The sequence below is a fragment of the Bradyrhizobium sp. CIAT3101 genome (assembly GCF_029714945.1).
Taxonomy (GTDB): domain Bacteria; phylum Pseudomonadota; class Alphaproteobacteria; order Rhizobiales; family Xanthobacteraceae; genus Bradyrhizobium.
Genome location: NZ_CP121634.1, coordinates 7,608,014 through 7,664,979, shown reverse-complemented (window position 1 = coordinate 7,664,979; position 56,966 = coordinate 7,608,014). Strand labels below are relative to the sequence as shown.

Sequence of the window (56,966 nt, the reverse complement as noted above, 5' to 3'; positions counted from 1 at the left end):
GGTTAGGATGCCGAGCGCCAGCGCGATGTCGCCGCGCTTGAGGATAGTGACGATTTCGTTGAGGGAGGGGAAGCCCGGCTTGGCGCTGCCTACGCCCTGTCCCGCGGTGACGTCGACCATGGTAGCTGCCTCCCCGCGCGACTGCCGTCCGCGCGCCCCAAACGTCTGCGCGGCGGCCGATGGGCCGCCGTTCCGAAAGTGAGGCACCGCACTGGCGTCCACGGGGGACCTCCCGTTTTACGCGGCTGACGACACTCGACTTCACCCGGCAATTCTTGCCGGGTGTATGGTTAGCAAAGGGTTAACGGAGGGGTGCGGCAGGAGGTCGGGCGGGGGTATTTCGGGGGCCTGGGCCGTCATTCCGGGGCGCCCGAAGGGCAGAGCCCGCAATCCATCGGGCTGCAAGTATCGAGGAGGAATGGATTCCGGGCCCGCGCCAAGTGGCGCGCCCCGGAATGACCGTCGAGGGGGCGCCCTATTTGGCTCTCTCCAGCTTCGTCACCGTATATCCCGACGCGGCTTCCTCGGCCTCAAACGACACCTTGTCGCCGACCTTCACCTGCTTGAGCATGGCGGGATCCCTGACGCGGTAGACCATGGTCATGGGCTCGTCCATGCCGAGGCTTTTGGCGGGGCCGTGCTTGAGCGTGATCTTGCCGGCGCTTTCGTCGATTTTCTTGACCTCGCCGCTGATGGAGGCGGCTTGCGCCAGCGAGCTCACGGTCAGGCCCAGCGTCAGCGCGAGTGCCGCGGTCATGCGCATGATCGGCTTCATCATTGTCTCCATTGTCCTCATTTCACGGTGACGTGGCCGACCATGCCGTAGTCGCGATGGTCGGGGATCAGGCAGGAAAATTCGAAGGTGCCGGCTTTGGTGAACTTCCAGACGATCTCGGCGGACTTGTTCGGTGCAAGCCGCACGCCGTTCGGGTCGTCGTGCTCCATGTGCGGATGCTTCTTCATCACCTCGGCATGCGCGAGATTTTCCTTCGTGGTGGCGAGCAGGAATTCGTGATCCTCCTTGCCGACATTGCGCAGCACGAAGCGGATCTGCTCGCCGCGTTTCACATTGATGTTCGACGGCTCGTAGGACATCTCGCTCAACGCGATCTCGATGGTGCGCGCCGGCTTTTTGGGGTCGCCGGGCTCGCCGGCCGAGAAGCCGTGATGGTCGTGCCCCTCATGCGCGAACGCGGGTGCGGCCGACAGCGCGGCCAGCGTCAGGGCGAGTTTGATCGTCTTCGTCATTGTGGTCTCCAGTTGGTGGTTCATCAAAGCGCTCACATCTTCATCTTGTGCGCGGGCGAGGCCGGCGGCCGCGCCGGCTCCGCCGCGGGGGAAGCGACCTCGTAGGCGACGGTGCCTTGCGGGAATTGATAGGGGCCGGGATCGCGATAATCGTCGCGGGCGAGGTCCTCGCGGATCTTCATCACCGTGAACATGCCGCCCATCTCGATCGGCCCGAACTGGCCGGCGCCGCTCATCATTGGCAGCGTGTTGTCGGGCGCCGGCATCTCCATGTTGCCCATCGCCATGCCGGTCGAGCCCATCACCATGGCGTCGGGCGCAAGCTTGCCGACCGCCCTGGCGAGATCCTTGCGCGAGACGCCGATCATGTTGCGCATGTCGTGTCCCATCGCATTCATGGTGTGGTGCGATTTGTGGCAGTGAAACGCCCAGTCACCGGGGTTGTCGGCGAGGACGTCGAACACGCGCACGGCGCCCACCGGCACGTCGGTCGTCGTCTCCGGATATTGCGCGCTCTCGGGAATCCAGCCGCCGTCGGTGCAGGTCACGGCAAAGCTGTGGCCATGCAGATGGATCGGGTGGTTGGTCATGCTGAGATTGCCGATGCGCACGCGCACCTTGTCGCCGAGCCGGACCGGCAGCGGATCGATGCCCGGAAACACCCGCGAGTTCCAGGTCCACATGTTGAAGTCGGTCATCTCGTTGACCCGCGGCAGATAGGTGCCGGGATCGACGCGATAGGTGCTCATCACGAAGACGAAGTCGCGGTCGACGGGGCGGAAGTTCGGATCGCGCGGGTGCACGACGACCATGCCCATCATGCCCATCGCCATCTGCACCATCTCGTCGGAATGCGGGTGGTACATGAAGGTCCCGCTTTTCTTCATCTCGAACTCGTAGACGAAGGTCTTTCCCGGCTCGATATGCGGCTGGGTCAGTCCGCCGACGCCGTCCATGCCGCTCGGCACGATCATGCCGTGCCAGTGCACGGTGGTGTATTCGGGCAGGCGGTTGGTGACGAAGATGCGAACCTTGTCGCCTTCGACCGCCTCGATCGTCGGCCCCGGCGACTGGCCGTTGTAGCCCCAGAGATTGACTTTCATGCCCTCGGCGAATTCGCGCACGACGGGCTCGGCGACGAGATGGAATTCCTTCCAGTCGCCGTTCATGCGGAACGGCAGCGTCCAGCCGTTGAGAGTGACGACGGGACGGTAGTCGGGGCCGCCGATGGGATGCAGAGGCGGCTGCATCACCGCCTTGTCCATGTGTGTCGCTTCCGGAATCGATGCGGCTTGCACGCGGCCGCTGACGGCGGACGCGCTCACCAGCGCGGCGGTACCCAAAAATCCTCGGCGGGAAAACATGCTGGCCTCCATGTCAGTGGCCGCCATCGGCAGGTGCCGCCGCGGCGATATTGGTTGGGTTGTCGCCGCCGGCAGCAGGCGCGCCGCCACCATTGACGGCGGTTTGCAACTCGGACTGGGCGAGGAAGAAGTTTTGCCTGGCGTCGATCGCGCCGCGCAGGGACGCCAAACGTTGTCGTGCCTCGGTCAGGAGCGCGAAAATGTCGACCTGCATGCTGGAGAAGCGCAACTGCATCTCCTCGGTGATGATTTTTCGCAAGGGCAAGATCTCGCGCTGGTAGTGGCTCGCGATATCATAGGTGGAGCGATATACCCGGTAGGCATCGCGCGCCTCCGAGCGGACGTTCACGGCACGCTCGGTCAGGCGGTTGAAGGCGAGGTTGTAGGTCTCCGCCGCCTGCCGCACGCGCACCTCGCCGCCGTCGAAGATCGGGATCTGGAACTGCACGTCAAAACCGCGCTCGCGGAACGGGGCGCCTTCCGGATCCTGAGTGCGGCGTGAGATGCCGGCGAGATCGAGCAGCGTGACGAAGCGAGTCGCCTCGGTGAGGTTCAACGACTTCGCCAGTGCCGTCAGCTCGAGCCGTGCGATCTGCAGGTCGATGCGATGGGCCACCGCATCGGCTTCGAGCGAGAGCAAGGCCTGCGGGCGGCGTGGCAGCGGCGGCAATGCGTTGGGCAGACGGAAGTCGAGACCATCGTCCCACAGCCCCATCAGTCGTGCCAGCCTTTCGCGGGCGCTGGTCGCAGATTGTCGCGCAGTGGCGAGATCGGCGGTGGTCTCGGCGTAAAACACCTGCTCGCGGGCCTGATCGAGCTTGTTGACCGAGCCGGTCTCACCGAGCTTGACCGCAAGCTGCGCAGTCGATTCCGCCGTCGCTTTCGCGTCGGTCAGCAGCGCCGCCATCTCGTTGCCGGCCACCGCGCGGACGTAAGCGCGCCGCACGTCTGCAGCGAGCCGCAATGTCGCCAGCGCCGCGCGCAATTGCGCCTGACGAAAACGCTCGCGCGCGATGTCGGAGCGGAACGGCAGCGTGGCCAGCGCCAGGATGTCGCCGACGACCTGGCGCTCGATCTCGCTGGCGCCATTCCCCGAGATTCGCGAGACCAAGAACACGGGATTGGGCGGCAGGCTCTGCTCGATCAGGTCGGTCTCGGCCAGCGCCAGCTCGTTGTAGGCGGCCTGTAGTCCCTTGTTGTTGAGCAGCGCGACCTGCACGGCAGTCTCTGCGGTTAGCGTCCGCGACAGCAACTGGCGAACGCGGGCGTCGACCGCTCCGGCCCCCTCCGCCGTTCGCACGAAGGCGACGTCTTTCTTGATGGTCTGGCTCGTCAGCTCGGAGACGGCCGTCATGCCGCTGTCGGGCGAGAACGCGGCGCAGCCGGAGAGGCTGAGCGCGCCGAGAACGAGCAGGCCTCGCGCCAAATGATGTGCCATGGCGCGCGCCTACTGGTCTTGCTTCGGCTGCGGTGTGACCGTGTCGTTGCGGTCTTGCCACGGCGCGGGCGTTGCGGGCCGCAGGCTCGTATAGGGCGCGACCGTCGAGCGGTAGCCGACGTGCGATGCCTTTGCCGCGGGATCGGCAGGATCCGCGGTGGCGACAGACGTCGTTGCCGGCATGCAGCCCGATAGCGCGAACGCGATCGCGGCTAGCAGCGGCCAATGGAATAGAAAGTATCCTCCACGCGCCGCAGATGCGGCGGCGGACTTCGCCCCGAGAAGCGTAAGCATGAATCATCCTGATCTGTCTGGAGACCACAGGTTCGCGCGCGCGGATTGCGCGCTCGGCCTGACCTCGTGGAATCAGATCAGATGATGGGAGGGCGGTAGAGCAGGGGCGGCGCCGCGCTGTGCAGGCTGGCCACGATCTCGGGCGCACAGCTGGACACCGGCTGAAGCGGCTTTGCGAAGCTCGGCAGATCGGCCGGCAGCGCGCTGACGCACATCATCGCGCAGCACGGGCCAACCTTGCCCTTGCCGTCATGATGATGCGGGGCAGGCGTGTCCTGCGCGGAACGCTGGTGATGCGCATGCATCCCCGCGTGGTCATGCGTCACGTCGCCATGCATGTGGCTGGCCGACATCTGATGATGCACAGGCACGAGGTCGGCGAGCAGGGCGTCGTCGTCGAGGCACGGCGCCGGACCGCTGCCCCAGGCGAGGCTTGCCGCGGGCGCGAGCACGCAGAACAGATAGGCCAACGCGATGAAGCGCCCCACCCTGATCCGCATCGGTCGCGTCAATTGCAACAACATTCCGACAGCATGCTCCGCGCGGCAATGTTGCACACGCAGATTGCAAACTAATGGCAAAGCGCGAATTCGCCAAGCGCCTTCTTACCGCAGTGCACCGCGCATGCCCATTATCGCGGCACGATGCTTGACCGCGAGGCGATCCGCGAACATGGTCCGCGCCGTGCACGCACCAAATCATCCCGGACAGAAATCGGCCTCATTCACCCCTGACTCGCGCCAGGCCTGGGTGCGGCTGTTGCTCGCACTGGTGATGGGCTCGATCGGCGGCGTCGGCATGTGGGCGGTCGTCGTGGTGATTCCGGTGGTGCAGGCCGAGTTCGCCGCCACGCGCGGCGCGGTGTCGCTGGCCTTCACGCTGATGATGTTCGGCTTCGGGCTCGGCGGCGTGATCGCGGGCAAGATCACCGACAAGTTCGGCATCGTGCCGGCCATGGCGATCAGCATCGCCTTTCTCGGCGTGGCTAATACGCTCGCAGGACTGTCGACCCAGCTCTGGCAATTCGTCGCCGCCTATTTCCTGATCGGGCTCGGAACGTCCGCGACCTTTGCGCCGCTGATGGCGGAGGCCTCGCACTGGTTCGAGCGCTATCGCGGCCTCGCCGTGACCATTGTCGCGAGTGGCAATTACGTTGCCGGCACGATCTGGCCGCCGCTCGTCAACACGGGCATTGAGAGGATCGGCTGGCGCTACACCCATATCGGTATCGGTCTCGTCTGCGTGGTGTTGATGTCGATCCTGGTTCTGGTCCTGCGCGCGCAGATGGGCGATGACAAGGTCCGCAATCACGCCAATGCGGCGCCGCCCCGTGTCGATCTCAGGCTCTCGACCAACACGCTGACGGTGCTGCTCTCGATCGCCAGCATTTCCTGCTGCGTCGCCATGGCGATGCCGCAGGTGCATATCGTCGCCTATTGCGGCGATCTCGGTTATGGCGTGGCGCGCGGCGCGGAAATGCTGTCGCTGATGATGGCCTGCGGCATCGTCAGCCGGATCGGCTCGGGCTATCTCGCGGACAGGATCGGCGGCATCCCGACGCTGCTGATCGGGGCATTGGCGCAGGGCTTTGCGCTGGTGTTCTACCTGTTCTTCGACAGCCTCGCCTCGCTCTATCTGATCTCCGCGATGTTCGGCCTGTTCCAGGGTGGCATCGTGCCGAGCTACGCCATCATCGTGCGTGAGGCGATGCCGGCCAGCGAAGCCGCAACCCGCGTCGGCATCGTGATCTTCGCCTCGGTGTTCGGCATGTCCTTCGGGGGTTGGGTGTCCGGCATCATCTTCGACGCCACAGGCTCCTACGCGGCCGCGTTCGCCAACGGCGTGGCGTGGAATGCCCTCAATGTCGGCATCGTGCTGATGCTGTTGATCCGGGCGCGGATGAATTTGGTCAAGACGGGTCCGGGTTTTGCGACTTAGGACGACGCCACATGTCGGCGTCCGCTGGATCTGGCTGGTCCTTGTTGTCGTGCTGCTGGATCAGGGTACGAAGCAGCTTGCCGTCGGCTTGCTGGAGCCCGATCGTCCGATGATCATCTTCTCGTCCACGGCATTGCCATCCGTCGACCTTGTGCTGTCCTACAACAAAGGCATCTCGTTCAGCTTCCTGCGGTTTGCCGACGATGTGCAGCGCTGGCCGCTGGTTGGCCTCTCGCTTCTGGCCTGCGGACTATTGGCCTGGTGGCTCCGCCGCGTGGCATCTGGCCAGCCGATCCTGGCAACCGGACTTGCCCTGGTCATCGGCGGCGCGCTCGGCAACATGCTGGACCGCGCGCGGATCGGTTCGGTGATCGACTTCGTTCACCTCTCCTACCACGCCTCGTCGTTCGCTATTTTCAACGCCGCCGACACCGCGATCACCCTGGGCGCCGTCGCGACCGTGGTGTCCTTATGGCTGGAGGCGGCTTAGACCGCCTGTCCTGCCTTCAGCAGCGAGCAGCCGGTGATCTTGTAGCTTCCGTCCGGCTGCTGCTCGAGCGTGTAGAGCGCTTCCCAGGCTTCACCATTGGCATCGATGATGTGAACGCGCTGGGCAATTGAGCTGCCCTCGATCCTGCTCTCGCCGAACTCGAAGCTCTTGTGGCGGTAGACCGGCGCGTAGCCCTTCTGCACCATGGACATGAAGATGTCGGGCGCGGGGAAGATTTCCCTGATCGCCGGCGCGGCCTGGGAATAGGCCGCAGCCGCATCGTCTCGCGCAAAAGCTTGTTCCTGAGCCCGGATTACGCCTTGCGCCGTCGCGACATCGTCGGCGCGCGCAGAGAAGGAGCTGCAAGCAAGACTGAGAACGACCAGCAAGGCGGCAATGCGCATGGCAGGCTCCGCGTTGACATCTCGGCGATGCTGATCCTAGCACGGCCTTGGCAAATACGGACGCGCTATCGCTTCGGTTTCAACGCCGTCTTCGCGCGCTTGGTGGCGCGCGCCTTGGCTTTTGCGACGGGCTGCACGCGAAGACCGTCGACGAACACGTCGAGCATCCGCAGCACCGAGGATTGCCAGCCGGGCTGGTCGTGCATGTAGCACATGCCGATCAGGGCCCTGAACAGGTCTTCCGGACTGATATCGGCGCGCATCTGGCCAGCCGCGACGGCGCGATCGAGCAGCGAGCCGACCGCCCTGGTCAGACGGTCCATCGAGAAGGCCGCGAGTTCAGACGAGCTCTGGAACGTCAGCGCCAGCGCGGCCGACATTCCCTTTTTCGTGGCGACGAATTCGACGGTAGAGCCGAGCCAGCGCCTGAGCGCATCGACCGGGTCCTTGGCGTTCTTCAACTGCTCGGCAAGCTCGCTGAGCTGTTCGACCTCGCGCCGGTACACCGCTTCGAACAGATCCTCGCGCGTGGGGAAATGCCTATACAGCGTGCCGATGCCGACGCCCGCGCGTTTGGCCACGGCCTCCAGGCTTGCCTCGGGGCCGCCGGCGTTGAACACGAGCTTGGCCGCTTCGAGCACGCGCTCGCGATTGCGCACGGCGTCGGCGCGGGGCTTGCGGGTCTGGTCGGTGTGGTCGTCCATGCCGGCAATGTAGATCACGAATTGGTTAGATTGAACCCTTGCTGAACCATGCAGGGCTGCATCGCGTTGTCTGCCCACGGGCTTTTGACGAATTCCAAATATTTTCCGACGGCCCTTGTTAAGCGGAGGGTGCCTCCGTATCTTCGCTGGGTGCCGGTGCGGACTTCGGGTCCGGGCGGCGCGATATCGACGGCGGCCACGGCGGTGGCGCGCCGAGCGATGAGCCATGTCCATATCTGATCGGAGCCTTATATGAACCACTCCATCAGCCTCACCGTGAACGGCACGCGGCGCGATTTCGTCCTCGACGATCCGCGCGTTACGCTGCTCGATCTCCTGCGTGAGCGCCTCCATTTGACCGGAACCAAGAAGGGATGCGACCGCGGCCAGTGCGGTGCCTGCACCATTCTCGTCGACGGCAAACGCATCAATTCCTGCCTCGCACTCGCCATCAGCCATGACGGCGCCGACATCCTCACCATCGAGGGCGTCGCGCGCGGCGACCAGCTTCATCCGGTTCAGGCCGCCTTCATCGCCCATGACGGATTCCAGTGCGGCTTCTGCACGCCCGGCCAGATCATGAGCGCAATCGGCCTGATGCAGGAAGCCCAGGCCGGCAACGATCCCGAACGCATCCGCGAATGCATGAGCGGCAATCTCTGCCGCTGCGGTGCTTACGCCGGTATCGTTGATGCCGTGCTCGAGGCGCAGGCCGGTGCCGACGAATCCAGCCAGAGGCGCTCAGCATGAAACAGTTCGATTACATCAGGCCCGCCACGGTCGCAGAGGCCGTCGCCGCCGCCGCCCAGCCGGGCGCGACCTATCTCGCTGCTGGCACCAATCTGCTCGACCTGATGAAGGGCAACGTCAGCCGACCCGATCGTTTGGTCGACGTCACGCATCTCGACGGTCTCGATCAAATCGAGACTCTCGCCGACGGGTCGTTGCGGATCGGCGCGCTCGTCAGCAATGCCGATCTCGCGCATGATGCGGAGTTCGCAAAATCCTATCCGGCCGTCGCGGAAGCGCTTCTCTCTGGCGCCTCCGCGCAACTGCGCAACGCCGCGACCGTGGGCGGCAATCTGCTGCAGCGGACCCGTTGCGCCTATTTCTACGACACAGCGAGCCGCTGCAACAAGCGCGAGGCCGGCAGCGGCTGCGACGCCCGCGACGGCGAGAACCGGACGCACGCCGTGCTCGGCTGGAGTGAGAGCTGCATCGCCACGCATCCGTCCGACTTCTGCGTACCGCTTGTGGCGCTCGGAGCCATCGTCGAGATCGAAGGCAGAAACGGCCGTCGCGAGATCGCACTCGACGAATTGCATCGCCTGCCCGGCGATACGCCTGAGCGCGAGTCCGTGCTCGAGCCCGGCGATCTCATCGTTGCGGTGCGCCTGCCGCCCGCAGCGCGTGGTTTCGCCGCGCATGCGCGTTATCTCAAGGTGCGCGAGCGCACGTCCTACGCATTCGCCATCGTCTCGGCTGCGGCGGCGCTGCGGATCGAGAACGGCAAGATCGCGGAAGCCCGGCTTGCGCTTGGCGGCGTCGCCGCCAAACCCTGGCGTGCCCGCGCCGCGGAAGACGTCCTCAAGGGCGTCGCGCCAACGGCGGATGCCTTCCAGGAAGCCGCCTGGCGCGCGCTCGCCGACGCAAAGCCGTCCGGCGACAACGCCTACAAGATCGAGCTGGCGCGCCGCATCGTCGTGCGCGCGCTGACCCTCGCCGCTGCCGGTACGCCTGCGCGCATCCCCGCGCTGCCGGCATCCCCCTTTGCTTCGTCTGGAGCCATTCATGCCTGAGCTCAATCTCACCAGCGCTCCCGCCCATCTCCGTCACGGCTCGAGCATCGGCCAACCCCTGACCCGCCGCGACGGCGTGCTCAAGGTCAAGGGACAGGCGACTTACGCGGCCGACAATCATCCGCCCGGCATGCTGTTTGCGGTGATGGCCGTGTCCAGCATCGCGCATGGCCGCGTGACCTCGCTCGATGTCGCGGCCGCCAAGCGTCATCCCGGCGTCGTCGACGTCATGACGGCGGACCACAAGCCGCAGCTTGCGATCGATCCGGAGATCAAGACCAATCCGTTCGTGTTCCGGATGGAGGTGCTGCAGAGCAACGAGGTTCGCTACGCCAACCAGCCCATCGCCGTCGTGATCGCCGAGACGCTCGAGGCGGCGACCGAGGGCGCGGTGCTGCTGGCGCCGCGTTATGAAGCGCTGCCCGCGCTCGTCGGGCTTGATGCTGGTGAAAGCTACGTGCCGCCGGTCGTTGGTGTCGGCAACCCAACCGAAAATCACCATGGCGATGTCGCGGCAGGGCTTGCATCAGCGGATAAGCAGATCGACTCGATTTACGAGACGCCCGCGCAATATCACAACGCGATGGAGCCGCACGCGATCGTGGCTCACTGGAACGGCGACAGTGTTCAGATCGACATGCCGACCCAGGGATTGATGTTGTCCCTGGCGCGTGTTGCCGAGCTATTCGGCATTCCCCATGACAAGATCCACATCCGCAGCCCGTTCCTCGGCGGCGGCTTCGGCTCGAAGGGGCTGATGGCGGGGCCTCCGGTCCTCGGCATCATGGCGGCAAAGCTGGTCGGCAAGCCGGTCAAGCTCGTGCTGCGCCGCGAGCAGATGTATGGCCCGGTCGGCCATCGCGCGCCGACGCGTCAGCGCCTGCGCATCGGTGCCGACGCCGAGGGACGGCTCACCGCGCTCGATCACCACGCCCGCACCGTGTCGAGCACGTTCGACGATTTCTACGAACCGGCGGCTGACGCCTCGCATACGCTCTATGCGGCGCCTGCGATCCGCACCTCGCATGACGCCGTGCGCGTCAACACCGGCACGCCATTGTTCATGCGTGCGCCGGGCGAGGCCACGGGATCGATTGCACTGGAAAGCGCGATCGACGAGATGGCCTGGGCCTGCGATATGGATCCGCTCGCCTTCCGCCTGAAGAACTATGCCGAGGTCGAGCCGATCACCGGCAAACCGTTTTCCTCGAAAGCGCTGCGTGCCTGTTACGATCAGGGCGCGGCGCGTTTCGGCTGGGCGAAGCGCTCGCTCCAGCCGCGACAGATGCGCGATGATGCCGGACTGCTGGTCGGCTGGGGGATGGGCACCGCGACATTCCCCGCGCTGATGTTCCAGGCCGAAGCGCGCGCGGCGATCCGCCGTGACGGCACGGGCGCGATGGAGATCGGGGCGCACGATATGGGGCAGGGCGCCTGGACGGCACTTGCCCAGATCGCGGCCGACGCCGTCGGGCTCGATATCGATCGCGTCACGTTCAAGGCTGGCACGTCCGACCTGCCGGACGCCGGCATCGCCGGCGGCTCGGCGCACACGGCGACCGCGGGCGCGGCGATCCACAGCGCGGGCGCGGCCGTCATCGCCAAGCTCGCCGACCTCGCCACCAATGACGAGCGCTCGCCGCTGTTCGGCGCCGGCAATGCCGGGGTGATCGCGCGCGATGGCCGGTTGATCCGGCGCGACGACGAGAGCCGCGGCGAGGGCTACACCGAGATCCTCGCGCGGGCAGGCGTCGCCGAAATCGAGGCCCGCGGCACCGGTGCGCCGAATCCGGCAGCGATGGAAGAGTATGCGATGCATGCCCATGGTGCGGTGTTCGCCGAGGTGAAGGTCGATCCCGAACTCGGCCAGATCCGCGTCACCCGCATGGTCGGCGCCTTCGCCGCGGGACGCATCGTCAACCCGCATCTGGTGAAGAGCCAGCTGTTCGGCGGCATGATCTGGGGCATGTCCTTTGCGCTGCACGAAGAGGCCATCACCGACCGCCGCAGTGGCCGGATCATGAATGCCAATCTCGGCGAGTACCACATTCCGGTGAATGCCGACGTGCCGCCGCTCGACGTGATTACGGTCGAGGAGCACGATCCGCACGTCAATGCGCTCGGCATCAAGGGCGTCGGCGAGATCGGCATCACCGGCAGCGCCGGCGCGGTCGCCAATGCCGTCTGGCACGCGACCGGCGTGCGGGTGCGCCGCTTTCCGATCAGGATCGAGGAACTGCTGGTGCAGGGCTGAAGCAAGCAAAAGGCGGGACGAGATCATCTCGTTCCGCCGCGTATCGCTAATGCAGCTTCTTGCGGAGTGCCCTAAGCGCTTCGCGCTGCGTCTCGATGTAGTCGGCAATGGCCCTGCGCAGCTCCTCCGAGTGGAGCTTGTCGGCGTCGCGCTGCACTTCGTCGAGCGCGGCCTCTGCATTGGCGAGCGTGATCTTCATCTGCGAGCCTGGTTATGAAGCGGCGCCGGAATGTCTCTCGGCTACGGCTCGCAACGTATAGAGGACGGACGCGCGGAAATTGAGATGCATCAAGCTCCGTAAGACACCGGGGCACTCCGTAGGATCCCGGATAACGCTGGTGCGCTCTAAAACGTCGGCGGCGTGCAAGCCGAGATCACTTCGCAGGCCTTGCCGCCGACGCAGCGAAAGCGATGCGGACGGCGGCTCTCGAAATAATAGGCATCGCCCGGATTGAGAATGCGGCGCTCGTCCTCGACGGTGACTTCGAGCTTTCCCGAAATCACGATGCCGCCTTCCTCGCCGTCATGAACGAGATGCACGCGCCCGGTGTCGCTGCCGGGCTCGTAGCGCTCTTTCAGGATCTGCAGGCTGCGGCCGAACAGATTGTCGCCGATCTGGCGATAGGAGATCGGCTTCTTGCCGACCTCGGTCAGCTCCTCCGAGCGATAAAAGATCTTGCGCCGCGTCTCTGGCTCCAGGGCGAAGAACTCGGCAAGCCCCATCGGGATCCCGTCGAGGATGCGCTTGAGCGCGCCCACCGACGGGTTCATCTGGTTGGATTCGATCAGCGAAATCGTCGAATTGGTGACGCCGGCGCGCTTGGCGAGCTCGCGCTGCGACAGCTTCTGGCGCGCCCGGATGAATCGCAGCCGTCCACCGATGTCGACGCTCATGCCCAAATCCCTGTTGCAGGTGTTGCGGATCGCGCAAATATGGACCGGCAGGCCCAGTGAAATCAATGGCTTGCAGATCGTCAGAAAAGGACTTGTTGCGCTTTGGAAGCCGTGCCTCTGCTATCCCGTCAGCAAAGGAGCGTGGCCCGTGACCCTTCATCAGATTCCGAACACTATCAAGACCGACTCGTTCTGGATGCCGTTCACGGCCAACCGTCAGTTCAAGAAGGCGCCGCGGCTGTTCTCCTCGGCCGAGGGCATGCACTACACCACCGTCGACGGCCGCAAGGTGATCGATGGCTCCGCCGGCCTCTGGTGCGTCAATGCCGGCCACGGCCGCAAGCAGATCGCCGCCGCCGTCGAGCGGCAGCTGATGACGCTGGACTTCGCACCGACCTTCCAGATGGGCCATCCGCTGGCCTTCGATTTCGCCGAGCGCCTTGCCGAGATCGCGCCCAAGGGCCTCGATCGCATCTTCTTCACCAACTCCGGCTCTGAATCGGTCGACACCGCGCTGAAGATCGCGCTCGCCTATCATCGCGCCAACGGCCAGTCGAGCCGCACCCGCCTGATCGGCCGCGAGCGCGGCTATCACGGCGTCGGCTTCGGCGGCACCTCGGTCGGCGGCATGGTCGCCAACCGTCGCGCCTTCGCCACGCTGCTGCCGGGCGTCGATCACATCCGCCATACCCACGATCTCTCCCGCAACGCCTTCGCCAAGGACCAGCCCGAACACGGCGCCGAGCTCGCCGACGATCTCGAGCGTCTGGTGGCCTTGCATGGTGCCGAGACCATCGCCGCCGTCATCGTCGAGCCGGTGCCGGGCTCGACCGCGGTGCTGCCGCCGCCGAAGGGCTATCTGCAGCGCCTGCGCGCGATCTGCGACAAGCACGGCATCCTCCTGATCTTCGACGAGGTCATCACCGGTTTCGGCCGTCTCGGCACGCCGTTCGCCGCCAATTTCTTCGGCGTCACGCCGGACCTGATGACGACGGCCAAGGGCATCACCAACGGCACCATTCCCTGCGGCGCCGTGTTTGCGAGCCGCAAGGTTCATGATGGCATGATGGTCGGGCCGGAGAATGCGATGGAGCTGTTCCACGGCTACACTTATTCCGCGCATCCGACCGCCTGCGCCGCGGGTATCGCGACGCTCGACATCTACAAGGATGAGGGGCTGCTCACGCGAGGTGCGACGATGGCCGAATACTGGCGCGATGCGCTGCATTCGCTCAAGGGTCTGCCGAACGTCGTCGACATCCGCAATTGCGGCCTGATGGGCGCGGTCGAGCTCGCGCCGCGTGACGGCGTCGTCGGCGCGCGCGGCTACGACGTCATGGTCGACTGCTTCAACACCGGCCTCTATCTGCGCATGAGCGGCGACAGCTTTGCGATGTCGCCTCCGCTCATCGTCGAGAAGAGCCACATCGACCAGATGGTCTCGATCCTCGGTGACGCCATCAAGAAGGTGGCCTGATAATTGCTCTCGCCGTTGCAGGGTTCTATCTTGCAGCGGCGCGCGTAATGCCGCGGGAGTTTGACCAAGCGTGAAAGTTCTGATCCTCGGCAGCGGTGTCATCGGTGTCACCTCTGCCTACTACCTCGCCCGTGCCGGCCACGAAGTGACGGTCGTCGATCGTCAGCCCGAACCGGCGCTGGAGACATCTTTTGCCAATGCCGGCGAAGTGTCGCCCGGCTACTCCTCGCCATGGGCCGGCCCCGGCGTGCCGGTGAAGGCGGTCAAATGGCTGCTGATGAAACACGGCCCGCTGGTGATCCGGCCGAAGCTCGACCCCGTGATGTGGGTCTGGCTGCTCAAGATGCTGCGCAACTGCACCAGCGCGCGCTATGCGGTCAACAAGAGCCGGATGATCCCGATCGCGGAATACAGCCGCGACTCTCTGCGCGACCTGCGCCGTGACATCGGCATTCAGTATGACGAGCGCTCGCAGGGGACGCTCCAGCTGTTCCGCTATCAGGCGCAGCTCGACGGCACCGGCGAAGACGTCGCGGTGCTCAAGCAGTACGGCGTGCCTTATGAGACGCTGAGCCGCGAGGGCTGCATCGCGGTCGAGCCGGCGCTTGCGGGCGTGAAGGAAAAATTCGTCGGCGGGCTTCGGTTGCCGCAGGACGAGACCGGCGACTGCCACCTGTTCACGCAGGCGCTTGCCAAGCATGCCCAGGCGCTGGGCGTGCGCTTCATGTTCAATACCGGCATCGATCGCATCGTCACGGATGGCGGCCGCGTCAGCGGCGTCGCGACCAGCGCCGGGACGTTACAGGCGGACGCTTACGTCCTCGCGCTCGGAAGCTATTCGTCGCGGATGGCCGCGCCGCTCGGCATCTCGCTGCCGGTCTACCCGGTGAAGGGATATTCGATCACGGTGCCGATCAAGGACGCATCCGGCGCGCCGGAATCGACCGTGATGGACGAGAGCTACAAGGTCGCGATCACGCGCCTCGGTAATCGCATCCGTGTCGGCGGCACCGCCGAGATCTCGGGCTTCTCGACCAAGCTCTACGAAGCCCGCCGTGCCACGCTCGATCACTCGCTGACCGATCTGTTCCCGCGCGGCGGCGATCTCTCCAAGGCGACGTTCTGGAGCGGCCTGCGCCCGATGACACCGGACGGCCCGCCCGTGATCGGCCCGACGCAATATTCCAACCTCCACCTCAACACCGGCCACGGCACGCTCGGCTGGACCATGTCCTGCGGTTCGGGGCGCGTGCTCGCGGACATGCTGTCGGGCAAGAAGCCGGATGTGGATGTGAGTGCGCTGACGGTGGATCGGTACGCGCACAGGTTTGGCTAAGCGTCCTCCTGCGAATCTATCCATCACCGTCACCCTGAGGTGGCCGCTCCTTCAGCGGCCCTCGAAGGGCGACGGCCCAGCTCTATCGGGGCCGTGCATCCTTCGAGGCTCGCTTTGCTCGCACCTCAGGATGACGGGGTTTGGGGTTGCGCTCGCTGCGTGAAAAGAAGCTACCCCGCCCCCGTCACGCAATTCACCCAAAGCACCACGGCCTTCGCATCCTGCGCCGGATTGGAAAACCGGTGCGGCCTGCGGCTTGCAAACCGAAAGCTGTCGCCGGTCTTCAGCGACCAGGTCTCGCTGTCTACCGTCAACATCATCTCGCCTTCGAGCACGAGGCCGGCCTCTTCGCCGTCATGGGTGTACAGCTCGTCGCCGGTCGAGCCGCCAGGCTCCAGATGCACCAGGAACAGGTTCAGCTTGTTGTCGGCATTTGCAGGGCTCAGCAATTGTTTGGACACGCCGGTGCGCCACAGTTTCAGCTCGGGACGCTGCAATCCGCGCGTAACGACCTGATCGGACGCGCCGTCGGCGCTCGGGCTGGCGCCGAACAGTGCGGCGATGCCGACGCCGAGCACGTCGGCGAGCGTGGCCAGCACACGCAGGGAAGGCGACGAAAGGCCGCGCTCGATCTGGCTGAGGAAGCCGATCGACAGGTCCGTGCGCGCCGCGACCGTTTCGAGCGAGAATTGCCTGACGCGTCGGAGATCCCTGATGCGGCGGCCGACCGCGACGTCCATTGCCGGCTCCGCCGGCTTCGCGATAGCCTTCTTGACCTTCCTGGCCGGCTTTGCGGCGGCCGGTTTGCGCATTCTTTTGCCACCGCTCACGTCAAACCGCTTCCTTCATGTGCATGAAAACCGCTTGCGTCATCCGCGAAAGTGTGACCAAATTTTCATATTGGTGAAAATAGGCCGAAACGGCTCGGTCCGCAACGTCTGCGATCACGACATGCGAGCGCCGCCACCGGCCGGACCTAAAGGGGGATGCGATGAAGCGTTTTGGTCTGGCCGCGGTCGCGGCACTCGCGATTGCAGCGGTGACGCCGGCATCGGCGCAGCAGGTGCTGAAGGTCGGCTCGACGCCGACCGGCATCCCCTTCACCTTCCTCGACACCAAGACCAACAGCATTCAGGGCATCATGGTCGATCTCGTCACCGAAATCGGCAAGGATGCCGGCTTCAACGTGCAGATCGAGCCGATGCAGTTCTCGGCACTGATCCCGTCGCTGACCTCGAGCAAGATCGACATCATCGCTGCTGCGATGTTCATCACGGCGCCGCGCAAGGAGGTCGTCGATTTCTCCGACCCGATCTATACCTATGGCGAAGGCTTGGTGGTGCCGAAGACCGACACCAAGGCTTATGCCACGCAGGACGATCTGAAGGGCGAGACGGTCGGCGCGCAAGTAGGCACTGCCTTCGTCGATGCGCTGAAGAAGACCGGACTGTTCGCCGACGTCAAGGCCTACGACACCATCCCCGATATCCTGCGCGACGTGAACACCGGCCGCCTCAAGGCCGGCTACGCCGACTATCCGATCCTCGCCTACAACATCAAACAGGGCGGCTTCCCCGAGGTGCGGCTTGTCGACGGCTACAAGCCCGTCACTGTCGGCTCCGTCGGCATCGGCGTGCGCAAGGGCGAGGCCGCGCTGCTCGGCAAGATCAACGCCTCGCTGGCGAAGCTCAAGGCCAACGGCACCATCGACAAGATCCTCGACAAATGGGGCCTGAAGGCACAGGGCTGATAGAGGCTGATCGCAGGCTTCCCGATGAAAGGCTTCTGGCACGACGCCGTCGAGTTCTTCCCGATCCTGATGAGCGGCGTCGCACTGACGATCGTCGTCACGATCGGCTCGTTGCTGCTCTCGACGGTGCTCGGCCTGATCTGGGCGATGATGCGGGTCTCCGGCATCAAGGCACTGTCGATGCTCAGCGCCAGCCTGATCAACGTGATCCGCGGCATTCCGATCATCGTGCTGCTGTTCTACCTCTACTTCGTGATGCCCGATCTCGGCGTCACGTTGTCGGCGTTGCAGGCCGCGATCCTCGGGCTCGGCATCGCCTATTCAGCCTATCAGGCCGAAAACTTCCGCGCTGGCATCGAGGCCATCGACAAGGGCCAGATCGAGGCGGCGCAGTCGATCGGCATGGGCTGGTGGCTCACCATGCGCCGCGTGGTGCTGCCGCAAGCGGTGCGCATCGTGCTGCCGCCCTACGGCAACGTCATGATCATGATGCTGAAGGACTCCTCGCAGGCGTCCACCATCACGGTCGCCGAGCTTGCGCTTCAGGGCAAGCTGATTGCGTCCTCGACCTTCAAGAACACCAACGTGTTCACGCTTGTTGCGCTGATGTATCTCACCATGAGCATTCCGCTGATCCTGCTGGTCCGGCACTTCGAGAAGCGGGCGGGCAAGCGATGATCGAGCTGAACGACGTCCACAAGAGCTTTGGCAAGGTCGAAGTGCTCAAGGGCATCACGGCTTCGGTGCAGAAGGGCGAGGTGGTCTGCATCATTGGCCCGTCGGGCTCCGGCAAGTCGACCATCCTGCGCTGCATCAACGGGCTCGAAAGCTATGATCGCGGCGAGATCAGCATTGAAGGTCTGAAAGTCGACCGCGATGCGCCCTCGATCGTGAACATCCGCACGCAAGTTTCGATGGTGTTTCAGCGCTTCAATCTGTTCCCGCATCGCACGGCGCTCGAAAACGTCATCGAAGGGCCGTTGTTCGTGAAGAAGGAGCCGCGGGCCCAGTCGTTCGAGCGCGGCCGCGCGCTGCTCGCGCGCGTCGGACTTGCCGAGAAGGCCGACGTGCACCCACCGCAGCTCTCCGGCGGTCAGCAGCAGCGCGTCGCGATTGCCCGTGCGCTCGCCATGCAGCCCAAGGCGATCCTGTTCGACGAGCCGACCTCGGCACTCGATCCGGAACTCGTCGGCGACGTGCTCGGCGTGATGCGCAAGCTCGCCGATGAGGGCATGACCATGGTCGTCGTCACCCATGAGATGGGCTTTGCCCGCGACGTTGCCGACCGCGTGCTGTTCATCGATGGCGGCGTCATCGTCGAGCAGGGGCCTGCCAAGGCGTTGCTCAACCAACCCCAGCATCCGCGCACGCAGGATTTTTTGCGCCGCGTGCTGCATCCGCTCTGACCGGACTCTTGCAATGACGCGCCTGCCTCTGCCACCCTCGCTCTATGCCGACACCGCCGTTGCGCCGGTGGCCACGCCGCCGCTCGATGCGGACAAGACCGTCTCCGTCGCGATCGTCGGGGGCGGCTATACGGGGCTTTCCACGGCGCTGCATCTGGCGGAACAAGGCGTCGAGGCGCTGGTGCTGGAGGCGCAGGAGCCGGGCTGGGGCGCGTCGGGCAACAATGGCGGCCACACCAATCCCGGCCTGAAGCACGATCCCGATCAGATCGAGGCCGATTTCGGCGCTGAGCTCGGCCGCCGCATGATCGAGTTCTCCTACGGCACGACGAACTTCACGCATGATCTGATCCGCCGTTACCAGATCCCGTGCGAGGCGCGGCAGAACGGCACGCTGCGCGCGGCCTATAACGAGGCCAGCGCCGCCGCGATCGAAAAGACCGCGCAGCAATGCATCCGCCGCGGCATGCCGGTGTCGTATCTGAACCGCGAGCAGCTGCGCGAAATGACCGGAACGGATCGCTACATCGGCGCTATGCTGGATAGCCGCGGTGGCGACCTGCATCCGCTCAGCTATGCCCGCGGCCTCGCGCGGGCCGCGATCTCGGCGGGGGCCAAAGTCTACGGCGAGACGCCGGCGCTGTCGCTCCGGCGCGACGGCAGAAGCTGGCGCATCGAGACGCCGCGCGCGGTGGTCCATGCCGACAAGGTGTTGCTTGCAACCAACGGCTTTACGGACGATCTCTGGCCGGCGCTCCGTCGCACCATCGTGCCGGTGTTTTCATCGATCGCCGCCACCGCGCCGCTCTCGGACGACGTCGCGCGCGCTATCATGCCGACGCGGCCCGTCCTCTACGAGAGCGGCCACATCACGGTCTATTACCGCATCGATCAGAACAACCGTCTGCTGATGGGCGGCCGCGGGCCGATGCGCTGGATCAACTCGCCGAACGACGTCGCCTATCTCATCCGCTACGCCGAGCGGTTGTGGCCGCAGCTCAAGGGCGTGGCCTGGACCCATGGCTGGAACAGCCGGCTCGCGATCACCAAGGATCATTATCCGCATGTGCATGAGCCCGCGGAGGACATCCTGATCTCGCTCGGCTGCAACGGTCGCGGCGTGGCGCTCTCAACCGCGATGGGTGCGCAGCTCGCGCGCCGTCTGATCGGTGGTACCAAGGCCGAGATCGACATGCCCGTTACCGGCATCAAGCCGATCGCGATGCATGCGTTCTGGCCGGTCGGCGTGACGACCGCGGTGATCACCGGCCGCGTGCGCGACCGGCTCGGCATATGAAGAGGGCGCCGCTCGATGAGAGAGCGACGCCTTGCATGATCTACAGATTGAATGTCAGCAGCGACCCTGCTTCCACAGGCCGGGCGGGCACCCGTGACCGCGCCAGCCGACCTTGCGGCCATGCGACCATCCGGGCGGCGTGCCGTGATGATGATGGCCCATTCCGTGACCATGGCCACCGTGTCCGTGCCCATGTCCGCCCCGGGCCAGTGCGGGACTGGTAAGTGTGAGGCCGGCTGCGACGATCAGCGATGCCGCCAGCGCAAATTTCTTCATAAAGGTCCTCCATCGGGATGAGCGCACTTGCCCGTTCAACAAACTGACCGCGCGCGGCTAAGTTCCCGGAGAATGTGGAGTAGTCGTGACGCTCGCTGAGATGCACGGGCATACGTTAACTCAACGCATGCTAGCGCCGTCGCGCGTCTGTCGTTGCGTCGCCGTCGCCAACTCGCATCGTTGGCTGATGGCGGCTCAGTCCTCCGCCACCGCGTCGGCCCAGGGCTGGAAGATGTCGACCGCGCCGGAATTGACATCGTCGGCGCGCATCACCACGCTTGGGCAGGCGAATTTCTGCGGCAGAGTCTGCACCTGCGTTTCCTCGTAGTTGAAGCGCGCAGCCAGCGTCTTGCGTACGTCCGCCGGCAGCCGGGCGTCGCCGATCACGATCGCGCCTTCGCTGGCGTCGATGCGTGGCTGGTGAATGGCGGCATCGAGATCCATGCCAAAGTCCATCGCAAAGGAGACGAGTTGCATCACCGACGGCAGGATGCGGCGGCCGCCGGAGGCGCCGACTGCGAGGCGCTTGCCGTCCTTGGTTTCGGCAATGACGGGCGTGTAGTTACAGAGGCAGCGCTTGCCGGGTGCGAGCGAGTTCGTCGTGCCGGGGGTCGGATCGAACCACATGATGCCGTTGTTCATGGCGATGCCGGTGTGCGGCGTCACGTATTTCGAGCCAAAGGACGAGAGTAGCGTCTGCGTCACTGCCGCGATATTGCCGTGGCGGTCGACCACGGAGAAATGCGTTGTGCAGGCGGGCGCGAGATATTCGGCGCCGAGCGAGCGCTTGCCGGCGGCATCGCCCATGTCCTTGAGCCGTTCGCGGAACGCCGCCTGAAGAGCAAGCGCATATTCGGTATAGGCGGCTGAATCCGGCGCGCTCGCCGGCTTCAGGCCTTGCTGCAACAATCGCAACGCATGGGCCATCGTCGGGCCGGCCGTGAGCTCTGGCGTCGCATACACCTTGCCGTCGCGATAGGGGATTGCCAACGGCTCGCGCAGGTGCGCGCGGAACGCGGCGAGATCCTCCACCGACAGCGAACCGCCGTCCGCCCTGATGTCGGATGCGATGCTCTTGGCGAGATCGCCCTGGTAGAAATCGCGGGGTCCGGCGTCGGCGAGATGCGACAGCGTCGCCTTGAGCGTGTCCTGCGGAAGCCGGATCTGGGACTTGATGCCCCATGGTGGGCTCGGGGGCAGGCCGTCCTTCAGGAATGCTGCTGCACTCGCCGGATAGCGCCGGAGATCGGCGGCCGACGCGGTGATCGTCAGCGCGGTCCACCAATCGACCAGCAGGCCTTCGCTGGCAAGCGCGGCAGCCGGCGCGACAAGATCCTTCCACGGCATCTTGGCGTAGCGGCGATGAGCCTCCTCCATGCCGGCGACGACGCCGGGCACGGCGATCGAACCGGGGCCGTGGATGTTGCGGTCGTCCTTCACCCGCGGCCAGGGAAACAGATCGGAGGCAGCGCCTTCCCCGCTGAGTGGATAGTCGGCGGTACGCAGGCTCTGCGGCGCACACATGCCGTAGTCGATCACCTCAGTGCGATTTTCCTTGGCGCGGTAGAGCACCATCGCGCCGCCGCCACCGATGCCGCTGTTCCAGGGCTCCAGAACGTTCAGCGCAAAGGTGGTCGCCACGATCGCGTCGACGCAATCGCCGCCCGCTGCCAGCACCTGCGCGCCCACCTCGGCCGCCCGCCGCGACTGCGAGGCGACGATGCCGCCCTTGGAGGAGACGGCGGGCTTGCGGACGGTTTGGTTGAGGCTGAACTGATGAGGCATGATGTCGGTGAACTCTGTCTTCGGTTGTCTTCTGGATTCAGTGTCTTGGCTTCGTTGCGCCGACGTCGAAGCTCCGCAATTGGCGGAGCGCGCGAAGAATGGCACATTGCCGGCAACGAGAACATCGAAAGGGAGACGCGGCATGGCAGGTGTGAAACAGGCGCGGGATGGGGCCGTCGGGATCTTGACGCTCGACGAGCCGGCAAGCCTGAACGCAATGACGCCGGACCTGCTCGGCGCGCTTGCCGCCGCCGTCGTCGAGATGAGTGGGGATGAGGAGGTCCGTACGCTGGTCCTCACCGGCACTGGGCGTGGTTTTTGCTCAGGACAGAATTTGAAGGCGGCCGGAGCGCTGGGCGATGACCTCGCAGCCGGCGTGATGCGCTTCTACTGGCCCGCCTTCAAGGCGCTGCGCGAATGCCGCGTGCCTGTCGTCGTTGCCGTCAACGGTGTCGCAGCCGGCGGCGGCTTCAGTCTGGCGATGGCCGGCGACATGATTGTTGCGGCGCGCTCAGCTAGTTTTATTCAAGTCTTCAGCCGTATCGCGCTGGTGCCTGATCTCGGCTCGACCTGGCTGCTGCCTAGGCTGATCGGCCGCCAGCGCGCGCTCGAGCTGATGCTCTTGAACGAGCCGCTCACGGCCGAGCGTGCCCAGGAGATCGGCCTGGTGCGGCAGGTCGTCGACGACGCGAAGCTGATGGAGGAGGCGTTGACGCTGGCGCGCCGTCTCGCCGATGGCCCGACCCGCGCGCTGGTCGCGACCCGCGCCCTGGTCGAGGAGAGCGAGCACACCAGCTACGAGGCGCAATTCCGCCGCGAGATCGAGCTTCAAGCCACGATCCGCACAAGCGCCGACGCCGTCGAAGGCCGCAAGGCCTTCGTCGAGAAGCGCAAGGCGAAGTTCACGGGGAGGTGACTCTGTCTCCGCGCCGTCATGGCCGGGCTTGTCCCGCCTGCGCGGCCGAAGCCGCTTCGGCGAGGCGTAAGCCCGGGCATCCACGTCTCGCCGGCCTCAAAACGTAGATGGCCGGGACAAGCCCGGCCATGACGTCGAAGAGATCGAGATCAGCGGCGAAGCCGCAGGACTCAGAGCCCGCGGTGTAACCGGCTGGCCTGATACTTGGCGTGCCATTTCGGTCCAGGTCCGCGCATGTAGTGCAACTCGGGGCGATAGGGGGTGCCGGCGATACGCATCAGCTTCTGCCATTTGGTGGCGACGAAGGCGAAGGGCTGGCGGAACAGGGTCAAGGAAGCGAACAGCATGACATCACCTCAATGCGGCTTGCCGAGCATGGCGGTGAAGGGGAGATCGAAAAGATCCTCGCCGTCGGAGCCGCTGACATGGATCACCCAGTCGCGCCAGTCTTCAGCACCGGGCGTCTGAATCATTGAATGCATGATCTGGGCGGCGCGGTCGCGCGCTTCGGTCAGGCTGGAGACCGCGGCACCATTGCGATCGATCAGCGTGCCGTCGGTGTTCGAGCAGTGAAAATAGACCTGGACCATATGCGCCTCCTGTGGGGAGCGGACGGGACGGCAAATGGATACCACCCGACGTCTTCGCGAAATATTCGGGGCGAGCCCGGTAAGGGAATCTACGGAGATTGGTCGGCACGAAGAGCCCTGCGGGTTTGATCACAGGCGGGTGATGTTCAACTGGACGGCGCCTGGTGGGCATGGAACAACCTTCGACCGAAATCCGGGAGGCGGCTGTGAATCATCTCACATTTCAGGTTGGACGCCGAAGCTTGTGCGTGGGTGTCTTCGCCTTCGCGGCGGTCCTGCTCGGCTTTGCCTCGCTGGCTGCGTCCGATTCCGTGAGGAAAAGCGGCTACGCGGTGGGACCGGAGACCTGCGGCAGCGGCGATCTCGCCTTTCCCAGGGTCCAGATCGACATGAAGGCCGGCTTTTGCGCCGGCCTCGTCGCCAGCGAAGAGGATCATCTGAAATTTCCGCGGTCGATCATCCAGCTGCCAGGTCGTGACCTGTTCGTGGTCGCCGACATGGGCGGCTGGGGCCATACCGATGGCCGGCTGCTGCTGCTCGATCCCCACGCCGCCGGCGGCCAGCGGTTCAAGGAGCTCCTGACCGGGGTCGAATATCCGTTCGGCCTGGTGATCGGTCCGGACAAGAAGCTCTACGCCTCGACCGCGGAGACCATCTTCCGCTTCGATCCGCTCGCGGGCAACCCGCGCGGTACGGTCGAGACCGTCATCCGTCACATGCCGGGCCGCCGCATCACGCTGCCGGATGGGACGAAGCTCGACGAGTCCGCGCATCCGCTCAAGCAGTTCGTGTTCGATCGCAACGGGCGGCTCTTCGTCAATGTCGGCGCCCACAGCGACGATTGCATCACGCCGGCGCCGATCACGAGGCCTTGCGCGGCAGCAGAAGGTGCTTCCGCCATGGCCGCGATCTGGCTGTTCACGCCGCCTTCAGGCGGTGTCTTCCCGGCGTTGAAGCCGAATGATCCCGATCCCGCTCACACGATCTACGCGCGGGGCCTGCGCAACTCGATGGCGCTGGCGCTGCACCCGAACTTTCCCGATGCCGGTTACGCGTTCCTGCAAGGCGAGAACGGCCGCGATCTGCCCGATATCTTCAAGCCGAACGAGGAGATCAACGCGATCGAGCAGGGCAGGCATTATGGCTGGCCCTATTGTTTTGATCTCTCGACGCCGAGTCCCGAGTTCAGGCTCGTGCTGCAATCCGGCGTCTATAAATCCCTTTGCACGGCGAACGCGCTTTACAAGCAGCCGTTCTCGCTCATGCCCCCACACGGCGCGCCGCTCGCGATGCTGTATTATCACGGCGCCAAATTTCCGGAGCTGGAAGGCAAGCTGCTGGTTGGCCTGCACGGCTATCGCCCGACCGGCAGCCGCGTGCTGATCTACGACGTCGACGACCATGGTTTTCCAAAACCCGCGCCGGCGCCGGTGCGCTACCATGTCAGCTGTGCCGCCGATCCGACCCATAACTTTCAGACCGACGCGGGAGATGTGGCTGCGGCGCCGTTCGAGGAGTTGATCGCCGGCTGGCATCGCGTCAATGGTGCGCGCCCGCAAGGCGCGCCGGTCGGCATGACGGTCGCGGAGGATGGTGCGATCTGGCTGGTCGAGGACAAGAATCAGACGATCATCCGCATAGACCGCGCTGCGGGCGAACCACCGCCGCCGCTGCCCTGCGACACGCGCAGCCAGGCTCTGATCGACCAGCTCGCCGCGTTCGTCGCCAAGGATGCGCAAAACAAGATCCGGCTCACCACGCTGCGCAAGAACCTCGTCGAAAAGCATTGCGTCGGCTGCCACTCCGATTTCGGTCTGAAGGCGGGGCAGTCGGATGCCGACAAGGATGCGACCGTGCTCCGTTTCATGCTGTCGCAGGATGGCTGGATCTATCCGGGCGATCCGCAGTCCGGCAAGCTGCGGACGCGGCTGCGCGGCATTGGCGCGGAGAAGCTGATGCCGCCGGGCGGCGAGAACCTGCCGAAGACTGAGCCCGGTTATGCGGCTCTGCTCACGACCGCGGATCTGCTCGTCGCGAAAATGGTTCCGGGAACGCGGATGCTCGTCAAGTTGGGCTTGCCGCAGCGCAAATTCTTTAGCAAGACGAACAAGGAATGCGGCGAAATACCGGCCGCCAAGGTCGTTGTCGTGACACAAAGGAACGCTGTAGACAAACCGGGCTTCAGCCGATTCTTCCGGCCGGCCGATCCTTACTTGAATGGCGAATGCAGCGACGACGATGGCTATTACATCCGGCAGGAATTTCTGGTGCCTGTGCAGTAGCATCCTGCTCGCCGTCGCCACGCCGCTCGTCGCAGCCGAGACGAAGCTGTTCGAAAGCGTGCAGGTGACGCCGGCCAGCGAATACACGTTCGGCATCGAAGGGCCTGCCGCCGATCTCGATGGCAACCTCTTCGTCGTCAATTTCGGCAAGCCCGGCACCATCGGCCGATTGCCCGCAGGTGGTACGGCTTCGGAGGCCTTCACGACGCTTCCCGAGGGCAGCGTCGGCAACGCCATCCGCTTCGATCGCAACGGCACGATGTTCATCGCCGACTACAAGAAGCACAACATCTTCGCGATCTCCAAGGGTAGCTCCGAGCCCGTCGTCTGGTTTCACTCCGACGAGATGAACCAGCCCAACGACATCACCATCGCCCGCGACGGCACGATCTATGCGAGCGATCCGAACTGGAAGGGCCGGGAAGGCCACGTCTGGCGCATTGCGAAAGCCGCCGATGGCACGGTGCAGGGACAGGTCATGTCGGCTCCGCGCGCGATGGGCACCACCAACGGCATCGATCTCAGCCCCGACGGCAGCACGCTCTATGTCGGCGAGTCCAACAATGGCCAGATCTGGTCATACGCGATCCGCGGCAATGAGCTCACCGACGCAAAGCCCGTCAAGGCATTCCAGCCCGACACCATCGATGGCCTGCGCACCGATGTCGCCGGCCGCCTCTACGTCGCGCGCATTCTCAAGGGGACGATCGCGCTGATGAAGCCCAATGGCGCGGTCGAGCGCGAGATCGCGCTGAAGGGCAAAGAGCCGACCAATCTCGCCTTCGGCGGTAGCGACGGCAAGACAATCTTCGTCACCCAACGCCAGGGCGGCTTTATCGAATCCTTCCGCGCCGACCACGAGGGTCGCGAGCACTGCCTTCAGCGCGGACGCTGCTGAGCGCCTCACGGGCGGTCTGCTTCCGGCGCAGAGAGGTCGGCATTCTTCTTGCTTGCATCCGACCGCCGCAGGCATCAAGACATCTGTGGCATTATCGAAGACGCGACCACGGAGTGTTGAGTGAAAGCCGTCCATACCGAACTGCACCGCAGCCACGATCCGCAATTCTTCCTGGTCCGCGGCGTCGTCAAGCGCACCACCGAGCAGCCCGAGCGCGCTGACCGCCTGCTCAAGGGCCTGAAGGACGGCAAGCATCAACTGGTCGAGCCGACGACATTCGGCCAGGGTCCGCGCGCGCGCATTCACAGCCCGGAATATCTGTCGTTCCTGAGTGAGGCCTGGGATGCCTGGACGGCGCTCGGCGATTCCGGCCCGGAGATGATCGGCAACATCCATCCCGTGCGCCATGCCGCGACCTATCCGACCCATATCGTCGGCAAGCTGGGCTGGCACACCGCCGATACCGCCGCGCCGATCGGCCCGGGCACCTGGGCCGCGGCCTGCGCCGCGACGGACGTCGCGGTCACCGCCGCGCAAATGGTGATGGACGGCGAGGATGCGACCTACGCGCTGTGCCGTCCGCCCGGCCATCACGCCTATCGCGACATGGCCGGCGGCTTCTGCTTCCTCAACAACAGCGCGATTGCCGCGGCACATCTGCGGCTCAAGCATGAGCGCGTCGTCATCCTCGACGTGGACGTGCATCACGGCAACGGCACGCAAGGCATCTTCTACGACCGGCCGGACGTCTACACGATCTCGATCCACGCCGATCCGACCGCGTACTATCCCTTCGTGTGGGGCTATGCGCATGAGCGCGGCGAGGGTCCCGGTCTCGGCACCAATCTCAACATTCCGTTGGCGATCGGCACAGGCGACGACGGCTACATCCAGGCGATGGATCTCGCGCGCAAGGCGATCGAATCCTTTGCGCCCGGCGCCCTCGTCATCGCGCTCGGCCTCGATGCCTCCGAGCACGATCCGCTGAAGGGCCTCGCCGTCACCACGCCCGGCTTCCGCCGCATCGGCCAGGCCATCGCGAAGCTGGGCCTGCCGACCGTGTTCGTGCAGGAAGGCGGCTATCTCTCGGATATCCTCGGAGCCAACCTGACCTCGGTGCTGGCGGGATTCGAAGAGGCGCGGTGAAGCGCGTTCTCCACCTCTCCCTGTAGGAACGGGGAGAGGGAGAAGACGCACCTAGTCCTTGAACAGGATCTGCTCCAGCAAATCCATCCGCATGATCCGGATGGTGCTGCCCTCGATGGCGATGATGCGGCGGTTCTGGAAGCGCTTGAGCATCATCGTAACCCATTGCCGCGTCGAGCCGACCATGGCCGCGATCTGGTCATGGGTGATCTTGCGGTTGATGACGATGGTGTCGGCGTCGGCAATGCCGTGCAGCTCCGACAAAGTGAGCAGGAACTGCGCCAGCCGCTCGATCACCGATCGCGTGCCGAGGATTTGCGCCATTGAGGAATAGCATTTGCCCTTGGCGATGAGGCCGTCGATCAGCGCCAGCGCGAATTGCGGCATGCCGGTCAGGAGCTTCTCGAGCGCCGGGCCGGAGAGCGTTGTGATCTCGCAGGCGTCGATGGCGATGCCGGACCACATGTGGACGCCGCCGCCGGAGATCTCCGGACCGCCGATGAAATGTCCCGGCGTCCAATAGGCGAGTGTGATCTCACGACCCGACGGTGCCGTATAGTAGACCCGCACCTGGCCGCGGCGGATGATGAAGATGCCGTCATGGCCGTCACCCTGGCTGAACACCATCTCGCCCTGTGGCACCGTGATCGTGCGGCCGGCTGCGTGCACGCGCGCCTGTTCCGACGCCGACAGGCGATCAAGGAAATGCGCGCCGGCATTCAAGCCGTCGATCGTCTCGCTCATGAACAGCGCCGAGCTCGTGCTCTTCGTGCGCGTGATGCGGGACCGCCGCGGCTTCTCGCGGCCAGGCCAGTCGAACCGCGCACCTGCATGTTGCCGTTCGGCGAAAGCGGCAGGCGCGGTTGCGGCAGCTTCCTTGAGAATGGTCATCGCAATCCTGAGCTCGACGAAGTCTTGCGACTAGGTAAGAGCGGCAATGGTACGATGTCCATCTCTTTGCGATCGTTCCAGATCACTTAGCAAAGCTTGATATGTGCGCCGAGCGGAGGCGAAACGATTTCTCTGCCGATCGCATCGTCCTGAGAAAATTCTTTGCGTCGTCGCGCGACGGAATCATGACGCGGGCGCGCCCCTCGGTGGCGATGCAAGTAATTGCTTCAAGGGTTGTGTTGCGCCTTCGATAGTGCCGACCAGCGTTGCTGCCGGTACGCGACCGGCCTGCCGAGGACAGTTCGATGATCGATTTCAGCTCTTTGAGACTCAGTGTGGCCGTCATGGTCATGACCGTCGCGATGTTCGGACCGTCGCAGGCGGAGACGATCCGGGTTGCGGTCGGGACGCAGGATACGACCATCAATTGCGCGACCGGCGGGCTGCTCATCCGCGAGCTCAAGCTGCTGGAAAAATTCCTGCCCCATGACGGCAAGTACAAGGATGTGACCTACGACATCCAGTGGAAGAACTTTACCAGCGGCGCGCCGCTCACCAACGAGATGGTCGCCGGCAAGCTCGATTTCGGCGCGATGGCGGATTTTCCGGGCTCGCTGAATGGCGTCGCGTTCCAGAAGGCAGGGCGTCGCAGCCTCTTCATCAGCGTGCTGTCCGGCAGCACCAAGGGCAGCGGCAACGGCATCGTGGTGCCGTCGAGTTCGCCGGTGCAGTCGCTCGACGAGCTCAAGGGCAAAACCATCTCCGTTCCCTTTGCCTCGACCTCGCACGGCATGCTGCTCCGCGCCATCGAGGCCAAGGGCTGGAATCCCGAGACCGACGTCAACATCATCACGCAGGCGCCGGAAGTTGCCGGCCCGGCCTTGCAGGCCAACAAGATCGAGGCGCATGCCGACTTCGTTCCGTTCGCCGAGCTGTTTCCCTGGCGCGGCTTCGCGCGCAAGATCTTTGACGGCGCGCAGGCCAACGCCCCGACGTTCCATGGTTCACTGGTCGACGCCGAATATGCCGAGAAATATCCGGAGATCGTCATCGCCTATTTGCGCGCGGCAATCGAGGCGGATCGCCTGATCGCGGAGGAGCCGGAGAAATACAGCGAATTGATCGCGAAGGTGACCGGCATCGAGGCCGAGGTCGATTATCTCTTTCACGGACCGCTCGGGCTTCAGACCCGCGACATCACCTGGAAGCCGGAATATCGCCAGGCCGTTGCGACCTCGATCAAGACGTTGAAGCTGCTCAAGCGCGCGGACAGCGATCTCGATATCAACCAGTTCGTTACCGACAAGTACATTCGCGTTGCGGCCGCGCAGGCCGGCCGCGATTACGACGCCGGGTTGAAAAATTATGCGCAGCTTCCGCTTCGCGCCAAGGACGCGGCGACGGGCACCGAGATCAGCGACTTCAGCCGCGTCGCACAGATCTGGGTCAAGGATGAGCCGCGCGTGCGCCACTACGCCTCGCCCGAGAACGCGCTGAAGGCGCTCGCCGGACTCGAGAAGGACGGCAAGGCCATCCGCGTCGTCTATGCACAGGATCGCGAAAGCGGCATCAAGCTGTTCGCAAACCAGGCGTGGTTCGTGCGATCCCAAAGCGGTGAGCTGAGTGCGTTCCTGCTCAAGGACGGGGCCGAGCGCTGGTCGAAGCAGCATGGCGGGACGGTGCTCGATTTCGCCGCTGCGCGCGAATCCCTCGGCGCGAGCCGGTAAGACCATGGCGATCGCTTCGCGGACGCGGTCTGCGGGCATCCGATGGGTGGTCCGCGGCCTTTCCATCCTGGCCTGCATCGCGCTGTGGCAGGCCGCATCGGTGACGCATCTCAATCTGGGGATCGTCACCTTCCGCAACGTGCCGCCGCCGGTCGAGGTGGTCGAATCCGCTGCCGCGCTGTCTCGTTCGCCGAAGCTGGCGGCGCACATCACCAGCAGCCTCGGGCGTGTGTTCGCGGGCTACGGGGCGGCGGTGGTGATTGGCGTGATCCTCGGCTTTGCGATCGGCCGGTCGCGCGCCGCGAGTGACCTCCTGCTGCCGCCGCTGGAATTGCTGCGGCCGATTCCGGCGGTGGCGTGGATACCGCTGTCGATCCTGATCTTTCCGTCCTCCGAACTCTCGATGATCTACATCACCTTTATCGGCGCCCTGTTTCCGATCGTGCTCAACACTGTCCACGGTGTTGCCAATGTCGACCGCCGGCTGGTCGCGTCCGCGCGCAGCCTGGGCGCGGGAGAGTTGGCAATCCTGAAGGAGGTGGTGCTGCCGGATGCCGCGCCCAGCATCGTCACCGGGCTTGCGATCGGGATGGGCACCTCGTGGTTCTGCCTTGTCACCGCCGAGATGATCTCGGGCCAGTTCGGCATCGGCTATTACACCTGGGAGGCCTACACGCTCCAGAATTATGCCGACATCATCGTGGGCATGCTGATCATCGGCTTGCTCGGGATGGGCTCCAGCTGGCTGTTGACGACGGCCGGACGGCTCGCGATGCCCTGGCGCAGTCCGAAGGTGGCGCGATGAACATTCGGGTCGCGGATATCGGCACGCAAAACGTCGGCCGTATCGACTTCGCCGATGTCTCGATTTCGCTCGGAGTGGGGAGCGATGCGTTCGAGGCGGTGAGCGGGCTCGATGTCTCGGTCTCGCCGGGTGAACTCGTCTGCATTCTCGGCCCGTCCGGCTGCGGCAAGTCCACGCTGCTGGGTGCGCTGGCCGGACATCTGCCGATCACGGCGGGCCGGCTCACAGTCGACGGACAGAAGGTCGTGGGACCGAGCCCGGACCGCGGCATGGTGTTTCAGCAGCACACATTGTTTCCGTGGAAACGGGTGCGGGACAACGTGGCCTTCGGCCCGAAGATGCGCGGCATCGCCCGCGCCGAGCGCGACCGCGCGGCGGATGCGATCCTGGATCTTGTCGGCCTATCCGGCTTCGAGGCGTTTTATCCGGCGCAGCTGTCGGGGGGCATGCAGCAGCGCGTCGAGATCGCGCGGGTTCTTATCAACCAGCCGCGGGTGCTGCTGATGGACGAGCCCTTCAGCGCGCTCGACGCGCAGACGCGCGGCATGATGCAGGAGGTCCTGCTCGAAATCTGGGGCAAGATCCCGACGACCACGGTGTTCGTCACCCACGACATCGACGAGGCACTGTTCCTTGCCGACCGCATCGTCGTGATGAGTGCAAGACCAGGCCGGGTGATCGAGGATATCGTGCTGCCGTTTGCGCGGCCGCGAAGCCAGGATCTCGTCACCGAACCCGAGTTCGTTCGGCTGAAGCGTCATGTCATGCAGCTTCTGCGGCGGCCGGAAGGCCGCGAGCCACTGGCGCGACTGAGCCCGCTCGGCGTGCCGAGCTAGAACAATCCACTTGCGCTGAGCGCCTTGCAGACGTGCTGCATCTCGGTCTCGTCCGCGACCGTGTCGAGCATGATCGTGGTCAGGCCCTTTGCGGCAAATTCCTTCAGCTTCACGCCGATCTCGGCATAGCTGCCGACGAGATAGGGGCAGTCGGCCTGGAAGGTGAGGTAGGGCAGCAGCCAATAGCCGTTGTCCTGGAGCTCGCCGTTCTGGCCCTCATACAAGCGCCGCTTCCACACGGAATCGGAGTTCTCCACCGTGAGCGCGAGCAGCTCGCGGTCATCAGGGTTGTCGCGGAAGCGGGCCTTCGCCGCCTGCCGCGCTTCCTCTCTGCTGTCGCGCGCGAAGATGCCGAAATTCATGCCGGGGGCGTTGAGACCGTGATCGAGGTCGGGCGGCAGCATCTGCATCTTGATGCAGCCGGTCTCCGCGGCAACGCGCTGTGCCGCATCCGATTGCCCCGCGATCAAGAATTCCGGCATCAGCTCGGCCGGCAGGCGCGGGCGCAATTGCAAATTGCTGGCACGATAGAATCGGCCATCGACATTGACCGGGCGTGGGCTCACGAGCAACTGGCGCATCAGCGCGACGAACTCGCCGAGCCGGACGTAGCGGTCGGCATGCGACTGCTCGTCGCCCAACCCCTGCAAATCGCTGATCGCGGTGCCCGTGATCATGTTGAGATAGATCTTGCGGCCGTAGAGCTGCGCAAAGGACGACACGAACTTCGCCGCCGTGAACGGGTGCATGTAGACCGGATTGACCGCGATCAGCGGCGAAGATCGCGTGGTCGCGGCCAGGATGTGCTGGGCCATGGCCCAGGGCTCGACGAAGACGTCATTGCCCTCGAACAGCAGGATGCCTTCAAAGCCATTGCGGTCGGCGAACTCGGCCACCCGCATCAACTCGCCGACATATTTTTGGGGATCGCGGTTGCGCGAAATCGCGGGAAAGACGCGCAGCCGCGCCGGCATTATTCCGCCGCTTCCTGGAGCGGCCAGGCGTTGCGGGTGATGCGAAGGCCGCCGGCCGCGCGCGATCCGTCGGCAATCGCCAGGCGATGCGAGGGCGAGGGCGAGCACAGAGAGAAGCGCCAGCCTGCGGGATCGTCGGAGATATCGGGCTTGAAGCTGATCTCGATCGCCTCCCGCGACACCTGCATCGCGAACGCGTCGAGCGGCAAATTGAGTCCAAAACCCCTGGCTTTCAGATAAGCTTCCTTCAGCGTCCAATAGTCGAAGAAGCGCTCGATCGCGGCCGGCTCCGGCAGGGTGCGCAGCGTCTCGACCTCTTCCGGCGCAAAGAAGCGAAGCGCGGTGGAGAGCGGCGCGACGCGCCGCGACACCGTCTCGACGTCGACGCCGACGGTCTCGTGCTTCGACACGACGCAAGCCACGCAGCCGTCGGCATGGGACAGGCTGAAATGCAGGGCCGTCGAAGTCGCAGGCGCCGCGACAAAGGGCCGCCCGTAACGGCCGGTCGAAAACGACCAGTCGGTTGGTTCGACCTCGGGGGCCGCGTGCGAGAGCGCCATGCGCAACATCGCGTGCGCGAAGATGTATTGCCGCTGATGCCGCTCGAACATGAAGCGGTCGGCGCGGATCCGTTCGTCGACCGAGAGCAGCCGCCGGCACGCTGCAACCGCGCCCGGCGTGTCGATGCTCTCGATCAGTCCGACAAACAGTTCGATTTCGTCGTCTGCCATCAATTGGGCCCATAGTGTCAGGCGGAGGCCAAATCCGGCCCTGACCGAAGAATCAACCGAGCAGGAAGCAACTGCGCAGACCGCTTCTAGCGGTCCACCCAGGCAAATTCTTGTCGATTGCTGGCCGGTTTACAGGCGCAAGCTTGTGCGAGACCCCAACTCGACAGGCGAGCGGCCAAAAATTGGAAATGAAATTGAAGATTCGTGCGGCGTCCCGGCCGACGAGTCTTACTTTTTCTTCTTGGACTTCTTCGCCCCGCCCAGCGTCGCAAGGCTGGCATCGACGTCCTTCAGCGCGGACTGGAGCTTCTTCCTCTCAGCGGTCAGAAGCTTTTGCAGGGCCTTGCGGTCCTTGTCGCTCAGTGAGGTACCCTTGGTAAATTTGATGAAACCCATAATGGCACTCCCCCGGTTGAAAATAATCGTCCAAATCAAAACGCGAGAATAATCTTGCGCGGCAAGCGCCAAAGAATCAAGATGCAACTTGATCATTCACAGCTTTGGCGAGTGAACCCACGTTCGGCGTGGGCCAACAGCCGGTCATGCCGCCCGGCGATGGAGCAATCGGTCGAGCGGCGTATTGGGCTGGACCACGGCCGCCGCCAGCAGCGCGACGAGATCCTCCATCCACGCGCCGACCATCGCGCCGTCGAGCAAGTCGTCTTTATAATTGCACGAACCTGTGATCCCGGTCGGGCGCTCCTTGAGCATCAGCGATAGCCAGGTCTGGTCGACCGGCAGCACCGGCTGCCCCTCGCGCGCGACGTTTCCGATCGATCGCACCGCGACATTGGGCAGGTCGAGCGGCTGGCGCAGCGGATTTTGCAGAGTGAAATAGACCTGGAGCAGCGATGCCGGATCGACGCGCTCCTGCTCCAAGTGGTCGGCCAGAATGTTGAACGGCAGCTCCTGCCGGGCATGCGCCTCCAGCACGCCGTGGCGCACCCGGCCCAAGGCCTGCGTGAACGACAGATCCGGCGTGATTCGGCTGCGGACGATCACCGTGTTTTCGAACGGACCCACGATCCCTTCGGTGTCCGGCTGGGCGCGATTGGCCATGGCGGTGGCGACCGCAATGTCCGTCCGTCCGGTTCGCGACAGCAGCAGGGCCTTGAGGCCGGTCAGCAGGCACATGAACAGCGTGGCGTTGTGCTGTCGCGCATAGGCCGTGAGCCGGGCGACCAGCTCGCGCTCCAGACTGAGCGGATGATGGCCGGTCGACGCGCCCGGCCGCGCTTCGCCGTCAAACAGGGGGGCCGATCCGCGCAAAGTCTCGGTCCAGTCGGCGGCCTGGCGGCGGGCCGCTTCCGTGCCGCACCACCAGCGCTGCCAGCGTGCGACGTCGGAGAACGCCAGCGGCATCTTCGGCAGGGGCGGCGACGGATGGCCTGCGAGCGCGGCGTAGCGGTTGGACAGTTCCTCGAACAGCACGCCGATCGACCAGCCATCGGCGATGGCGTGATGCAGCGTCAGCAGCAGGATGTGATCCTCGGCGTGCAGCCGCAGCAGCCGCGCCCGTAGCAGCGGCGCCCGGGCGGCGTCGACCGGGGCATAGGTTTCCTGTGCGATCAGAAGCTCGATCTTCTTCTGCTCAAGCGCCTTGCGGCGCTTGTTATTGTGAGGACGCCCGTCGCCGATGGTCTCGACGGTCAGGACCGGACCGAGCGTGGCCGGCGCGACGATGCGGCTGACCGGCTCCTCGCCGGTCCAGCCGAACGCCGTGCGCAGCGATTCGTGGCGGCGCACGATGTCGTCGATAGCCTGCGCCAGTATGCGCGGATCGATCGGGCCCTCGAGGTGGAAAGCGAAGGGCAGGTTGAACAGCGGCAGATCGGGCAGGCTCTGCTCGATCCGCATCATCTGGTCCTGCGCGATCGACAGCGTGGGCGGTCCGCGATCGGCCAGGCGTGGCACGCCGGCCGCGGGCTTTTGCGGTTTCGTGGCGACGGCCTCATCGACCCGCCGGGCGAGCTCTTCGATCGTCGGCGCCTCGAAGATGGTCTTGATCGGCAGCGAGACCCCGAGCGCGCGGGCCACACGCGCCATCGCCTGGCCGGCGAGCAGGGAATGGCCGCCGAGGTCGAAGAAATTGTCGGTAACACTGATGCTCTCGACCTTCAGCAGATCGATCCAGATGTCGGACAGCACCTTCTCGGTGAAGCGGCGGGCCGGCACAGTGGCTTCAGTCCCGGCGCTCTCCTGTTGCGCCGGCGCCAGCAGGGCGGAGCGATCGAGCTTGCCGTGGGCGTTGAGCGGTACCTGATCCAGGAACAGGAAGGCTGACGGGATCGCATGAACAGGCAGCCGGCTCTTGAGGAAGTCGCGCAGCTCGCTGGCGCTGATCTGGCTACCGGCCCTGGCGACGACATGGGCGATCAGCCTGATATCGCCATTGGCGTCGCGGCGTGGCTCGACGATGCCGGCGCGCACGCTTGCGTGGTCGCCAAGCGCAGCCTCGATCTCTTTGAGCTCGATGCGATAGCCCCGGACCTTGACCTGAAGGTCGGCGCGACCGAGGCATTCGACCGTCCCGTCGGCGCGGCGGCGGGCGAGGTCGCCGGTGCGGTACAGCCGTGCACCTTGCTGACGTGCGAATGGATCGGGGATGAAGCGCTGCCGGCTTTGCGCGGGATCGTTGACATAGCCGCGGCCGACGCCGGCGCCGCCGATGCAGAGCTCGCCGACCACGCCGATCGGCTGCGGCTCCAGATTGGCGTCGAGCACATGGAGCTGGGTGTTGGGTAGCGGTGCGCCGACCGGGACATTGGTCGTCGTCGTGGCCGGCGCCTTGGTCAGCCGGTGCAGCGAGACGTCGTCGGAACATTCCGAGGCGCCGTAGGCGTTGATCAGCGGTACCTTCGGGCAGCGGGCGAACCAGGCGCGGCAGAGTTCGACCGGCAGCGGCTCGCCGGTCGAGATCAGGAGCCGCAGCTTCGCAAACGCGCGCGCCATCGGCGCCTCGTCGAGGCGTTCGAGGATCACGCGGAGCAGCGAGGGAACGATCTCGAGCACGGTGATACCCTCGCGTTCGATCTCCCGCGCCAGCAGGATCGGATCCTGTGCGACCGAATTGCCGCAGACGTGGACGCGTGCGCCGACCATGGGAGCGGCGAGGAACTGCCAGACCGAGATCACAAAGCTCTGCGGCGCAGTCTGCGCGATCACGTCCTTGCGCGTGAGGCCGAGCTCGGCGATCAGCGACGCCAGATGGTTGGACAGCCCGCGCTGCTCGATCATGACGCCCTTCGGTGCGCCTGATGAGCCGGACGTGTAGATGAGATAGGCAAGGCTCGCGGCTGCGCGCCGCGCCGCGCGTGCCGGCTTGGTCGATTCCAGCGCGCCCGCATCCTCGATCTCGGCGACCTGGATTCGCGCGACCAGCGGCTCGAGCAGCGCGTCGACCATGGCGGACTGCGCGCGCCCCGTCAGCAGCACGCTTGCGCAGCTTGATCCGAGGATCGTTGCGAGCCTCGCCGGTGGCTGCTCGGGGTCGAGGTTCAGGAAGGCCGCGCCCACGCGTTGCATCGCGATCATCGCCGCGAGCAGGTCAGGCCCGCGATCGGCCAGCAGCGCGACGACTGTCTCTGCGCCGATGCCCTCGCGGGCAAGCCAGCGTGCGATCGCCTGGCTGCGGCGCGCCAGCTCGCGATAGCTCAGCGACAGGCGTCCGTCGGATATCGCCAGGGTATTCGGCGTCTTCTTCGCCTGCCGCTCGAAGCGTTCGCAGACATTGCCGCGCGTGGTGAAATTGGCCGGCCGGCCTTTTGTCGGCAGCAGCCGGCGGTCGGCGTCGGTGAGCAGCGGCAGGCGCGAGATGCGCTGCTCGGGATTGGCGATGGCAGCCTTGAGCAGCGTCTTGAACTGATCGGCCATGCCCTCGATCGTCAGCGCGTCGAACAGATCGGTGGCGTACTCGAAGAAGCCGGTGAAGCGACCCTCGGCCTCGACCAGCTCGAGCGTGATGTCGAAGCGCGCGACCTTCGGGTCGACCTCCAACCGGCGCGTCGACAGGCCGGCAAAGCTTGCCGCCTCGATCGATGCGTTCTGGAGGATGAACATGATCCGGAACAGCGGATTGCCGTCGCTCCTTCGCGCGATCTGCAACGCGCGCAGGACCTCCTCGATCGGAAGGTCCTGGTTGCGATAGGCATCGAGCGTGACCTGGCGCACCCGCCGCAGCATCTCCCCGAACGTCGGATCGCCGCCGAAATCGTTGCGCAGGATCAGCGTATTGGCAAACAACCCGATCAGCCGCTCGCTTTCGATCTGGTTGCGGTTCGCGATCAGAGAGCCCGTCGCGACATCCTCGTGCCCGGTATGGCGGAACAGCAGGCACTGGAACACCGCGAGCAGCGTCATGAACGGCGTCACGCCCTGGTCCTGGCTCAGCGCGCGAATGTCGGCCGAAAGTGTCTTTGGGAATTCGAAATAGTGCCGGGCGCCGTGACCGCTCCAGACGTCCGGCCGCGGCCGGTCGGTCCGCAGCGGCAGCGTGGTGACGCCGTCGAGCTTCGACCGCCAGTAGTCGAGCTGATCCTTCGCCGCCGGTGTCTGTGCCCAGCTCTGCTGCCAGCGCGCAAAATCGCGATACTGGAATCCGGGCGAGGGCAGCAGCGTCGTCGCATCCTCTTTGCGCGCGACGGAATATCCGGCGGCGAGCGCCTCCCAGAACAGCCGCTGTGACCAGCCATCGGTGACGAGGTGATGGATATTGACCACCAGCGCATGGCTGGACTTGTCGAACGAGAGCAGAGTGACCTTCAGCGGCGGCTCGAAGGCGAGATCGAACGGATATTGCGCCAGCTTGAGCGCCTCGCGCCTGACGACCGCAAGCCGTCGGTGCGGAGGGCAGGGTCTCAGCTTGATCCGTTCGAACTGCGGCGCCGCCTCGAGCGCGCGCTGCGCGGGCTCGCCCTCGCGTTCGACGAAGACCGAGCGCAGCGCCTCGTGGCGCGCGCAGATCGCGGCGAGGCTCGCCTGAAGCGCAGCGATATCGACCTGCCCCTTGAGCAGGGCGACTTCGACCACGTTATAATTGTAGTGCGTCGGATCGAGCCGCGAGAGCACATACATCCGCTGCTGCTGGAACGACAGCGGCGCGTCGCCTTCGGACATCTCCGGGCGCCATGCCGGCAGCATCGTGTCGCGATGCGCCGTGGTCTCGAGCCGCGCGGCAAGTGCGCCGACCGTGGCGCAATCAAAAATGTCCTCGAACGAGAAGTCGACGTTGAAACGCTCGCGCAGGCGCGAGCGCATCTGTGTGACCGCGAGCGAGTCCGCACCGAGCGCAAAGACGTCCTGGTCGACGCCTAGTCTCGGAAGCTCCAGAAGATTGGCCCAGATCTCCGCGAGCCGGGTCTCCAGATCGTTGCGCGGCAGCTGCGTCTCGTCGTCATCATGAGACGGCGAAATCAGCTCGGCCAGCGCGTTGCGCTTGACCTTGCCGCTGGCCCCCTTCGGCAGCGCCGTCACGCTGCGGATCAGGCTTGGCACCTTGTAGGCGGCGAGACGTTTGCGCGCGAACTGGCGCAGCTGGTCGGAGGTCGCCTCGGAATTGTCGCGCAGCACCACGACCGCGGCGACGTTCTCGCCGAGCTTGGCGTGGGGAACGGCGAAGACGCCGGCTTCCAGCACCGCCGGATGGGCCAGCAGCACCTCTTCCACCTCCAGCGGCGAGACCTTCTGGCCACCGCGGTTGATGACGTCCTTGATGCGGCCGACGATGAAGAGATAGCCGTCGGCATCGAGATAGCCGAGATCGCCGGTCCGGAACCAGCCGTCGCGAAACGCGGCCTGCGTCGCGGCATCGTCATTATAATAGCCGCGGCTCATGTTGGCTCCGCGCAGCATGATCTCGCCACGCTCGCCGCTTGCAAGCGCGCGGCCTGTCTCGTCCATGATCGCGATCTCGGGACCCGCGGCGCGGCCGACCGATCCGATCTTGCGCAGCTCGAACGGATTGGCGGCAATCTGCGAGGCCGCTTCGGTCATGCCGTAGGTTTCCAGCACGGGCACGCCGAACATCGTCTCCAGCCCGTTGAGGATCGCGGGCGCAAGCGAGGACGAGGCCGAGCGGATCACGCGCAGCGACGACGCGCGGGCGCGCTCCGGATTGGCTTCCGCGGCCGTCAGCAGCGCGCGATGAATCGTCGGCACCGCCGTGTACCAGGTCGGTTGCAGGTCTCGCATCCAGCCGAAGAAAGAAGGTGCGTCGAAGCCGCCGGTCGCGATCACGCTGGAGCCGGCCGCGAGCGCGGTCAGGAGGCCGGAGATCAGGCCATGGGCGTGAAACAGCGGCAGGGCATTGAGCAGGCGATCCTGCGACGTGAGCGACAGCACACGGCCGGCATTTTGCGCGGAGAGACACACATTGCGATGCGTCAGCGGCACCATTTTCGGCCGCGCCGCCGTACCTGATGTCAGCAGGATAAAGGCGTCGTCCTCGGCACGCGCGAGGCCGCTTGCGCTCGCCGGACCGATCATCGGACCGATGAACTCGCAGCCGCCGAGATCCGCCTCGGGTCCTGGAACAAAGTCGATCATCGCGATATCGAGCGCCCTGGCGACGTCACGACTTGGTGAGTTCATATCGGCTCGGGTGACCAGTGCCGTCAGCTTCAGCTCGCTGAAATAGCGCTGCAGTTCATCCGCCGTCAGGTCCGGGTTGACGGGGACGCAGGCACAGCTCGATGCGACCGCGATCAGAGCGAGGGCGCTGTCGGCGCCGCGCGGCAGTGCAACAGCAATCCGGTCGCCAGGTGCCATGCCGAGCCCGCGCAGCGTTTGGACCAGATGCGCGATCCCGGCGCCGAGCGCTCCGTAGGTCAGAGGCGGCCGGCCAGGGGCGAGCAGGGCGGGGGCTGCCGGTATCGTTCGCGCGTAGAAGGCGAGTAGGCCGCCGATATGGGCAAACGTATCGGTTTCGGCGCCCGCGCTGGCCGATCCCCCTCCCGCCCCGGATGCAATCGCCGACAATGCCATTCCCTTTTGATCTGATTGGGCTATTCTTCCCAAGAGTTAGGGAACGCGTCCAGTCTGAGGTGAAGTTTTGGCCCCAAAATCTGTGGTTGAGGGACCTTAAGCCCTTCGGCGGGGAGAGTGTCGGGGCGGGATCACCATGCTGGAGAAAGAGCCGGAGACGGAAGTCGGATTGAAGCGTTGGCTCGAAGGGATCGGTCTCGGCCACTACACCGATCTGTTCGCGCAGCACCGCCTCGATCTCGACGTCATGGGCGACCTGACCGAGGCTGATCTTGCCGAGCTCGGATTGCCGCTCGGCGATCGCAAGCGGCTGCAGCGGGCGACCGCGTCGCTGTTCCAGGCAGAGGCGGCGGAGGTGCCGGCCGCGCCGGCGCACCCGCAGACCCGCGCCGAGGTCGGCGCCGAGCGCCGTCAGCTCACCACCATGTTCTGCGACATGGTGGATTCCACCGCGCTCTCCGCCCAGTTCGATCCGGAAGACGTGCGCGACATGATCGCGAGCTTTCGCGAGACCTGCGTGCGCGTGGTCAAGCATTACGAAGGCTTTGCCGCCCGCTTCGTCGGCGACGGCATTCTGGTCTATTTCGGCTACCCGACTGCGCATGAGGACGACGCCGAGCGCTCGGTGCGTGCCGGGCTCGAGATCGTGCGGGTGCTCTCGACGGCGCGCTCGATCGAGCCGCGCGGCGCGCTCAGCCACGCGCCCGCCGTCCGCATCGGCATCGCGACCGGCCTCGTCGTGGTCGGCGATCTCGTCGGTCAGGGCACCGAAGAGCGCGATTCCGCGGTCGGCGAGACCGTCAATCTGGCCGCACGTCTGCAGGCGCTGGCGCCGCCCAACGGCGTGGTCATCTCCTCCTCGACGCAGTCGTTGCTGAAGGGGAAGTTCGATTACCGCAATCTCGGCGCCCACGCACTGAAGGGCATCTCGGACAAGACCCAGGCCTGGCACGTCGTGCGCGCCACGCGGGTGGAGACCCGCTTTGCGGCCGCCATGGGCACGCGGCTGACCCCGCTCGTCAACCGCGAGGAGGAAATCGCGCTGCTGATGGGACGCTGGCAGCAGGTCAAGGAGGGCGACGGCCAGGTGGTCGTCAAGTTCGGTGAGCCCGGCATCGGCAAGTCGCGCATCATCCAGGAGATCTTTGAGCGGATCGCAGGCGACCGCCACGGACAGGTCTCGTTCCAGTGCTCGCCCTACTACACGTCCACTGCTTTTTATCCCTTCGTCGAACAGCTCAAGTTTTCTCTCGGCCTCGATCGCGAGGATGTGTCCGCGCTGTCGCTGGCGAGCCTGGAGAATGCGATCGCCGCCGCCCACGGCGATATCGAGCAGGTCACGCCGCTGTTTGCCGCGCTGCTGTCGATCCCGACCGGCGAGCGCTATCCGCCGCTCGACCTGTCGCCGCAACAGCAGAAGGACGCCACCGTCGCAGCGCTGGTCAACCACTTCCTCGGCCTCGCGCGCGAGATGCCAATGGTGATGGCCTTCGAGGATCTACACTGGATCGATCCGACCTCGCGCGAGGTGGTCGACCTCCTGGTCGACCGGGTGCAGAACCAGCCGATCCTGGCCATCATCACCGCGCGCTCCGAATTCCAACCGAGCTGGAACGCGCATTCGCACATCACCACGCTGGTGCTGAACCGGCTCAGCCGGCCGCTGCGCACCACGCTGGTCGAGCGCGTCGCCGGGCGCGAATTGCCCAAGGAGGTCGTCGAGGAGATCATCGTCAAGACCGACGGCGTGCCGCTGTTCCTGGAGGAGCTGACCAAGACGGTTCTCGAATCCAACCTCCTGACCGAGCGGCATGGCCGCTACGTGCTGTCGGGCCCGTGGCGGCAACTGGCGATTCCGGCGACCTTGACGGACTCGCTGATGGCGCGGCTCGACCGGATGGGACCGTTCAAGCGGATCGCGCAGATCGGCGCCACGATCGGCCGCGAGTTCTCCTACGAGACGCTGCATGCGGTCGCCAACACGCCGGCGGAGCAGATCGAGGCAGCGCTGACGCATCTCGAGGAGGCCGGCCTGATCACGCGGCGCGGCCATCCGCCGGATGCGCTCTACTCCTTCAAGCACGTGATGATCCAGAACGCGGCGCATGCCAGCCTGTTGCACAGCGAGCGGCGCAAGCTGCATGCGAGCATCGTGCAGGTGCTCGCCGAGATGTATCCGGAGAAGACCGAGCGCGAGCCGGAGCTGCTCGCCCATCATCTGACCGAGTCCGGCCAGAGCGAGGGCGCGGCGAGCTTCTGGCTCAAGGCCGGCAAGCAGGCGGCGAAGAGCGGCGCCAATCTCGAGGCGATCGGCCATCTGCGCCGCGGCTTGAGCGTCGTGCAGGCCAATGCGCGCATGCAGGGCGCCGACGAAATGGAGCTCGAGCTGCGCATCGCGCTCGGCAACGCGCTGATCGCCGCCAAGGGCTATGCCGTGCAGGAGGTCGAGGAGAACTACATCCGCGCCCTCGAACTCGGCCAGCAGCTGGACGATGACGAGAAGACCTTTGCCGCGACCCGCGGGCTCTGGGTCTGCCATTTCATCCGCGCCGATCTCACCCGTGCGCACGATCTCAGTGTCGAGCTGCTGAAATTCGCCAAGCGCGAGCGGTTGAACGAGGACGCGGCGCAACAGACCGGCTATCTGATCGAGGCGCACCGCTCGATCGCGATGACCATGCTCTATCGCGGGCGCTTCGCCGCCGCGCAGCATCATCTGCACCGCTGCATCGATCTCTACAGCCCCGATCTGCACTCCGACCTGATGGAGCGTCACGGCACCGACCCCGGCGTGGTTTCGCTGTCCTATCTCGGCTATCTCCTCTGGTTCCTCGGCCAGCCCGATGCGGCGCGCCAGCACAGCGAGCAGGCGATCCTGCTTGCGGAGAAGATCCGCCATCCGTTCTCGCTCGCCTTCGCCTTGGTGTTCGGCGCTTATCTCTGCCAGCATCTGCGCGATATCGAGGGTACGCGCGACCACGCCAACCGCGCCATGATCATCGCCACCGAGCACAATTTCCTGCACTGGAAGCAGCAGGCCGCGATCCTGCGCGGCTGGGCGCTGGCGCAACTCGGCGAGGCCGACGAGGGCATCAGCCAGATGCGGTTCGGCCTCGACGAATATGAGGCGATGGATTCCTGGCTTGCCGGCTGCTGGTTTCGCTGCCTGCTCGCGGAGGCCTATGCCAAGGTCGGCATGCGCGACGCCGCCTTGCGCGCGCTGGACGGTGCGCTCGCGACCGCGCGGCGGACCGGCGACCACTCCTACCTCGCCGAGGTCTATCGCCTGCAGGGCGAGATCACCTTGTCGGACGGCAATCCGGCCTCGGTGCAGGAGGCGGAGGATCTGTTTGGCCTGTCGCTCGAGACGGCGCGCAAGCAGGGCGCGCTGTCCTGGGAGCTCAGAACCGCCGTGAGCCTCGCGCGGCTGTCGCACGAGGCCGGCAAGCGCGAACATGCAAGCCTTTTGCTGGTGCCGATCGTCGGCAGGTTCAACGAGGGGTTTTTGACGCCGGACCTGAAGCTGGCCATGCAGCTCGTGCACGAGCTCGGTGGAGACACGCCGGCTCGTCCGCAGGCCGATCCGGTGAAATGAGCGATCTGCTCGCCGCCCGTGCGCGCTATGTCGAACTGATTGCGAAGCGCGAGCGGATATCCTCGCCGCGCCTGCTCTCGGCGCTGGCGACGATTCCGCGTGAAGAGTTTCTGGCGAAGGGGCCCTGGCGCATCAAGAGCGAGGCGGCGCGCAACTACCGGCTGACGCCTGACGCCGACCCCGTTCATCTCTACGACAATGTGCTGGTCGCGATCGATGCGCGCCGCAAGCTCGACACCGGACTGCCGAGCCTGTGGGCGCACTTTATCGATCTGCTCGACGTTGGACAGAAGGACCGCGTGGTCCAGATCGGTTGCGGGCTCGGCTATTTCTCCGCGATCCTGTCGGAGATCGTGGGCCCGAAGGGCAGGGTGCAGGCCATCGAGTGCGATGAGCGGCTCGCGGCGCGCGCCGCGGCCTATCTTCGCGCCTACGGGAATGTCGAGGTCATCAACGGCGACGGCTGCCGGGAAATCGGCGAGACGGCTGACGTCATCATCGTCCATGCCGGCTTCTCGCATCCGCATCCGCTCTGGCTTCAATCGCTCCGGCCCCGCGGCCGCCTGCTGGTGCCGCTGACGCAGCGGGACCGCGAAGGTGCCGCGCTCAAGATCACGCGCAAGGGCAAGGGATTCGAGGCCGAAGCGGTGCAGCAGATCCGGATCTTTCCCGGCCATGGCCGCGGCGTGACGGCGCTCGATGATCGCGTCGCCGACTGGTGGCAGCGGGCATCGTCGCTCGCGCCGCTGCGCTTTCGCGGCATCGCGCAGGGGCTGCCGTCGGACGGCTAAATTCGTTTCCGCGCCAGGACTGACACGTCCTCCCGCACGTCCTTCTCAGACGTCCTTCGTGAACTTGCTGATGACGTCCATGAAGGGCTTTGGCTTGAACTCGCCATCGAGTGGCAGCGGGCGGTTCGCCTGCTTGTCCGCGCGCTTAACCAGCCCGTTGATCCAGCTGTAGCGGTCGGAAATGCCCCAGGTCAGGATCGAGCGCGCCGGCCCGCTGGCCGAGATTGCGGTCAGGAGATCGTTAACGCGCTTGGCAACGATGGCATCGCGCTCCGAAGGACTACCCGTCAGCTTCTCGTCGTTGACGTCGAGCTCGGTGACGTAGACCTCGAGGCCCCACGCGCGGAGCTCGGTCACGAACTCGGCGAGCCCGTGGGTGTCGATCTCGAGCTCGGCATGCAGATGCGATTGCAGGCCGACGGCGTGCAGCGGCACGCCCTGGTCGAGCAGACTCATGATGAGGTTGCGATAGGCTGCGCGCTTGGCGATGAACGAATCCTTCGCCGACTCGATGTCGTATTCGTTGATCGCGAGCTTGACGTAGGGATCAGCCGCGGCCGCGGTGCGGAAGGCGAGCGGAATCCAGCGATCGCCGAGATGCTGCGTCCAGAACGTGTCGCGCCGGTCGGTGATGCCTTTGGGATTGTCGGGGATCGGCTCGTTGACGACGTCCCACGAGGTCAGCTTGTCCTTGTAATAGGACACGACGGTGTTGATGTGATCGACATAGGCGCGCTCGACGCCCTTTGAATCCTTGATCTGTTTGGTCCAGTCGGGAATGTCGTGATACCAGGCGAGCGTGTGGCCGCGCATGGTCAGGTCGTTCTTCTGCGCGAAATCATAGATGGCGTCGGCGCGCTCGAAGGCGAAGGTGTGCGCGTCCGGCCGCAGCATCGGCCATTTCAGTTCGAGCACCGGCACCACCTGCGTGCAATAGGTGCTGATGGCCTCGCCGAGCCGCGGATCGGCCTGCAGGTCCCAGAGCGTGGCGGCGGCGCCAAAACCCGGACGGCGTTGCGCAAGTTTCGACACCGGAAGTGCGGACGCCGATGCGCCCGCCGCGAGCGTTGCGGCGCTGCCGAGGAGAAATTCGCGTCTGTCGAGCTTCGTCACGTGGCGGCCGTCCTTTCGAACCAACGCGCCAATGTACCAAGCGGCGCCTTGTGACGCCGTGGTTTCCCGTTGTTGGGTTAACTTTTGCGGACGGCCGTCTCAGCGCGCCTGGCGCTGCATCACGGCTTCGGCGATGGCGTAATATTGAAGCGCGCCCTTTTCGAGCGTCAGTTTGTCCATCACATAATCGCGAGGTGCGAAGTCGCTCGCGCTGACCTGCGACCAGAAGTCGCTCCAGCCCGAGACGAAGCCGTTCGCGTCGACGAACGTGCGGCCGCAGCGTGCGTCGAAATAGGGCACGGAGGACACGCCGCCTTCATATCTCACCCTGTCCGGGAAATAATCCGGATCCTGCCACGGTCCGCCGCGATTCCACGCGAACACGGGCACGCCGCTCGACAGTGCCTGCTGGCAGGCGATGCCCTGGCTCTCGTGCTCGCAGAGAAAGACCATGCTGCGGCTGCGCGCCAGCGCCGCCTTGTAATCGTCTTCCTTGTAATGGCCGTAGCGGATCACCTCGACCGAGCGGCCGCTCGCCTCGAGATGCCGGCGGATCGGGGCGATCAGCTCGCTCTCATAGCGCCCGTGTTCCCAGCGCACCTTGTCGTAAAGCAGCACGTCGACGCTCTTCTGCGCGGCCGGCGTTGGCGTCCACAAATCGGTGTCGATGCCGACCGGCCATACTTCGATATGCGGCCAGTATGGCCGGCACATCTCCGCATACCAGTCGCAGGGCACCAGGATGGTTTGGGTCAGCAGGTCCTGGTGATGCGCGGGGACGTCCACGGGATGGTTGTACATGACGACCCCGAGCAGGAGCGGGTTCCTCCACGCGAACCAGTCAAGCACGAACGGGCGTCCGAGGATGCAAGCGAGCTCCTCCGGATGCTTCTGGATGTAGCTGTAGTCGTTGACGCGATAGGGAATGCCGACCCGGTCGAGCCCGGCGCAGAGATTGAGGAACACGCGCCGCTGGCCGCTGATCCAGGACTTTCCGAGCAGCATGCGCCGCAGCAGCGGCCGGACGTGGCGGTCGCCCGGAAACCAGCGGTCGTCACGCTCCTCGAAGAACAGATTGAGCGTCATCCGCTCGCCGCCGTCCGCGGGGGACGCCGGGACCAGGGACGCATCCGTCCCGCCATGGGGCAGGGAGGCCGGATTTGCTCGCAAACGCTCGACAACGTCCATCTTAGTCACGTCCACGCATTAACCAAAGGTCGGGCGGCGACCTGAAATCATGGTTTCTTTTCGGTGATCGCGGCGGCTCGTTCAAGGACAGGGCAAATTTAACGCTAACGCGCGAAAGCGGTGGGACCGCCCCCGTTCGGCGGCCGATTTGCAGACTTAAATGACTATTTTGGGAGATGCTGCGGCGCGGTCCGACCGCCAAGCCTTTGATCGCCACGCCAAGGTCCAACTGATCAACGGCCACTGCATTTCAAGGCCGCCAGTCCCGTGCATCCATGCTGAACCGCCATTTCTCCATTTACCTCGCCAGCTACATCCTGTCCGCGGCGGTGGGATTCTTCGCGGTTACCGCCTACACGCGGCTGCTGACGCCGGCGGAGTATGGCGTCTACGTCGTCGGCATGAGCATCGCGGGCATTCTGGGCGCGATCTTCTTTGCCTGGATCAAGCTGTCGGTGTCGCGCTATCAGGCGATGTCGGCGGAGGTGGATTTTCGTGCCACGGCGATGGTCGGCTTCGCGCTGACGGTCGCGGCCATGTGCGCGGCGACCCCGCTGGTGTTCCTGTTCCGCAACGACGTCGGTGTCGAGCTGGTGCTCGCCAGCATGTTCGTCGCGATCATGTCGAATGCCTTCGACGTCGGCCAGGAGTTCGAACGCGCCAAATTCCGGCCTTTCCGGTTCGCTGCCATATCGATGGTGCGCAGCCTGTCGAGCATCGGATTCGGCCTGCTCGGGATCTGGCTCGGCTGGGGTGGCATGGGCCTGCTCGCGGCCATTGGCCTCGGCTCGCTCACCGGCGTCATCCTCAATCTCGTCAGCGACCGCGCCAGGATGGCGAGCTTTTCGCGCAGCCAGTTCATGCAGCTCGCGCGCTACGGCCTGCCGTTGACGCTGGCCGGACTGTCGGTCGCGGTTTACTCGGCCAGCGACCGGCTCATCGTCGCCTATCTGCTCGGCAAGGATTCCGCCGGCATTTTCGGCGTCGCTGCCGATCTGCCGCGTCAGTTCATGGTCATGATCGCCACCAGCGTTGCCGCGGCCACCGTGCCGATGGTGTTCCGCTCGCTGTCGGAAAAGAACAATGACACGACACGGGAGCGGTTGACCGAGAGCCTCGAACTGCTGCTGGTCGTCGTCGCACCCGTCGCAGTCTGGCTTGCGCTCGCCGCCGACCAAGTCGCCGGCACGCTCGTCGGTGTCGATTTTCGCGCCGGCGTGTCCGCGCTGCTGCCGACCTTGGTGCTCGCCCGCTTCTTCGGTATCGCCAATCAGTTCTACGTCCAGCTCAGCTTCCAGCTCGCCGAGCGGCCCTTCATGCTGGCGGCACAGTCGTTCCTCACCTTGGTCGTGAGCGTGGTGCTGATGTTCGCGCTGGTCGCGGGCTACGGCATCTATGGCGCAGCGCTGGCGACGCTCGCAACCGAGGCGATCGGCTTCGTCGTCGCCGTGGTGCTGATGCACCGTGCCCATCCCGTGCCGTTCGACGTCAACCGGCTCGCGGGCGTCGCCGCGTCGGCCGCGGCAATGGCAGGCGCCATCCTTGTCGCGCGGTCGCAGGTCAACGGCGCCGGTATCGTGGCGCTGATCATCGTGAGCGTTGCGGGTGGCCTTGCCTATGTGGCCGCGGCCTGGCTGCTGAATGTAGCGAACGTGCGGACGCTGTCGCTGCGCGTCCTGCGGACGTTCAATCGCAAGGCGCTCGGCGTCTGACCGCCTCACGAGGCGCAGCTTCGTCCGGAGCAACGTCCCCGCCCGCAAGTTCCTGCTTGCGTTCTATTCCTTGTCGCGGAATGCTGAGGGCCGGCCGGACAGCCGCATCACATTTCATAGCGGCGGCCCGAGCCATGTCCTGTTGCGCTTGAAAAGCAAAGTTCGTTCTGCTCATAAGAGGGCTGAAATTGCGCTGCAACATGCGCAAAAGAGCCCATCGACTAAAGTCGATAGCCAGCGAGGAAACACATTATGCGCAAGCTCACTTTGGCCATTGCCGTGATCGCCCCGATGCTCGGTCATGCAGCGTCGGCTGAGGACACGCTCAAGATCGGCTACATCGATCCGCTCTCCGGCGGCGGCGCCAGCGTCGGCGAGGGTGGTCTGAAGACCTTCCAGTATCTGGCCGACGAGCTCAACGCCAAGGGCGGCATCCTCGGCCACAAGATCGAGATCATCCCGCTCGACAACAAGACCAATCCGCAGGAGAGCCTGGTGCAGGCCCAGAAGGCGATCGACGCCGGGGTTCACTACATCACGCAAGGCAACGGGTCGTCGGTCGGCGCTGCGCTGACGGACTTCGTCACCAAGAACAATTCGCGCAATCCCGGCAAGGAAGTTCTGTACTTCAACTACGCCGCCGTCGACCCGAGCCTGACCAACGAGAAGTGCAGCTATTGGCATTTCCGCTGGGATGCGAGCTCCGACATCAAGATGGAAGCGCTGACGAACTACATGAAGGACACCGCCTCCATCAAGAAGGTGTACCTGATCAACCAGGACTATTCGTTCGGCCAGTCGGTACGTACCGATGCGCGCAAGATGCTCGGAGCCAAGCGGCCTGACGTCCAGATCGTCGGCGACGAGCTGCATCCGCTGCTGAAGGTCACGGACTTCTCGCCCTACATCGCCAAGATCAAGGCGTCCGGCGCCGACAGCGTCGTCACCGGCAATTGGGGCCAGGATTTCGCACTGCTGCTCAAAGCCGCGGCCGATGCCGGTCTGAAGGTCAACTGGTACACCTATTATGCCGGCGGCGCCGGTGGCCCGACCGCGATCAAGCAGACCGGTCTCGATGGGCAGGTCTTCCAGATCACCGAAGGCTTCGCCAACTCCGGCAACAAGGCCGCGATGGACTACGAGAAGGCGTTCCGCGCCAAGGTCAATCTGTCGCTGTGGTATCCGCGTGCGGTCAACGAGATGCGCATGTTCAAGGCCGCGGCCGAGAAGGCCAATTCGATCGACCCCGTGAAGGTGGCGGCGGCGCTCGAGGACCTGAAGTTCGAGGTCCTGGACGGTGGCCAAGGCATCATGCGCAAGGACGACCATCAGTTCTTGCAGCCGATCTACATCTCCTCCTTCGGCAAGCTGACCGAGAGCGAGCCGTTCGACGAGGAGAGCACCGGTTGGGGTTGGCATCTGGTGTCGAAGATCGACACGCCGCAGGCCATGGTCTCCACGACCTGCAAGATGGTGCGGCCGTAATCACGCAGCCTGTCGTCGTCCCGCGACCATCATGGGCCGCGGGGTGACGGCAGCCGGACGATTTTTGATTGGGCGATGTTCACCGGGGCCATCAGGCCCCGGATATCCATGAGTGCGCTGTGCTTGAACTCATTGTCATTTCGTCCCTGAACGGTGTGCTGTTCGGCATGCTGCTCTTCCTGCTGTCGAGCGGGCTGACCGTCATCTTCAGCATGATGGGCGTGCTCAACTTCGCCCATGCCAGCTTCTACATGCTCGGTGCCTTCTTCGGCTTCCAGCTCACGAAGTGGATCGGCTTCTGGCCGGCGCTGGTGCTGGCGCCGCTTCTGGTGGGCGCGATCGGCATGGTGGTGGAGCGCTACGGCCTGCGCAACACCCACAAGCACGGCCATGTCGCCGAGCTCTTGCTGACGTTTGGCCTCGCTTTCGCGATCGAAGAGATCGTCTCGATGATCTGGGGCAAGAGCCCGCTCGACTACCGCGTGCCGGCCCTGCTGGACTTTCCGGCCTTCACGATCTTCTCGACCAACTATCCCGCCTACAAGATCTTCATGCTGGCGGTGTCGGTCATCATCTTCGTGGCGCTGCTGATCGTGCTCAAACGCACCCGCGTCGGCCTCATCGTGCAGGCAGCGCTGACGCATCCGCACATGGTCGGGCATCTCGGCCACAATGTCGGGCGCGTCTTCATGGCGGTGTTCGGGGTCGGCAGCGCGCTGGCCGCCCTTGCCGGCGTCATTGCAGGTCCCGCCTTGGTGACCCAGTCCGACATGGCTGCATCGCTTGGGCCCATCCTGTTCGTGGTCATCGTATTCGGAGGCCTCGGCTCCTTGCCGGGTGCCTTCATCGCGTCGCTCGTCATCGGACTGGTGCAGACGTTCGCGGTGGCGCTCGATGGCTCGCTGGCGAGTGCCTTCGGGCCGCTCGACCCGTCGACGGGACCGTCCGTCCTCACCGACATCTGGAACGTCACGATCGCCCAGGTCGCGCCGATCGTTCCCTATATGCTGTTGGTGCTCATTCTGATCGTTCGCCCCATGGGCCTGATGGGGACGCGCGAATCATGACCACAGCTACCACTTCGGCATCGAAGGTTGCGGCCAAGCCCGTCGGCGGCAGCCTGCGCTTCTACGGCGTCTGGTTGATCGGCATCATCGCGCTGATCGTCCTGCCGATGATCTTCTCATCGGGCGGCTCGCTGACATCCTTCAGCCTGATCGGCATCGCGATCGTGTTCGCGCTGTCCTACAACATCCTGCTCGGCCAGACCGGCCTGCTGTCGTTCGGCCACGCCGTTCACTACGGCCTCGGCGGCTTCGCGGCCTGCCACATGATGAATGCGGTGGTCTCGCATGGCTGGCCGATCCCGCTGCCGTTCATTCCGCTGTTCGGCGGCCTCGGCGGCCTCGTGTTTGCGATCATCATCGGCTGGGTCATGACCAAGCGCGCCGGCACGGTGTTTGCGATGATCTCGCTCGGCATCGGCGAATTGGTGGCGTCCTCGTCGCTGATCCTGCGGTCGGTGTTCGGCGGCGAGTCCGGCATCACCACGGACCGCACCGCGCTGCCGAAAATGCTCGGCTGGTCGTTCGGGCCGCAGCTTCAGGTCTACTATCTCATCGCGTTCTGGCTGGTGCTGTCGGCGATTGCGATGTACGCGCTGACGCGGACGCCGCTCGGGCGGATCTGCAACGCCGTCCGTGACAATCCGGAGCGCGTCCAGTTCATCGGCTACGATCCGCACGTCGTCCGCTACATCGCCTTCTGCTTTGCCGGCTTCTTCGCCGGCATCGCCGGAGGTCTGGCCGCGATCAATTTCGAGATCGCGAATTCCGCCTATCTCGGCGCGATCCAGTCCGGCCTCGTGCTGTTCTCGACCTTCATCGGCGGCACCGCGTTTTTCTTCGGCCCGATCCTGGGTGCGATCCTGGTCACTTACCTCCAGCTTGGACTGACCAACCTCACCACGGCCTGGCAGCTCTATTTCGGCATCATCTTCATCGGCATCGTGATGTATGCGCCGGGTGGCATTGCCGGCCTGTTGATGATGCACCGGCCGCTGATCCGCGCCGGCACGCTGTGGACGGTGATTCCGTCCTATCTCGTCGCGATCGTGCCGACGGTCGCACTGGCCTGCGGCGTGATCCTGGTCATCGAAACTGTCGCACGTTTCTCCGGAGGCGACGCGATCAATTTGTTCGGCATTGCCTTCAACCCGACGTCGCCGGTGACGTGGATGACGGCCGCGGTTCTCGTTGTCGGCGGCGCATTCGTCGCGCGGCTGACCTGGCGGCGGATCGCGGAGGCGTGGGACCGGGCTGCCACGGTTGCTCGTGACCGGGGGTATCTCGCATGAGCGCAGCGGTATCTGAAAAGAGCGCAGCCATCGAAGTCCGCGCCGTCGAGAAGCGCTTCGGCAATGTCGGCATCATCCGCGACCTCAACCTCAGCGTCGCCAAGGGTGAGCGTCACGCCATCATCGGGCCGAACGGCGCCGGAAAATCCACCACGTTCAACCTGATCAGCGGTCACATCGCGCCGACCTCGGGCGAGGTGAAGCTGAATGGCGACCTGATCTCCGGCCTGCGGCCGTTCGAGATCAACCGTCGTGGCCTGTCGCGCTCGTTCCAGGTCACCAACGTGTTCGCGCGCATGTCGGTCTGGGAGAACGTGCGCTGCGCGGTGCTGTGGGCGACGGGACATCGCTACGCGTTCTGGAAGAACGTCGACAGCCTGCCCGAGGTGCGCGAGCGCACGGCGCAGATCCTCGACGACATTCATCTGACGCACCGGCGCGACGTGCCGGCTGGTCTTCTGACCTATGCCGAGCAGCGCGAGCTGGAGATCGGCATCACCATCGCGAGCGGCGCCACCGTCGTCATGCTGGACGAGCCGACCGCGGGTATGAGCAACGCGGAGACCGAACGCGCCGTGGCGCTGATCCGGCGGTTGACCGAGGGCAAGACGCTGGTGATCGTCGAGCACGACATGAGCGTCGTGTTCGGCCTGGCCGACCGCATCTCGGTGCTGGTTTACGGCCACATCATCGCCTCGGGCACGCCGGAAGAGATCCGGCGCGATCCGAAGGTCAAGGAAGCCTATCTCGGCGAGGAAGCGCACTGATGCTCGAGGTCAGGGATCTCCACGCTTATTACGGCAAAAGCCACATTCTTCAGGGCGTCGATCTCGACGTCGGCGCCGGCGAGGTCGTCAGCCTGCTGGGGCGTAACGGCGTCGGCCGCTCCACCACGGTCAAGGCGATCATGGGCGAGGTCGCGCCGCAAGGCACGATCCGCTTCAAGGGCAAGGACATCGCCGGCCTGCCCAGCTACAAGATCGCGCATCTCGGCCTCGGCTATGTGCCCGAGCATCGCGATATCTTTCCGAGCCTGACGGTGCGCCAGAACCTGCTGCTCGGCATCAAGGACACGCGCCGACCCGGCAAATGGCGGCTTCAGGACATGCTCGACATGTTCCCCAATCTCGCCGCGCGTGCCGACACGGCCGCGGGCGTGTTGTCGGGTGGCGAGAAGCAGATGCTCACGACGTGCCGGACGCTGATGGGCGATCCCGACCTGATCATGATCGACGAGCCCACCGAAGGCCTCGCGCCGCTGATCGTGCAGCAGGTCGGCGATCTCATCGCGCGGATCGCGCAAGCCGGCGTCGCCATCCTCCTCGTCGAGCAGAAACTGTCGATCGCGATGCGCATCTCCAAGCGTGTCTACATCATGGGGCACGGCCGCGTGGTGTTCGAAGGCACGCCGGACGAGCTCAAGGCCAATGCCGCCGTACGGCAGGAATGGCTCGAGGTCTGACGGCTGCGGCCTGCGCATACGCATCTGTATTCTGCGCTACATCTCACGCCCGCTAATCGAGGTATCGTCCTCGCCGCCGCCATCGCGAGCGATGCGGCCGATGATAACCAAGAACAGAAGTGGAGGACGTTGACCGCGGCCTTGCGAGGGCGCGCGTCGATGCACTCTGCCAGGGAAGGAGATGCCGCGCATGCCCGGCCACACATTCAAGTTCATCGGCGGAGCCGTCGCTCTGCTCACTGTGCTGGGCGCTGCCTCGGCCGTCAGGGCCGGAACCTACGACACCGGCGCGACCGACACGGGCATCAAGCTCGGCCAGACCATGCCCTATTCGGGACCGGCGTCGGCCTATTCGGCGATCGGCCGCGCCGAGATCGCCTATTTCAAGATGCTCAACGAAAAGGGCGGCATCAACGGCCGCAAGGTCGATCTTCTCAGCATGGACGATGCCTATTCGCCGGCGAAGACGGTGGAGCAGACGCGCCGGCTCGTCGAGAGCGACGAGGTTTTGGCGATGTTCTCGATGCTCGGCACCGGCCCGAACATCGCCGCGCAAAAATACCTCAACGTCAAGAAGGTCCCGCAGTTGTTCCCGTCGAGCGGCGCCAGCCGCTGGAACGATCCGCAGCATTTCCCCTGGACCACCGGTTCGCAGCCGACTTACAGGACCGAAGGACGGATCTACGCCAAGTGGATTCTGGCGAACAAGCCCGACGCCAAGATCGCGGTCATCACGCCGAACGAGGATCCCGGCCGTGATTATCTCGCCGGCTTCAAGGAAGGTCTCGGCGAGCACGTCAACCAGATCGTGTCGGAAGCGGTCTACGAGACGACGGACGCCACGGTCGACTCCCAGATCGTCAAGTTCAAGGCCGCCGGCGCCGACGTTCTCTTCAACGAGTGCACGCCGAAATTCGCAGCGCAAGCGATCAAGAAGGTCGCGGAGCTCGGCTGGAAGCCACAGATCATCGTTCCGGCCGTTTCCAATTCCGTCGGCTCGGTGCTGGCGCCGGCCGGGCTCGAGAATTCCGTCGGCATCGTCACCGGCGCCTTTCTGAAGGATCCCGGTGATCCGCGTTGGGAGAACGATTCCGGCATGAAAGCCTGGCGCGAATGGATGAAGACCTATAATTCCGGCGCCGATCCCGCCGACATCTTCAACGTCACCGGCTACACCATGGCGCAGATGATGGAGATGGTGCTGCAGCGGGCAGGCAACGATCTCACGCGTGCGAATTTGATGAAGCAGGCGCAGTCCTTCAAGGACGTCGAGCTGCCGATGCTGCTGCCGGGCATCAAGCTCAACACCTCGGCCGAGCAGGTGACGCCGATCCGTCAGTTGCAGATGGCGCGCTTCAACGGAAAATCCTGGGAACTGTTCGGCGACGTTCTCGGCGAGTAGTCTCGATCGATCGTGACAAGCGAGCAGGGCACGAGCCTTGCCCCTTGTACCGCCCACCGTGAATGCTTCCTCCAACGACAGTGAAGAGACGATGGCACCAACCGGCCCCCTCAGCGGAATCCGTGTTCTCGATCTGACGAGCGTGCTGTTCGGTCCCTATGCCGCACAGATGCTCGGGGATTGGGGTGCCGACGTCATCAAGATCGAGCCGCCGTCGGGCGACACCTGGCGCTATACCGGCGTGTTTAGGAATCGCGGCATGAGCGGCCAGTTCATGGCGGTCAACCGCAACAAGCGCAGCCTTGCGCTTGATCTCAAGCATCCTGACGGCAAGGCGGCACTGGCGAAGCTGATCCCGACGGTCGATGCGCTCGTCACCAATGTGCGGCCGGCCGCAATGGCGCGGCTCGGCTTCGGTTATGGAGACTGCGCAAAGCTCAACCCGCGGCTGATCTATGCGGCCGCGACCGGTTTTGGCCAGGACGGTCCGTGGGCCGCGCGGCCCGCCTTCGACGAGATCATCCAGGCGGCATCGGGCCTCGCATCATCGATCGGATCCGACGAGGAGCCGGAATTCGTTCCGAGCCTGATCGGCGACAAGATCTGCGCCATGGCGATGGTCGGTGCGGTGTCGGCCGCCCTGTTCCGGCGCGAGCGCACGGGCCAGGGCCAGATGGTCGAGGTGCCGATGCTGGAGACGATTGCGGGCTTCAACAGCATCGAGATGCTGGGCGGACACGCCTTCGATCCGCCGATCGGCCCGACCGGCTACAAGCGCATGAAAAACCGGCGTCCGGTGAAGACCAAGGATGGCTGGCTGACGATGCTGCCGTATTCCGGGGACAATTGGTGTGCCTTTTTCGAGGCCGTCGGCCGGCCCGAGTTGAGCGACGAGCTCGGCGTGCGCGATCCCGTGCTGCGCTCGCAAAAC

The 56,966-nt window shown here is 65.0% G+C and carries 52 protein-coding genes (2 of these 52 running past the window's edge); 28 read left to right on the top strand and 24 right to left on the bottom strand.

Annotated elements, in window-relative coordinates:
* The 7 genes from flhA to QA645_RS35720 form a co-directional block, all read right to left on the bottom strand.
* Positions 1-120, bottom strand: partial view of a flagellar biosynthesis protein FlhA gene (gene flhA / locus QA645_RS35750; RefSeq protein ID WP_283045910.1) — the start only. 2,022 nt of this gene lie to the left of the window's left edge; 120 of the gene's 2,142 nt are visible here — the first part of the coding sequence; it begins with the start codon at positions 118-120; its stop codon lies off the left edge, out of view.
* A 355-nt stretch (positions 121-475) separates the two neighbouring features.
* Complete coding sequence (locus QA645_RS35745) at positions 476-775, bottom strand: copper-binding protein (RefSeq protein ID WP_254129018.1); 300 nt, start codon at positions 773-775, stop codon at positions 476-478.
* A gap of 17 nt (positions 776-792) precedes the next feature.
* Positions 793-1,248: a cupredoxin family protein gene (locus QA645_RS35740; RefSeq protein WP_283045909.1), complete on the bottom strand. Its 456-nt coding sequence runs from the start codon at positions 1,246-1,248 to the stop codon at positions 793-795.
* A gap of 32 nt (positions 1,249-1,280) precedes the next feature.
* Entirely contained in the window at positions 1,281-2,612 is a 1,332-nt protein-coding gene (locus QA645_RS35735; protein ID WP_283045908.1) for a copper oxidase, read from the bottom strand.
* Positions 2,613-2,625: 13 nt separating this feature from the next.
* Positions 2,626-4,050 carry a TolC family protein gene (locus tag QA645_RS35730; RefSeq protein WP_283045907.1) on the bottom strand — a complete coding sequence of 475 codons (1,425 nt, stop codon included), beginning with the start codon at positions 4,048-4,050 and terminating at the stop codon, positions 2,626-2,628.
* Positions 4,051-4,059: 9 nt separating this feature from the next.
* Positions 4,060-4,344, bottom strand: a complete 285-nt coding sequence (locus QA645_RS35725; RefSeq protein WP_283045906.1) for a hypothetical protein — start codon at positions 4,342-4,344, stop codon at positions 4,060-4,062.
* Positions 4,345-4,421: 77 nt separating this feature from the next.
* Positions 4,422-4,868, bottom strand: coding sequence for a hypothetical protein (locus QA645_RS35720; protein ID WP_283045905.1), 447 nt, complete (start codon positions 4,866-4,868; stop codon positions 4,422-4,424).
* A 148-nt stretch (positions 4,869-5,016) separates the two neighbouring features.
* Between QA645_RS35720 and QA645_RS35715 the strand changes: the two genes are divergently transcribed.
* The gene (locus QA645_RS35715; RefSeq protein ID WP_283045904.1) at positions 5,017-6,282 is read left to right on the top strand and encodes an MFS transporter; all 1,266 of its coding nucleotides are present in this window, start codon (positions 5,017-5,019) and stop codon (positions 6,280-6,282) included.
* Positions 6,272-6,772, top strand: coding sequence for a signal peptidase II (lspA, locus tag QA645_RS35710; protein WP_283045903.1), 501 nt, complete (start codon positions 6,272-6,274; stop codon positions 6,770-6,772). The genes QA645_RS35715 and lspA overlap by 11 nt, the downstream gene beginning before the upstream one ends.
* Here the strand turns inward: lspA and QA645_RS35705 are convergent.
* Positions 6,769-7,176, bottom strand: coding sequence for a DUF4864 domain-containing protein (locus tag QA645_RS35705; protein ID WP_254129026.1), 408 nt, complete (start codon positions 7,174-7,176; stop codon positions 6,769-6,771). The two genes, lspA and QA645_RS35705, sit on opposite strands and share 4 nt — an antisense overlap.
* Positions 7,177-7,241: 65 nt before the next feature.
* Positions 7,242-7,880, bottom strand: coding sequence for a TetR/AcrR family transcriptional regulator (locus QA645_RS35700; RefSeq protein ID WP_283053481.1), 639 nt, complete (start codon positions 7,878-7,880; stop codon positions 7,242-7,244).
* A gap of 252 nt (positions 7,881-8,132) precedes the next feature.
* Here QA645_RS35700 and QA645_RS35695 point away from each other — a divergent pair, with 252 nt between their 5' ends.
* Genes QA645_RS35695 through QA645_RS35685 form a run of 3 tightly spaced genes read left to right on the top strand, consistent with a single transcriptional unit; the run spans position 8,133 to position 11,933 of the window.
* Positions 8,133-8,630, top strand: a complete 498-nt coding sequence (locus QA645_RS35695) for a 2Fe-2S iron-sulfur cluster-binding protein (RefSeq protein ID WP_254129027.1) — start codon at positions 8,133-8,135, stop codon at positions 8,628-8,630.
* Entirely contained in the window at positions 8,627-9,679 is a 1,053-nt protein-coding gene (locus QA645_RS35690) for a xanthine dehydrogenase family protein subunit M (protein ID WP_283045902.1), read from the top strand. The genes QA645_RS35695 and QA645_RS35690 overlap by 4 nt, the downstream gene beginning before the upstream one ends.
* Complete coding sequence (locus QA645_RS35685; protein WP_283045901.1) at positions 9,672-11,933, top strand: xanthine dehydrogenase family protein molybdopterin-binding subunit; 2,262 nt, start codon at positions 9,672-9,674, stop codon at positions 11,931-11,933. The genes QA645_RS35690 and QA645_RS35685 overlap by 8 nt, the downstream gene beginning before the upstream one ends.
* A 46-nt stretch (positions 11,934-11,979) precedes the next feature.
* On the opposite strand, the gene QA645_RS35680 is transcribed toward QA645_RS35685, so the two are convergent.
* Positions 11,980-12,132 (bottom strand): hypothetical protein, encoded by a 153-nt coding sequence (locus tag QA645_RS35680; RefSeq protein WP_254129030.1) that lies wholly within the window; start codon positions 12,130-12,132, stop codon positions 11,980-11,982.
* A 146-nt stretch (positions 12,133-12,278) separates the two neighbouring features.
* Positions 12,279-12,827 (bottom strand): cupin domain-containing protein, encoded by a 549-nt coding sequence (locus tag QA645_RS35675; RefSeq protein ID WP_254129031.1) that lies wholly within the window; start codon positions 12,825-12,827, stop codon positions 12,279-12,281.
* 148 nt (positions 12,828-12,975) lie between these two features.
* On the opposite strand from QA645_RS35675, the gene QA645_RS35670 reads away from it, so the two are divergent.
* On the top strand, positions 12,976-14,304 hold the full coding sequence (locus tag QA645_RS35670; RefSeq protein WP_283045900.1) for an aspartate aminotransferase family protein: 1,329 nt from the start codon (positions 12,976-12,978) through the stop codon (positions 14,302-14,304).
* Positions 14,305-14,374: 70 nt separating this feature from the next.
* Positions 14,375-15,640, top strand: coding sequence for a D-amino acid dehydrogenase (locus QA645_RS35665; protein WP_283045899.1), 1,266 nt, complete (start codon positions 14,375-14,377; stop codon positions 15,638-15,640).
* A 170-nt stretch (positions 15,641-15,810) separates the two neighbouring features.
* Here QA645_RS35665 and QA645_RS35660 read toward each other — a convergent pair whose 3' ends face one another.
* The gene (locus QA645_RS35660; RefSeq protein ID WP_283045898.1) at positions 15,811-16,452 is read right to left on the bottom strand and encodes an XRE family transcriptional regulator; all 642 of its coding nucleotides are present in this window, start codon (positions 16,450-16,452) and stop codon (positions 15,811-15,813) included.
* A gap of 179 nt (positions 16,453-16,631) precedes the next feature.
* Between QA645_RS35660 and QA645_RS35655 the strand changes: the two genes are divergently transcribed.
* Genes QA645_RS35655 through QA645_RS35640 form a run of 4 tightly spaced genes read left to right on the top strand, consistent with a single transcriptional unit; the run spans position 16,632 to position 20,093 of the window.
* Positions 16,632-17,390 (top strand): ABC transporter substrate-binding protein, encoded by a 759-nt coding sequence (locus QA645_RS35655; RefSeq protein WP_254129035.1) that lies wholly within the window; start codon positions 16,632-16,634, stop codon positions 17,388-17,390.
* A 24-nt stretch (positions 17,391-17,414) separates the two neighbouring features.
* Complete coding sequence (locus QA645_RS35650; protein WP_254129036.1) at positions 17,415-18,068, top strand: amino acid ABC transporter permease; 654 nt, start codon at positions 17,415-17,417, stop codon at positions 18,066-18,068.
* Complete coding sequence (locus QA645_RS35645; protein ID WP_254129037.1) at positions 18,065-18,796, top strand: amino acid ABC transporter ATP-binding protein; 732 nt, start codon at positions 18,065-18,067, stop codon at positions 18,794-18,796. Before QA645_RS35650 ends, QA645_RS35645 begins: the two co-directional genes overlap by 4 nt.
* A 13-nt stretch (positions 18,797-18,809) precedes the next feature.
* Positions 18,810-20,093: an FAD-binding oxidoreductase gene (locus QA645_RS35640; protein ID WP_283045897.1), complete on the top strand. Its 1,284-nt coding sequence runs from the start codon at positions 18,810-18,812 to the stop codon at positions 20,091-20,093.
* 54 nt (positions 20,094-20,147) lie between these two features.
* Here QA645_RS35640 and QA645_RS35635 read toward each other — a convergent pair whose 3' ends face one another.
* Together QA645_RS35635 and QA645_RS35630 are read right to left on the bottom strand one after the other, a co-directional pair.
* A complete protein-coding gene (locus tag QA645_RS35635) occupies positions 20,148-20,369 on the bottom strand; it encodes a sulfur globule protein precursor (protein ID WP_283045896.1) in 222 nt (73 codons plus the stop codon).
* 195 nt (positions 20,370-20,564) lie between these two features.
* Positions 20,565-22,154 (bottom strand): gamma-glutamyltransferase, encoded by a 1,590-nt coding sequence (locus tag QA645_RS35630; RefSeq protein ID WP_283045895.1) that lies wholly within the window; start codon positions 22,152-22,154, stop codon positions 20,565-20,567.
* 142 nt (positions 22,155-22,296) lie between these two features.
* Here QA645_RS35630 and QA645_RS35625 point away from each other — a divergent pair, with 142 nt between their 5' ends.
* Positions 22,297-23,070, top strand: coding sequence for an enoyl-CoA hydratase-related protein (locus QA645_RS35625; protein WP_283045894.1), 774 nt, complete (start codon positions 22,297-22,299; stop codon positions 23,068-23,070).
* A gap of 170 nt (positions 23,071-23,240) precedes the next feature.
* On the opposite strand, the gene QA645_RS35620 is transcribed toward QA645_RS35625, so the two are convergent.
* Both QA645_RS35620 and QA645_RS35615 read right to left on the bottom strand, forming a co-directional pair.
* Positions 23,241-23,417, bottom strand: a complete 177-nt coding sequence (locus QA645_RS35620) for a hypothetical protein (protein ID WP_283045893.1) — start codon at positions 23,415-23,417, stop codon at positions 23,241-23,243.
* 9 nt (positions 23,418-23,426) lie between these two features.
* Entirely contained in the window at positions 23,427-23,660 is a 234-nt protein-coding gene (locus QA645_RS35615) for a hypothetical protein (RefSeq protein WP_254129043.1), read from the bottom strand.
* 206 nt (positions 23,661-23,866) lie between these two features.
* On the opposite strand from QA645_RS35615, the gene QA645_RS35610 reads away from it, so the two are divergent.
* The 3 genes from QA645_RS35610 (at position 23,867) to QA645_RS35600 (ending at position 27,986) form a co-directional block, all read left to right on the top strand.
* Positions 23,867-25,942, top strand: coding sequence for a PQQ-dependent sugar dehydrogenase (locus tag QA645_RS35610; RefSeq protein WP_283045892.1), 2,076 nt, complete (start codon positions 23,867-23,869; stop codon positions 25,940-25,942).
* Positions 25,899-26,840, top strand: a complete 942-nt coding sequence (locus tag QA645_RS35605) for an SMP-30/gluconolactonase/LRE family protein (protein WP_283045891.1) — start codon at positions 25,899-25,901, stop codon at positions 26,838-26,840. Before QA645_RS35610 ends, QA645_RS35605 begins: the two co-directional genes overlap by 44 nt.
* Positions 26,841-26,960: 120 nt before the next feature.
* Positions 26,961-27,986 (top strand): histone deacetylase family protein, encoded by a 1,026-nt coding sequence (locus QA645_RS35600; protein ID WP_283045890.1) that lies wholly within the window; start codon positions 26,961-26,963, stop codon positions 27,984-27,986.
* Positions 27,987-28,037: 51 nt separating this feature from the next.
* On the opposite strand, the gene QA645_RS35595 is transcribed toward QA645_RS35600, so the two are convergent.
* Positions 28,038-28,877, bottom strand: a complete 840-nt coding sequence (locus QA645_RS35595) for a Crp/Fnr family transcriptional regulator (RefSeq protein WP_283045888.1) — start codon at positions 28,875-28,877, stop codon at positions 28,038-28,040.
* 82 nt (positions 28,878-28,959) lie between these two features.
* A complete protein-coding gene (locus QA645_RS35590; RefSeq protein ID WP_254129047.1) occupies positions 28,960-29,229 on the bottom strand; it encodes a hypothetical protein in 270 nt (89 codons plus the stop codon).
* On the opposite strand from QA645_RS35590, the gene QA645_RS35585 reads away from it, so the two are divergent.
* From QA645_RS35585 to QA645_RS35575, 3 genes are read left to right on the top strand one after another with little or no spacing between them, the layout of a single operon-like run.
* On the top strand, positions 29,222-30,604 hold the full coding sequence (locus QA645_RS35585; RefSeq protein ID WP_283045884.1) for an ABC transporter substrate-binding protein: 1,383 nt from the start codon (positions 29,222-29,224) through the stop codon (positions 30,602-30,604). The two genes, QA645_RS35590 and QA645_RS35585, sit on opposite strands and share 8 nt — an antisense overlap.
* 4 nt (positions 30,605-30,608) lie before the next feature.
* Entirely contained in the window at positions 30,609-31,409 is an 801-nt protein-coding gene (locus QA645_RS35580; protein WP_283045882.1) for an ABC transporter permease, read from the top strand.
* Positions 31,406-32,245 (top strand): ABC transporter ATP-binding protein, encoded by an 840-nt coding sequence (locus QA645_RS35575; protein WP_283045881.1) that lies wholly within the window; start codon positions 31,406-31,408, stop codon positions 32,243-32,245. The genes QA645_RS35580 and QA645_RS35575 overlap by 4 nt, the downstream gene beginning before the upstream one ends.
* On the opposite strand, the gene QA645_RS35570 is transcribed toward QA645_RS35575, so the two are convergent.
* The 4 genes from QA645_RS35570 to QA645_RS35555 all read right to left on the bottom strand — a co-directional run bounded on the left by QA645_RS35570 (position 32,242) and on the right by QA645_RS35555 (position 40,931).
* A complete protein-coding gene (locus QA645_RS35570) occupies positions 32,242-33,222 on the bottom strand; it encodes an LLM class flavin-dependent oxidoreductase (protein WP_283053480.1) in 981 nt (326 codons plus the stop codon). The genes QA645_RS35575 and QA645_RS35570 overlap by 4 nt on opposite strands.
* Positions 33,219-33,950: a 4'-phosphopantetheinyl transferase superfamily protein gene (locus QA645_RS35565; protein ID WP_254192158.1), complete on the bottom strand. Its 732-nt coding sequence runs from the start codon at positions 33,948-33,950 to the stop codon at positions 33,219-33,221. The genes QA645_RS35570 and QA645_RS35565 overlap by 4 nt, the downstream gene beginning before the upstream one ends.
* Positions 33,951-34,178: 228 nt before the next feature.
* A complete protein-coding gene (locus tag QA645_RS35560; RefSeq protein ID WP_254129051.1) occupies positions 34,179-34,442 on the bottom strand; it encodes a hypothetical protein in 264 nt (87 codons plus the stop codon).
* Between the two features lie 48 nt (positions 34,443-34,490).
* Entirely contained in the window at positions 34,491-40,931 is a 6,441-nt protein-coding gene (locus QA645_RS35555; RefSeq protein WP_283045878.1) for a non-ribosomal peptide synthetase, read from the bottom strand.
* Between the two features lie 136 nt (positions 40,932-41,067).
* Here QA645_RS35555 and QA645_RS35550 point away from each other — a divergent pair, with 136 nt between their 5' ends.
* Entirely contained in the window at positions 41,068-44,526 is a 3,459-nt protein-coding gene (locus tag QA645_RS35550) for an AAA family ATPase (RefSeq protein WP_283045876.1), read from the top strand.
* Positions 44,523-45,317 carry an rRNA adenine N-6-methyltransferase family protein gene (locus tag QA645_RS35545; RefSeq protein WP_283045874.1) on the top strand — a complete coding sequence of 265 codons (795 nt, stop codon included), beginning with the start codon at positions 44,523-44,525 and terminating at the stop codon, positions 45,315-45,317. The genes QA645_RS35550 and QA645_RS35545 overlap by 4 nt, the downstream gene beginning before the upstream one ends.
* A 45-nt stretch (positions 45,318-45,362) precedes the next feature.
* On the opposite strand, the gene QA645_RS35540 is transcribed toward QA645_RS35545, so the two are convergent.
* Together QA645_RS35540 and QA645_RS35535 are read right to left on the bottom strand one after the other, a co-directional pair.
* Complete coding sequence (locus QA645_RS35540; protein ID WP_283045872.1) at positions 45,363-46,430, bottom strand: endo-1,4-beta-xylanase; 1,068 nt, start codon at positions 46,428-46,430, stop codon at positions 45,363-45,365.
* A gap of 99 nt (positions 46,431-46,529) precedes the next feature.
* Positions 46,530-47,618 carry a glycosyltransferase family 1 protein gene (locus QA645_RS35535; RefSeq protein ID WP_283045869.1) on the bottom strand — a complete coding sequence of 363 codons (1,089 nt, stop codon included), beginning with the start codon at positions 47,616-47,618 and terminating at the stop codon, positions 46,530-46,532.
* A 275-nt stretch (positions 47,619-47,893) separates the two neighbouring features.
* On the opposite strand from QA645_RS35535, the gene QA645_RS35530 reads away from it, so the two are divergent.
* The 8 genes from QA645_RS35530 to QA645_RS35495 form a co-directional block, all read left to right on the top strand.
* Positions 47,894-49,330, top strand: a complete 1,437-nt coding sequence (locus tag QA645_RS35530; protein WP_283045868.1) for an oligosaccharide flippase family protein — start codon at positions 47,894-47,896, stop codon at positions 49,328-49,330.
* Positions 49,331-49,582: 252 nt separating this feature from the next.
* On the top strand, positions 49,583-50,815 hold the full coding sequence (locus tag QA645_RS35525; RefSeq protein WP_254129058.1) for a branched-chain amino acid ABC transporter substrate-binding protein: 1,233 nt from the start codon (positions 49,583-49,585) through the stop codon (positions 50,813-50,815).
* A 119-nt stretch (positions 50,816-50,934) separates the two neighbouring features.
* Complete coding sequence (locus tag QA645_RS35520; protein ID WP_283045866.1) at positions 50,935-51,882, top strand: branched-chain amino acid ABC transporter permease; 948 nt, start codon at positions 50,935-50,937, stop codon at positions 51,880-51,882.
* Positions 51,879-53,171 (top strand): branched-chain amino acid ABC transporter permease, encoded by a 1,293-nt coding sequence (locus tag QA645_RS35515; RefSeq protein ID WP_283045865.1) that lies wholly within the window; start codon positions 51,879-51,881, stop codon positions 53,169-53,171. Before QA645_RS35520 ends, QA645_RS35515 begins: the two co-directional genes overlap by 4 nt.
* Entirely contained in the window at positions 53,168-53,938 is a 771-nt protein-coding gene (locus tag QA645_RS35510) for an ABC transporter ATP-binding protein (RefSeq protein WP_283045864.1), read from the top strand. Before QA645_RS35515 ends, QA645_RS35510 begins: the two co-directional genes overlap by 4 nt.
* The gene (locus QA645_RS35505; RefSeq protein WP_234685767.1) at positions 53,938-54,633 is read left to right on the top strand and encodes an ABC transporter ATP-binding protein; all 696 of its coding nucleotides are present in this window, start codon (positions 53,938-53,940) and stop codon (positions 54,631-54,633) included. Before QA645_RS35510 ends, QA645_RS35505 begins: the two co-directional genes overlap by 1 nt.
* 190 nt (positions 54,634-54,823) lie before the next feature.
* Positions 54,824-56,035 carry an ABC transporter substrate-binding protein gene (locus QA645_RS35500; protein ID WP_283045861.1) on the top strand — a complete coding sequence of 404 codons (1,212 nt, stop codon included), beginning with the start codon at positions 54,824-54,826 and terminating at the stop codon, positions 56,033-56,035.
* A gap of 91 nt (positions 56,036-56,126) precedes the next feature.
* Positions 56,127-56,966, top strand: partial view of a CoA transferase gene (locus QA645_RS35495; protein ID WP_283045860.1) — the 5' portion only. It continues 351 nt past the right edge of the window; the window shows 840 of its 1,191 coding nt (coding positions 1-840); the start codon lies at positions 56,127-56,129; the stop codon falls past the right edge of the window.

Coding starts and splice junctions, on each gene's coding strand:
- QA645_RS35745 (WP_254129018.1), bottom strand. CDS start 775: ATGAAGCCGATCATGCGCATGACCGCGGCACTCGCGCTGACGCTGGGC.
- QA645_RS35740 (WP_283045909.1), bottom strand. CDS start 1,248: ATGACGAAGACGATCAAACTCGCCCTGACGCTGGCCGCGCTGTCGGCC.
- QA645_RS35735 (WP_283045908.1), bottom strand. CDS start 2,612: ATGTTTTCCCGCCGAGGATTTTTGGGTACCGCCGCGCTGGTGAGCGCG.
- QA645_RS35730 (WP_283045907.1), bottom strand. CDS start 4,050: ATGGCACATCATTTGGCGCGAGGCCTGCTCGTTCTCGGCGCGCTCAGC.
- QA645_RS35725 (WP_283045906.1), bottom strand. CDS start 4,344: ATGCTTACGCTTCTCGGGGCGAAGTCCGCCGCCGCATCTGCGGCGCGT.
- QA645_RS35720 (WP_283045905.1), bottom strand. CDS start 4,868: ATGTTGTTGCAATTGACGCGACCGATGCGGATCAGGGTGGGGCGCTTC.
- QA645_RS35715 (WP_283045904.1), top strand. CDS start 5,017: ATGGTCCGCGCCGTGCACGCACCAAATCATCCCGGACAGAAATCGGCC.
- QA645_RS35705 (WP_254129026.1), bottom strand. CDS start 7,176: ATGCGCATTGCCGCCTTGCTGGTCGTTCTCAGTCTTGCTTGCAGCTCC.
- QA645_RS35700 (WP_283053481.1), bottom strand. CDS start 7,880: ATGGACGACCACACCGACCAGACCCGCAAGCCCCGCGCCGACGCCGTG.
- QA645_RS35695 (WP_254129027.1), top strand. CDS start 8,133: ATGAACCACTCCATCAGCCTCACCGTGAACGGCACGCGGCGCGATTTC.
- QA645_RS35690 (WP_283045902.1), top strand. CDS start 8,627: ATGAAACAGTTCGATTACATCAGGCCCGCCACGGTCGCAGAGGCCGTC.
- QA645_RS35685 (WP_283045901.1), top strand. CDS start 9,672: ATGCCTGAGCTCAATCTCACCAGCGCTCCCGCCCATCTCCGTCACGGC.
- QA645_RS35680 (WP_254129030.1), bottom strand. CDS start 12,132: ATGAAGATCACGCTCGCCAATGCAGAGGCCGCGCTCGACGAAGTGCAG.
- QA645_RS35675 (WP_254129031.1), bottom strand. CDS start 12,827: ATGAGCGTCGACATCGGTGGACGGCTGCGATTCATCCGGGCGCGCCAG.
- QA645_RS35660 (WP_283045898.1), bottom strand. CDS start 16,452: ATGCGCAAACCGGCCGCCGCAAAGCCGGCCAGGAAGGTCAAGAAGGCT.
- QA645_RS35655 (WP_254129035.1), top strand. CDS start 16,632: ATGAAGCGTTTTGGTCTGGCCGCGGTCGCGGCACTCGCGATTGCAGCG.
- QA645_RS35650 (WP_254129036.1), top strand. CDS start 17,415: ATGAAAGGCTTCTGGCACGACGCCGTCGAGTTCTTCCCGATCCTGATG.
- QA645_RS35645 (WP_254129037.1), top strand. CDS start 18,065: ATGATCGAGCTGAACGACGTCCACAAGAGCTTTGGCAAGGTCGAAGTG.
- QA645_RS35640 (WP_283045897.1), top strand. CDS start 18,810: ATGACGCGCCTGCCTCTGCCACCCTCGCTCTATGCCGACACCGCCGTT.
- QA645_RS35635 (WP_283045896.1), bottom strand. CDS start 20,369: ATGAAGAAATTTGCGCTGGCGGCATCGCTGATCGTCGCAGCCGGCCTC.
- QA645_RS35630 (WP_283045895.1), bottom strand. CDS start 22,154: ATGCCTCATCAGTTCAGCCTCAACCAAACCGTCCGCAAGCCCGCCGTC.
- QA645_RS35625 (WP_283045894.1), top strand. CDS start 22,297: ATGGCAGGTGTGAAACAGGCGCGGGATGGGGCCGTCGGGATCTTGACG.
- QA645_RS35620 (WP_283045893.1), bottom strand. CDS start 23,417: ATGCTGTTCGCTTCCTTGACCCTGTTCCGCCAGCCCTTCGCCTTCGTC.
- QA645_RS35615 (WP_254129043.1), bottom strand. CDS start 23,660: ATGGTCCAGGTCTATTTTCACTGCTCGAACACCGACGGCACGCTGATC.
- QA645_RS35605 (WP_283045891.1), top strand. CDS start 25,899: ATGGCTATTACATCCGGCAGGAATTTCTGGTGCCTGTGCAGTAGCATC.
- QA645_RS35595 (WP_283045888.1), bottom strand. CDS start 28,877: ATGACCATTCTCAAGGAAGCTGCCGCAACCGCGCCTGCCGCTTTCGCC.
- QA645_RS35585 (WP_283045884.1), top strand. CDS start 29,222: ATGGTCATGACCGTCGCGATGTTCGGACCGTCGCAGGCGGAGACGATC.
- QA645_RS35590 (WP_254129047.1), bottom strand. CDS start 29,229: ATGACCATGACGGCCACACTGAGTCTCAAAGAGCTGAAATCGATCATC.
- QA645_RS35580 (WP_283045882.1), top strand. CDS start 30,609: ATGGCGATCGCTTCGCGGACGCGGTCTGCGGGCATCCGATGGGTGGTC.
- QA645_RS35575 (WP_283045881.1), top strand. CDS start 31,406: ATGAACATTCGGGTCGCGGATATCGGCACGCAAAACGTCGGCCGTATC.
- QA645_RS35565 (WP_254192158.1), bottom strand. CDS start 33,950: ATGGCAGACGACGAAATCGAACTGTTTGTCGGACTGATCGAGAGCATC.
- QA645_RS35560 (WP_254129051.1), bottom strand. CDS start 34,442: ATGATCAAGTTGCATCTTGATTCTTTGGCGCTTGCCGCGCAAGATTAT.
- QA645_RS35555 (WP_283045878.1), bottom strand. CDS start 40,931: ATGGCATTGTCGGCGATTGCATCCGGGGCGGGAGGGGGATCGGCCAGC.
- QA645_RS35550 (WP_283045876.1), top strand. CDS start 41,068: ATGCTGGAGAAAGAGCCGGAGACGGAAGTCGGATTGAAGCGTTGGCTC.
- QA645_RS35545 (WP_283045874.1), top strand. CDS start 44,523: ATGAGCGATCTGCTCGCCGCCCGTGCGCGCTATGTCGAACTGATTGCG.
- QA645_RS35535 (WP_283045869.1), bottom strand. CDS start 47,618: ATGGACGTTGTCGAGCGTTTGCGAGCAAATCCGGCCTCCCTGCCCCAT.
- QA645_RS35530 (WP_283045868.1), top strand. CDS start 47,894: ATGCTGAACCGCCATTTCTCCATTTACCTCGCCAGCTACATCCTGTCC.
- QA645_RS35525 (WP_254129058.1), top strand. CDS start 49,583: ATGCGCAAGCTCACTTTGGCCATTGCCGTGATCGCCCCGATGCTCGGT.
- QA645_RS35515 (WP_283045865.1), top strand. CDS start 51,879: ATGACCACAGCTACCACTTCGGCATCGAAGGTTGCGGCCAAGCCCGTC.
- QA645_RS35510 (WP_283045864.1), top strand. CDS start 53,168: ATGAGCGCAGCGGTATCTGAAAAGAGCGCAGCCATCGAAGTCCGCGCC.
- QA645_RS35505 (WP_234685767.1), top strand. CDS start 53,938: ATGCTCGAGGTCAGGGATCTCCACGCTTATTACGGCAAAAGCCACATT.
- QA645_RS35500 (WP_283045861.1), top strand. CDS start 54,824: ATGCCCGGCCACACATTCAAGTTCATCGGCGGAGCCGTCGCTCTGCTC.